General features: G+C 70.1%; 46 protein-coding genes (2 of these 46 running past the window's edge). 25 read left to right on the top strand and 21 right to left on the bottom strand.

Features of this window, described 5'->3' with window-relative positions; all coding sequences use genetic code 11:
- Together LBW94_RS40940 and fabG are read right to left on the bottom strand one after the other, a co-directional pair.
- A protein-coding gene (locus LBW94_RS40940) for an acyl-CoA dehydrogenase family protein (RefSeq protein WP_225059821.1) crosses the window boundary here: on the bottom strand, nt 1–34 show its 5' portion. 1,124 nt of this gene lie to the left of the window's left edge; the window shows 34 of its 1,158 coding nt (coding positions 1–34); its start codon is at nt 32–34; its stop codon lies off the left edge, out of view.
- 65 nt (nt 35–99) lie between these two features.
- Nucleotides 100–861, bottom strand: coding sequence for a 3-oxoacyl-ACP reductase FabG (fabG, locus tag LBW94_RS40935; RefSeq protein WP_225059822.1), 762 nt, complete (start codon nt 859–861; stop codon nt 100–102).
- 195 nt (nt 862–1,056) lie between these two features.
- On the opposite strand from fabG, the gene LBW94_RS40930 reads away from it, so the two are divergent.
- The gene (locus LBW94_RS40930) at nt 1,057–1,713 is read left to right on the top strand and encodes a TetR/AcrR family transcriptional regulator (RefSeq protein WP_225059823.1); all 657 of its coding nucleotides are present in this window, start codon (nt 1,057–1,059) and stop codon (nt 1,711–1,713) included.
- 98 nt (nt 1,714–1,811) lie between these two features.
- On the opposite strand, the gene LBW94_RS40925 is transcribed toward LBW94_RS40930, so the two are convergent.
- The 5 genes from LBW94_RS40925 to cysD form a co-directional block, all read right to left on the bottom strand.
- On the bottom strand, nt 1,812–2,948 hold the full coding sequence (locus LBW94_RS40925) for a sulfotransferase family protein (RefSeq protein WP_225059824.1): 1,137 nt from the start codon (nt 2,946–2,948) through the stop codon (nt 1,812–1,814).
- A 19-nt stretch (nt 2,949–2,967) separates the two neighbouring features.
- Nucleotides 2,968–3,735: an SDR family oxidoreductase gene (locus LBW94_RS40920; RefSeq protein WP_225059874.1), complete on the bottom strand. Its 768-nt coding sequence runs from the start codon at nt 3,733–3,735 to the stop codon at nt 2,968–2,970.
- A gap of 5 nt (nt 3,736–3,740) precedes the next feature.
- Entirely contained in the window at nt 3,741–4,907 is a 1,167-nt protein-coding gene (locus tag LBW94_RS40915; protein WP_255634683.1) for a hypothetical protein, read from the bottom strand.
- Between the two features lie 370 nt (nt 4,908–5,277).
- A complete protein-coding gene (cysC, locus tag LBW94_RS40910; RefSeq protein WP_225059825.1) occupies nt 5,278–7,209 on the bottom strand; it encodes an adenylyl-sulfate kinase in 1,932 nt (643 codons plus the stop codon).
- The gene (gene cysD / locus LBW94_RS40905; RefSeq protein ID WP_225059826.1) at nt 7,209–8,114 is read right to left on the bottom strand and encodes a sulfate adenylyltransferase subunit CysD; all 906 of its coding nucleotides are present in this window, start codon (nt 8,112–8,114) and stop codon (nt 7,209–7,211) included. The genes cysC and cysD overlap by 1 nt, the downstream gene beginning before the upstream one ends.
- A 98-nt stretch (nt 8,115–8,212) precedes the next feature.
- Here cysD and LBW94_RS40900 point away from each other — a divergent pair, with 98 nt between their 5' ends.
- The 4 genes from LBW94_RS40900 (at nt 8,213) to LBW94_RS40885 (ending at nt 10,755) form a co-directional block, all read left to right on the top strand.
- Entirely contained in the window at nt 8,213–9,130 is a 918-nt protein-coding gene (locus tag LBW94_RS40900) for an IclR family transcriptional regulator (RefSeq protein WP_225059827.1), read from the top strand.
- A 164-nt stretch (nt 9,131–9,294) separates the two neighbouring features.
- Nucleotides 9,295–9,840: a hypothetical protein gene (locus LBW94_RS40895; protein WP_225059828.1), complete on the top strand. Its 546-nt coding sequence runs from the start codon at nt 9,295–9,297 to the stop codon at nt 9,838–9,840.
- Entirely contained in the window at nt 9,827–10,324 is a 498-nt protein-coding gene (locus LBW94_RS40890; RefSeq protein WP_225059829.1) for a helix-turn-helix domain-containing protein, read from the top strand. The genes LBW94_RS40895 and LBW94_RS40890 overlap by 14 nt, the downstream gene beginning before the upstream one ends.
- Nucleotides 10,321–10,755: a DUF6941 family protein gene (locus LBW94_RS40885; RefSeq protein ID WP_225059830.1), complete on the top strand. Its 435-nt coding sequence runs from the start codon at nt 10,321–10,323 to the stop codon at nt 10,753–10,755. The genes LBW94_RS40890 and LBW94_RS40885 overlap by 4 nt, the downstream gene beginning before the upstream one ends.
- Before the next feature lie 114 nt (nt 10,756–10,869).
- Here the strand turns inward: LBW94_RS40885 and LBW94_RS40880 are convergent, their stop codons facing one another.
- The gene (locus LBW94_RS40880; RefSeq protein ID WP_225059831.1) at nt 10,870–11,634 is read right to left on the bottom strand and encodes an SDR family oxidoreductase; all 765 of its coding nucleotides are present in this window, start codon (nt 11,632–11,634) and stop codon (nt 10,870–10,872) included.
- 220 nt (nt 11,635–11,854) lie between these two features.
- Between LBW94_RS40880 and LBW94_RS40875 the strand changes: the two genes are divergently transcribed.
- Nucleotides 11,855–13,135, top strand: coding sequence for an FAD-binding oxidoreductase (locus LBW94_RS40875; protein ID WP_225059832.1), 1,281 nt, complete (start codon nt 11,855–11,857; stop codon nt 13,133–13,135).
- 2 nt (nt 13,136–13,137) lie between these two features.
- Here the strand turns inward: LBW94_RS40875 and LBW94_RS40870 are convergent, their stop codons facing one another.
- The 3 genes from LBW94_RS40870 to LBW94_RS40860 all read right to left on the bottom strand — a co-directional run bounded on the left by LBW94_RS40870 (nt 13,138) and on the right by LBW94_RS40860 (nt 15,120).
- Nucleotides 13,138–13,578, bottom strand: coding sequence for a PaaI family thioesterase (locus LBW94_RS40870; protein WP_225059833.1), 441 nt, complete (start codon nt 13,576–13,578; stop codon nt 13,138–13,140).
- A 99-nt stretch (nt 13,579–13,677) separates the two neighbouring features.
- A complete protein-coding gene (locus LBW94_RS40865; protein ID WP_225059834.1) occupies nt 13,678–14,094 on the bottom strand; it encodes a cytochrome c oxidase subunit 4 in 417 nt (138 codons plus the stop codon).
- 27 nt (nt 14,095–14,121) lie between these two features.
- The gene (locus LBW94_RS40860) at nt 14,122–15,120 is read right to left on the bottom strand and encodes a cytochrome c oxidase subunit II (RefSeq protein ID WP_225059876.1); all 999 of its coding nucleotides are present in this window, start codon (nt 15,118–15,120) and stop codon (nt 14,122–14,124) included.
- A gap of 435 nt (nt 15,121–15,555) precedes the next feature.
- Between LBW94_RS40860 and asnB the strand changes: the two genes are divergently transcribed.
- On the top strand, nt 15,556–17,481 hold the full coding sequence (gene asnB / locus LBW94_RS40855) for an asparagine synthase (glutamine-hydrolyzing) (protein WP_225059835.1): 1,926 nt from the start codon (nt 15,556–15,558) through the stop codon (nt 17,479–17,481).
- Between the two features lie 110 nt (nt 17,482–17,591).
- Nucleotides 17,592–19,415 (top strand): purple acid phosphatase family protein, encoded by a 1,824-nt coding sequence (locus LBW94_RS40850; protein ID WP_225059836.1) that lies wholly within the window; start codon nt 17,592–17,594, stop codon nt 19,413–19,415.
- Between the two features lie 115 nt (nt 19,416–19,530).
- On the opposite strand, the gene LBW94_RS40845 is transcribed toward LBW94_RS40850, so the two are convergent.
- The 3 genes from LBW94_RS40845 to LBW94_RS40835 all read right to left on the bottom strand — a co-directional run bounded on the left by LBW94_RS40845 (nt 19,531) and on the right by LBW94_RS40835 (nt 23,623).
- Nucleotides 19,531–20,280, bottom strand: coding sequence for an adenosylcobinamide-GDP ribazoletransferase (locus LBW94_RS40845; RefSeq protein WP_225059877.1), 750 nt, complete (start codon nt 20,278–20,280; stop codon nt 19,531–19,533).
- 246 nt (nt 20,281–20,526) lie between these two features.
- Nucleotides 20,527–22,440, bottom strand: a complete 1,914-nt coding sequence (gene cobT / locus LBW94_RS40840) for a nicotinate-nucleotide--dimethylbenzimidazole phosphoribosyltransferase (RefSeq protein WP_225059837.1) — start codon at nt 22,438–22,440, stop codon at nt 20,527–20,529.
- Nucleotides 22,441–22,633: 193 nt separating this feature from the next.
- Nucleotides 22,634–23,623, bottom strand: coding sequence for a helix-turn-helix domain-containing protein (locus tag LBW94_RS40835; RefSeq protein WP_225059838.1), 990 nt, complete (start codon nt 23,621–23,623; stop codon nt 22,634–22,636).
- A gap of 87 nt (nt 23,624–23,710) precedes the next feature.
- On the opposite strand from LBW94_RS40835, the gene LBW94_RS40830 reads away from it, so the two are divergent.
- On the top strand, nt 23,711–23,875 hold the full coding sequence (locus LBW94_RS40830; RefSeq protein ID WP_225059839.1) for a hypothetical protein: 165 nt from the start codon (nt 23,711–23,713) through the stop codon (nt 23,873–23,875).
- A gap of 77 nt (nt 23,876–23,952) precedes the next feature.
- On the opposite strand, the gene LBW94_RS40825 is transcribed toward LBW94_RS40830, so the two are convergent.
- Nucleotides 23,953–24,606, bottom strand: coding sequence for a DUF3043 domain-containing protein (locus tag LBW94_RS40825; protein WP_225059840.1), 654 nt, complete (start codon nt 24,604–24,606; stop codon nt 23,953–23,955).
- A 343-nt stretch (nt 24,607–24,949) separates the two neighbouring features.
- On the opposite strand from LBW94_RS40825, the gene erpA reads away from it, so the two are divergent.
- The 3 genes from erpA (at nt 24,950) to LBW94_RS40810 (ending at nt 27,270) form a co-directional block, all read left to right on the top strand.
- Complete coding sequence (gene erpA, locus LBW94_RS40820; protein WP_225059841.1) at nt 24,950–25,306, top strand: iron-sulfur cluster insertion protein ErpA; 357 nt, start codon at nt 24,950–24,952, stop codon at nt 25,304–25,306.
- Between the two features lie 146 nt (nt 25,307–25,452).
- Complete coding sequence (locus LBW94_RS40815) at nt 25,453–26,424, top strand: carbohydrate kinase family protein (protein ID WP_225059842.1); 972 nt, start codon at nt 25,453–25,455, stop codon at nt 26,422–26,424.
- A 132-nt stretch (nt 26,425–26,556) separates the two neighbouring features.
- Complete coding sequence (locus LBW94_RS40810; RefSeq protein ID WP_225059843.1) at nt 26,557–27,270, top strand: MBL fold metallo-hydrolase; 714 nt, start codon at nt 26,557–26,559, stop codon at nt 27,268–27,270.
- A 60-nt stretch (nt 27,271–27,330) separates the two neighbouring features.
- On the opposite strand, the gene LBW94_RS40805 is transcribed toward LBW94_RS40810, so the two are convergent.
- Both LBW94_RS40805 and gcvT read right to left on the bottom strand, forming a co-directional pair.
- Complete coding sequence (locus tag LBW94_RS40805; protein ID WP_225059844.1) at nt 27,331–28,431, bottom strand: branched-chain amino acid aminotransferase; 1,101 nt, start codon at nt 28,429–28,431, stop codon at nt 27,331–27,333.
- Nucleotides 28,432–28,502: 71 nt separating this feature from the next.
- The gene (gene gcvT, locus LBW94_RS40800) at nt 28,503–29,603 is read right to left on the bottom strand and encodes a glycine cleavage system aminomethyltransferase GcvT (protein WP_225059845.1); all 1,101 of its coding nucleotides are present in this window, start codon (nt 29,601–29,603) and stop codon (nt 28,503–28,505) included.
- 112 nt (nt 29,604–29,715) lie between these two features.
- On the opposite strand from gcvT, the gene LBW94_RS40795 reads away from it, so the two are divergent.
- Nucleotides 29,716–31,224, top strand: a complete 1,509-nt coding sequence (locus LBW94_RS40795; protein ID WP_225059846.1) for a leucyl aminopeptidase — start codon at nt 29,716–29,718, stop codon at nt 31,222–31,224.
- Between the two features lie 66 nt (nt 31,225–31,290).
- Here the strand turns inward: LBW94_RS40795 and LBW94_RS40790 are convergent, their stop codons facing one another.
- On the bottom strand, nt 31,291–31,638 hold the full coding sequence (locus LBW94_RS40790) for an oxidoreductase (RefSeq protein ID WP_225059847.1): 348 nt from the start codon (nt 31,636–31,638) through the stop codon (nt 31,291–31,293).
- Nucleotides 31,639–31,917: 279 nt separating this feature from the next.
- Here LBW94_RS40790 and sucB point away from each other — a divergent pair, with 279 nt between their 5' ends.
- The 6 genes from sucB to LBW94_RS40760 all read left to right on the top strand — a co-directional run bounded on the left by sucB (nt 31,918) and on the right by LBW94_RS40760 (nt 39,714).
- Nucleotides 31,918–33,717: a 2-oxoglutarate dehydrogenase, E2 component, dihydrolipoamide succinyltransferase gene (gene sucB / locus LBW94_RS40785; RefSeq protein WP_225059848.1), complete on the top strand. Its 1,800-nt coding sequence runs from the start codon at nt 31,918–31,920 to the stop codon at nt 33,715–33,717.
- A gap of 405 nt (nt 33,718–34,122) precedes the next feature.
- Nucleotides 34,123–34,644: a GNAT family N-acetyltransferase gene (locus LBW94_RS40780; protein WP_225059849.1), complete on the top strand. Its 522-nt coding sequence runs from the start codon at nt 34,123–34,125 to the stop codon at nt 34,642–34,644.
- Between the two features lie 96 nt (nt 34,645–34,740).
- On the top strand, nt 34,741–35,490 hold the full coding sequence (gene lipB / locus LBW94_RS40775; RefSeq protein ID WP_266273350.1) for a lipoyl(octanoyl) transferase LipB: 750 nt from the start codon (nt 34,741–34,743) through the stop codon (nt 35,488–35,490).
- Between the two features lie 21 nt (nt 35,491–35,511).
- Nucleotides 35,512–36,564, top strand: coding sequence for a lipoyl synthase (gene lipA / locus LBW94_RS40770; protein WP_225059851.1), 1,053 nt, complete (start codon nt 35,512–35,514; stop codon nt 36,562–36,564).
- Nucleotides 36,565–36,687: 123 nt separating this feature from the next.
- Nucleotides 36,688–38,901: an elongation factor G-like protein EF-G2 gene (locus LBW94_RS40765; protein WP_225059852.1), complete on the top strand. Its 2,214-nt coding sequence runs from the start codon at nt 36,688–36,690 to the stop codon at nt 38,899–38,901.
- Nucleotides 38,902–38,970: 69 nt separating this feature from the next.
- Nucleotides 38,971–39,714: a DUF4191 domain-containing protein gene (locus LBW94_RS40760; RefSeq protein WP_225059853.1), complete on the top strand. Its 744-nt coding sequence runs from the start codon at nt 38,971–38,973 to the stop codon at nt 39,712–39,714.
- 178 nt (nt 39,715–39,892) lie between these two features.
- On the opposite strand, the gene LBW94_RS40755 is transcribed toward LBW94_RS40760, so the two are convergent.
- Nucleotides 39,893–40,354 (bottom strand): RDD family protein, encoded by a 462-nt coding sequence (locus LBW94_RS40755; protein WP_225059854.1) that lies wholly within the window; start codon nt 40,352–40,354, stop codon nt 39,893–39,895.
- A gap of 426 nt (nt 40,355–40,780) precedes the next feature.
- Here LBW94_RS40755 and glnA point away from each other — a divergent pair, with 426 nt between their 5' ends.
- The 3 genes from glnA (at nt 40,781) to LBW94_RS40740 (ending at nt 46,515) form a co-directional block, all read left to right on the top strand.
- Nucleotides 40,781–42,217 carry a type I glutamate--ammonia ligase gene (glnA, locus tag LBW94_RS40750; protein WP_225059855.1) on the top strand — a complete coding sequence of 479 codons (1,437 nt, stop codon included), beginning with the start codon at nt 40,781–40,783 and terminating at the stop codon, nt 42,215–42,217.
- A gap of 2,546 nt (nt 42,218–44,763) precedes the next feature.
- Nucleotides 44,764–45,450, top strand: coding sequence for a hypothetical protein (locus tag LBW94_RS40745; RefSeq protein ID WP_225059856.1), 687 nt, complete (start codon nt 44,764–44,766; stop codon nt 45,448–45,450).
- 138 nt (nt 45,451–45,588) lie between these two features.
- The gene (locus LBW94_RS40740; RefSeq protein ID WP_225059857.1) at nt 45,589–46,515 is read left to right on the top strand and encodes an aldo/keto reductase; all 927 of its coding nucleotides are present in this window, start codon (nt 45,589–45,591) and stop codon (nt 46,513–46,515) included.
- A 162-nt stretch (nt 46,516–46,677) separates the two neighbouring features.
- Here LBW94_RS40740 and LBW94_RS40735 read toward each other — a convergent pair whose 3' ends face one another.
- Complete coding sequence (locus LBW94_RS40735) at nt 46,678–53,184, bottom strand: non-ribosomal peptide synthetase (protein ID WP_225059858.1); 6,507 nt, start codon at nt 53,182–53,184, stop codon at nt 46,678–46,680.
- A 245-nt stretch (nt 53,185–53,429) separates the two neighbouring features.
- Nucleotides 53,430–53,603, bottom strand: coding sequence for a hypothetical protein (locus LBW94_RS40730; RefSeq protein ID WP_225059859.1), 174 nt, complete (start codon nt 53,601–53,603; stop codon nt 53,430–53,432).
- A gap of 474 nt (nt 53,604–54,077) precedes the next feature.
- Between LBW94_RS40730 and LBW94_RS40725 the strand changes: the two genes are divergently transcribed.
- The 3 genes from LBW94_RS40725 to LBW94_RS40715 form a co-directional block, all read left to right on the top strand.
- Nucleotides 54,078–55,742, top strand: a complete 1,665-nt coding sequence (locus tag LBW94_RS40725; RefSeq protein ID WP_225059860.1) for a CocE/NonD family hydrolase — start codon at nt 54,078–54,080, stop codon at nt 55,740–55,742.
- Nucleotides 55,739–57,094 (top strand): M20/M25/M40 family metallo-hydrolase, encoded by a 1,356-nt coding sequence (locus LBW94_RS40720; protein WP_225059861.1) that lies wholly within the window; start codon nt 55,739–55,741, stop codon nt 57,092–57,094. Before LBW94_RS40725 ends, LBW94_RS40720 begins: the two co-directional genes overlap by 4 nt.
- A gap of 143 nt (nt 57,095–57,237) precedes the next feature.
- Nucleotides 57,238–57,671, top strand: partial view of an alpha/beta hydrolase gene (locus LBW94_RS40715; RefSeq protein ID WP_225059862.1) — the 5' portion only. Its footprint extends 427 nt past the window's final position; the window shows 434 of its 861 coding nt (coding positions 1–434); the start codon lies at nt 57,238–57,240; its stop codon lies beyond the right edge, outside the window.

Below are 57,671 nucleotides of genomic sequence, written 5' to 3'. Positions count from 1 at the left end.
CTTCGTGATCGTCGTTGTAGAGGGTGCGCTGCACGGGGTGACTCCTGGAGAGGGATACGGATCGGTACCGCATCGTCGCGGTGGGATTCGGGGCGGCGGTCAGCCGAGCGTGCTGCCGCCGTCGACGTAGAGGGTCTGGCCCGTCACGAACGACGCCTGGTCGGACACCAGGAAGGCGACCACGTTGGCGATGTCCTCCGGCTTGCCGACCCGGCGGACCGGCGTGGCGGCGGCGGCGTGCTCGGCCATCTGCTCGAGGGTGACGCCCACCCGGGCGGCGGTGGCGGCGGTCATCTCGGTGACGATGAAGCCGGGCGCGACGGCGTTGACATTGATGCCGTAGGGCCCCAGCTCGATCGCGAGTGTGCGGGTCAGACCCTGGACACCGGCCTTGGCGGCGGAATAGTTGGCCTGACCGCGGTTGCCGAGGGCGGACACGCTGGAGGTGTTGACGATCTTGCCGTACTTCCGCGGGACCATGTGCCGCTGCGCGGCCCTGCTGCACAGGAAGGCGCCGCGCAGGTGCACCGACATCACGGTGTCCCAGTCGTCGAGCGTCATCTTGTAGAGCATGTTGTCGCGGATGACGCCGGCGTTGTTGACCAGGATGTCCAGCGAACCCAGTTCGGCGGCGACATGATCGACCGCGTCGTTCACCTGGGCCTCGTCGGTCACGTTGCAGGCCACCGGGATCGCGATGCCACCGGCGGCGGCGATGCGGTCCGCGGTCTCCTTGCAGGCGCTCTCGTCGAGGTCGGCGATCGCGACGGCGATGCCGTCGGCGGCCAGCCGGGCGGCGGTGCCGGCGCCGATGCCGCGGGCGGCTCCGGTGACGAGGGCCACCCTGCGCATGTCACTCATGGATTCTCCTGACGCCGGGACGGGCCCCGGCGCAGGCGTCCACGCCGGTGCGCGCCGCCGAGCCCGAGGTCCGTCTTCTAACCAAACGTTGTTAGGTTACCTTCGAACGATATCCTAACAACGTTCGTTTATTCAAGGCATCGGGGTGGTCGGTGATAGGTTCGACACCCGTTCGACCTCTGGAGGAGGTGCACCATGGCCAGGCCCCGCGTGCCGTTGCTCAGTCGCGAGCGCATTCGCGACGCGGCGCTGGAGTTGATCGATCGCGACGGGCTCCCGGAGCTGTCCATGCGCAAGCTCGCCACCGAACTCGGCGTCTCCGCCGCCTCGCTGTACGGGCACTACCCCACCAAGGACGACCTGCTCGACGACATCGCCCGCGCGGTGATCGAGCGGGTGGACACCTCCGCCTTCGAGACCGCGCCCTGGCAGCAGGGGCTCACCGCCTGGGCCCGCTCGTACTGGTCGGCGCTGGTCGCGCACCCCAACTTCGTGCCCTATCTGGCCACCGGGCCGGGCCGCAGCGACGCCGGGCTGCGCATGGCCGATGCCGTGCACGGCGGCCTGGTCCGGGCCGGCTGGCCGCCGCGGGACGCCACCATGATCGGCGCCTCCACCCGCTACCTGGTGCTGGGTTCCACGATCGGCTCGTTCTCCCGCGGCTTCGTCGACGACGTGCAGGTGTACCGGGACCGCTACCCGCACCTCGAACAGGCCCACCTGCTGCGCGCCAAGGCCGACGAGATCGACACGCAGAGTTTCGAATTGGCCTTGCAGGCGTTCGTGGACGGGCTGGTGGTGCGGTACACCGCGATCCAGGGCCGCCGGGCCGCCCGGCGTCGCCGCCCCTGAGCCGCGCCTGCGGCAACCCGCCGCACGCAGCAGATCCGCGGCTCCACCGGAGCCGCGGATCATGTTGTACCGCATCAGATTCGGCCCACCGGCCGGGATCAGGCCGGGAAGCTCTCCCGCACCTGCGCCTCGGTGAGACCGTAATCCGCCAGGGTGTAGCGGTGATCCGGCTTGCGGTCGCCGATGCGGCTCTCCTCGTCCAGCGCGGACATCGCGGTCCGCGCGGCCTCGGTGAACGTCAGGCCGAAGGCATCGTAGATCCGCCCCACCGTGCCCAGCGGATCCGCCCGCAGTTCCGCGAAATCGATGTCCACGAACTGCGCCGGGTTGTAAAGGCTTCGCGCGGAGGTGAATTCGCGCAGCCCGCGCGACCACAACTCCAGCTGACTCGCGCCGATGCAGGCCCCGGTGAAGGTGTTCGACCAGCCACGGGTGGCGTGGTCGGACAGGCTGCACGACGAGGCCATCACGGTCACCGGATCCCGGTGCGTCTGCACGATCAGCGCGTCCGGGTAGGCGGCCATCAGGGCATCGAGGGCGAACAGGTGGCTGGGATTCTTCAGGATCCAGCGCCGGGAGTCGTGCAGTCCGATCAGTTGCAGGTTCTTCCGGTGCCGGACATAGGCATTCGTCCAATCCTGCCGTTGCAGCCACTGCGAATAGCCGGGCAGATAGGCCAGCGATTCGTAGGCCACGGATTTCACCGTCTGCCGCAGCAGCTGCCAGCACTCCTCGACATCGGCGGCGCTCATGTAGTGCACGCCCATGAATTCCGGATTCTCCACGTGATGCTGCGCGAATCCCGCCTCGAGCCGCCGGTAGACCGGGTTCTCCGGCCAGCTCTCCCGGGGCGGTCGCGGCTGCGGGAATTCCGCGAGCCACAGTTCCAGCGCCTGGTGGCCGGGATCGGCGGCCAGCAGCCGGTGCAGTGCCGTGGTGCCGGTGCGCGGCAGTCCGGTCACGAAGATCGGCCGCTGTACCAGGGTGTCGGCGTAGTCCGGATTCGCCCGCCAGGCCGCCTCGCTCAGCGCGCGGGCCACCAGCGCGCCGCGCAGGAAATAGCGATTCATCTTGCTGCCGAGTTCGGTGAGATCCGCGTCGCGGCGAAAGGACTCCAGCAGGACGCCGAGCGCCTCGGTGTAGTCGTCGATGCCGAAATCCTCGAGACCGCAGACCTTCGTCGCCGAGAAGTGCAGGTCCTCGACGGTGCCGACATCGGTACGGGGGGTCGTCATGTGTTCTCCTGGTGCCCGGTCAGACGTGGTACTCGCCGCAGTTGACATCGAGGGTCTGGCCGGTGATCGCGCTGGCCCAGTCGGAGGCGAGAAAGACCACGGCACGGGCGATCTCGTCCGGCTCGGGCAGCCGCTTCAGATCCGAGCGGCCGGCGGTCTGCTCGTACACCTGCTCGGCGGTGATGCCGTACTTCTTCGCCACCTCACCGAAGTACCACTTCAGCTGGTCGTCCCAGATGTAGCCGGGGGCCACGCTGTTGATGCGGATCCCCTTGCCGCCCAACTCCGTTGCCAGCGTCTGCGACATCGCCAGCAGCGCCGCCTTGGACAGTTTGTAACTGCCGTACCGCGGCTCGGAGTGCCGGATCACCATCGAATTGATCATCACCACCGACCCGCGGCTGTCCGCCAGCGCCGGGGTGAACGCCTTGGTCATCCGCAGCCCGCCCAGCACGGTCAGATCCAGGCTGTCGCGGATCTGCTGGAAGTCGGTGCGCTCCAGCGACTTCATCGACGGCACCGCGAAGGCGTTGTTCACCAGCGCGTCCACCCGGCCGAAGCTGTCGACGGTGCGATCCACCAGATTGGCCACCGCCGTGTCGTCGGTGATGTCGGTCGGCACCACCAGCGTCTCGGCGGGGGCGAGCGTGGCCGCCACCTCCCGCAACCGCGATTCGGTGCGGGCCGCCAGCACCACCTTCGCCCCGGCCTCCGCCGCCGCCCGGCACACCGAACGGCCGAGCCCCGGCCCGACCCCGCTGACGACGACCACCTTGTCGTCCAACATCGCTTTCAATGGAGCATCCTCTCCGCGAATCCGCGCTGCCGCTGCGCGATTCGCGCCCGCCAGCCGTCCTCGTCGATTCGATTGGTGTCGTGGAAGGGCAGTTGCGCCGCCACGTCCTCGATTCCGACCAGCGCGATCGTCGGGCCCTCGGCGGGCATGATCGGCCGGTGCGTGCGCTGCCAGCGGAACTGCATGATGCCGCGGCGGCGGCCGGTGGTCTCCACCCAGTTGGCGATGCCCGGATCGCGGGCCGAGATCACCAGCCGGATCATGCCGTCCGGATCCACCTGGGCCTGGGTGCTGTTCAGGCTGGTCTGATGGTTCACGTAGTCCAGCGAGATGTACCAGCGGCTGCCCAGCTGGAAACCCTGATAGGGCACATCGGATTTCGGTACGGTGACGACCAGCGCCTGATCCTCCTTCAGGTCGAAGTGACCGACCGAGGAGTACTGGGTGGACAGTCCGCCCGGGGTGAGCCGGGGCTCGGTGAGGGTGTTCACCGGCAGGTCCAGATAGAACCACTTCGGGAAGTTGAACCAGGTGTTGATGCGCTGCACCAGCATCCGTCCCGCCACCTGATACCGCCTGCGCAACACCGCGAGTCCCGGCTCGGCGGGCGCGGTGCCGGCGGTGTCCACCCGCTCGATCCGGATGGTGCCCTTGCGCTCGGTATTCCAGTCGCCGTATACCTCACGCACGGCCAGCATCGAGGCACCCTCGCCCAGCACGAAGTAGTTCGGCCCCGGATCGTCCTGCGGCGGCCCGAACCGCAGCTGATAGCTGCCGTCCGCGCCGATCTCCAGCCGCCGGTCATCGAAGGCGTCGTCACCGCCGGGCACATTGGTGGCGGTGTAATCCCCCTTGAGCACCTGGAAGCTGAGATCCACGGTGCTGCCCCGGGTCCCGGTCACCAGATACTCCGCCCCCGATTCGACGGCGGCGTGATAGTAGAGCGTATCCGGGTTGTCCAGGGCCATCTTGGTGGTCGGCCCGGTCGAGGACACGAACGACGGATGGCTGGTGCCGCGCACCCGGGCCAGTTGCAGACAGGCCGCGATGCTCCCGGCCAGATAGTCGTAACCCTCCGCCAGATCGTGCTCGTCGGTCACGAAATCGGCTGCGGCGATCAGCTTCTCGGCCGCGGCCACGGCCGCCAGGAACGGCTCGGTCAAGGGCGGCCCCGCCTCGATCGCAGTGCGAGGCCCCGCCTCGGCAGCACTGCGAGGCCCCGCCTCGGCAGCACTGCGAGGCCCCGCCTCGGCAGCACTGCGAGGCCCCGCCTCGGTGGTCACCGGTTGATCCATGAATTGTCCTCCTACGCTGGATGAACGATGGGGTGGAACACGGTCGTGGCACTACCTGCGGCGGCAACCGATCGGGGTACCGCCGCCGCATCCGGTCGTGCCGCAACCGGCGGGAGTACCGCCGCCGCGCCCGGTCGTGCCGCATGCGGCCGGAGTACCGCTGCGACAACCGGGTACAGCGCCGTGCGGCTGCCGGGCGGGCTGGTGTGGCGGGCAGTAGGCGGTGGTGCCATGGCGATCACAGGCGCAGCTCGGCGCGAATGTGCGCGGCGATCCGGGCCGGATCGCCGTCGTCGGGGGTGACGATCAGCTCCGGCTGTTCGGGCCGCTCGTAGGGCGAGTCGATGCCGGTGAAGTTCCGCACTTCCCCCGCGCGGGCACGGGCGTAGAGCCCCTTCGGATCCCGGCTCTCGCACACCCCCAGTGGGGTGTCGACGAACACCTCACCGAACGGTAGGCCCTTGTCCGCGTGTACCTGCCGCGCCTGCGCCCGTTGCGCCGCGAACGGACTGATCAGCGAGACGATCGCGATCACACCGGCATCGGCGAACAAGGCCGCCACCTCCGCCACCCGCCGGATGTTCTCGCGGCGGTCGTCGTCGCCGAAGCCGAGATCGGCGTTCAGCCCGTGCCGCAGATTGTCCCCGTCCAGCAGGTACGCCGGTCGGCCCGCTGCCACCAGTTGCCGTTCCAATTCCACGGCGATGGTGGACTTCCCGGAGGCCGACAGACCGGTCAGCCACACCGTGGCCCCGGCGTGCGGGCGCTCGTCCCGGCCGACCGCCGAACCGTGCCACACCACGTCCCCGGATCCGGGCCCGCGCAACCCGGTGTCGCGGGCGAGAATCATCCCCGCCGCCACCGTCTGATTCGTGGTCTCGTCGATCAGGATGAAACTGCCGGTGCGGCGATTGTCGCGGTAGGCGTCGAACATCAACGGCTGCCGCGCGTGCAGGCTCAACCGCGCGATGTCGTTGAGCGCCAAACTTTCCGCGCCCTCGATCCGGTGCAGGGTGTTCACGTCGAGCCGGTAGTCCAGCCCGGTGACCCGCACCCGCGTGCTCTGTCCTACGGTCCGCACGGCGTATTCACCACCGGGTCGCAGCACGGTGGAATCGGAGAACCAGCACACCATCGCGTCCAGATCCCGATCCAGATGCGGCCGGTTGCCCGGCCGGGCGATCATGTCCCCGCGCCCCACATCGATGTCGTCGGCCAGGGTCAGCGCGACCGCCATATCGGTGAACGCCTCCGTCACCGGCGCCCCACCGGGCCCCCAGATCCGCTCCACCCGGGTCGCCTTCCCGGACGGCAACAGCACCACCTCGTCACCGGGCTTGAAGATCCCGCCCGCCACCGTCCCCGCATAACTCCGTTGCGCCGCAGCGGTATCGACGGAAGTCGCGACGGCGTGAGCCGATGCCACCGCGCCGCCACCCACCCGCGCGGCCGTCGTGTGCGCCCCCAGATCCGGCGCGTGCCGGATCACGTACTGCACCGGCAGCCGCGCATCGATCAGGTTGCGGTCCGAGGCGATGTGCACATCCTCCAGATGCCGCAGCAACGGCGCCCCCGCGAACCACGGCATGTGCGCCGACGGCTCGACCACGTTGTCGCCGAGCAGCGCCGACACCGGGACGAAGCTCAGATCACCCACGGTCAGCTTCGCCGCGAAATCCGCGAACTCGGAACGGATCTCGGCGAAGCGCGCCTCCGACCAGCCCACCAGATCCATCTTGTTCACACACACCACCAGATGTGGCACCCCGAGCAGCGCCGCCAGGAAGGCGTGCCGCCGGGTCTGCTCCACCACACCCTTGCGGGCGTCGATCAGGATCAGCGCCAGATCGGCGGTGGACGCGCCGGTCACCATGTTCCGGGTGTACTGCACATGCCCCGGGGTGTCGGCGATGACGAATTTCCTTCGCGGCGTGACGAAGTAGCGGTGGGCCACGTCGATGGTGATGCCCTGCTCACGTTCCGCGCGCAGCCCGTCGGTGACCAGCGCCAGATCCGTGGCCGGATCCCCGCGTTGCGCGCTGGCCCGCTCGATGGCCTCCAGCTGATCGGTGAACAGATTCTTCGAGTCGTACAGCAGCCGGCCGATCAGTGTGGACTTGCCGTCGTCGACACTGCCGGCGGTGGCCAGCCGTAACAGATTGCGGCTCATCAGAAGTAGCCTTCCCGCTTGCGATCCTCCATGCCGGAGTCCGAGATCCGATCGTCGGCGCGGGTCGCCCCGCGCTCGGTCAGCCGGGTGACCGCGGTCTCGGCGATCACCTCGGCCGGGGTGGCGGCCCCGCTCTCCACACAGCCGGTGCAGGTGGCGTCGCCGACGGTGCGGAACCGGACCGTGGTCTCGCGCACCGTCTCGTCCGCCCGGGTGGCCAGGAATCGGTTGACCGCCAGCAACATTCCGTCCCGCTCGAACACCGGCCGCCGGTGCGCGTAGTACAGCGCGGGCAGTTCCACCCCCGCCCGGTCGATGTACTCCCAGATGTCGAGCTCGGTCCAGTTCGACAGCGGGAACACCCGGATGTGTTCGCCCGCACGGTGTCTGCCGTTGTAGAGATTCCAGATCTCCGGCCGCTGCGCGCGCGGCTCCCAGGCGCCGTACTCGTCGCGGAAGCTGAACACCCGCTCCTTGGCGCGCGCCTTCTCCTCGTCGCGGCGGGCGCCGCCGAACACCGCGTCGAACCGCCCCTCGCCGATGGCCCGCAGCAAGGTGGTGGTCTGCAACCGATTCCGAGTCTCCCCCGGCCGCTCCGTCGCCCGCCCGGCGTCGATGTCGTCCTGCACCCGGGCCACCAGCAACCGCGCCCCGAGTCGCGCGGCGGTCCGATCCCGGAACTCGATCACCTCGTCGAAGTTGTGCCCGGTGTCGACATGCAGCAGCGGAAACGGCAGCGGCGCGGGCCAGAACGCCCGGCACGCCAGTTCCAGCATCACCGCCGAATCCTTACCGCCGGAGAACAACAGCACCGGCCGCTCGAAGGTCGCCGCGACCTCCCGGAAGATGTGCACCGATTCGGCCTCCAGGGCCGCCAGATGCGACAGCTCGTATCCCGTCCGCATCACTGTCCCGCCCGCGTCCCCGATCGCCACCCCCGCACGCCGCCGCCCACAGGCCCCGCGGTTGAGGTGTCGGATATTCGACGCTATCGTTCGATATTGTGACACCGACGATAGGCCCGACCGGGCACGCCGGTCAAGAACCTGTTCTAGAAAACGAGCCGGAGACCGCCCCCTCCCCACCGACCCACCGCGTCGTACAGGTGGTCGAACTCCTGTCCCGGCATCCCGCCGAGCACCTGTCCCTGGCCCGGATCATCCGCGCCACCGGCCTGTCCCGCGGCACCGCGCACGCGATCCTCACCCAGCTCACCGCCGACGGCTGGACCCGCCGCGACACCGACGGCAACTACGGCCTCGGCCAGGGCCTGCTAGCGGTAGCCCGACGCACCGAGACCGCCTTCCCCCTGCGCCGCCTGGCCCGCCCCCCACTGCGAGACCTCGCCACCCACCACGACATCCCCGTCTTCCTCGCCGAACGCGACGACGACGCCATCGTCATCACCGAGGTCATCGGCACCCCCTCCCTCCCCTGGATCCGCCAGGGCCGCCGTCTCCCCTACGCCCCACCCGTCGCCCGCGAATTCGTCGCCTGGGCGCCGGATTCCGAGCGCCACGCCTGGCTGGCCCGCGCCGACCCCGCACAGACCACCCGCCTGGACGCGGTGCTCACCGCCGTCCGCACCCGCGGCTACTCCGTGGAACGCCTGGCCGACGAAGCCACCCCCCTGCTGGAAGCCCTTGCCGCCCTGCGCGACTCCCCCGTCACCGACCCCCTCCGCCGCCGCCTCGGCACCCTGATCGCCGACCTGATCACCGTCGACTACCTCCCCCACGAACTCGGCACGGAGAACGCCGTCGTCACCGTCGCCGCCCCGATCTTCCACGGCGACACCGTCACCGCCGCCGTCGTCGCCTGCCCCGACACCCGCCTCACCGCCGACGCCCTCGCCACCCTCGGCGCCGCCACGGTCGCGGCCGCACACACCGTCACCACGGCCCTGACGGCACCCCGCTGACCTTGTCACGCACACCCCGAGGCCCGCCCCGCCGCCGTACCCGGCGATGGCACTACACAGGCCGGGCCCGGAAACTCGGCCGGGACACGCCGAGCGACATTTCATACGCACTACCTGTGAGAGAAGGATTGCGCAGGCGGGGTCATGTTGGGCATACGTGTGCGATGATCGAGATGGGTTTAGCGTTGACTAAAGATCGGATCGAGCGAGAACTGGTGTGTGAGGGCACCTGGTACCGCATGTCCTATGCGGTGCGCAAGGACGGAACCCCGGCACCGGCCAGAGAGGTGATGACCTACCTCGAAGAGGGCACGTGGACGGAAGGGGAACTCACCAACATGCATGCCGACGAGCAGGTCGATGCCTACGCGCCACTCCTGCACACGATGCAGTACTTCGCGGACAACGGTGAAGGCCCCCGCTACGAGACGATGAACGGTCTCGGCGGCGGCATCTTCGAGTTCAAAGCACGCTCCGCACGACTTGCTTTCTACGACACTCCCGGAGACGGTACCCACGAGCCGAAGGAGAGGTACGTCGATCTCGAGAGCTCGACATGTCAAGCCAGTCCGACCTGGCATATTCCTGATCTGGACCGAGAGATCCGACTGTGCAACGGGTGGCCGAAGAAGAGCCGAACGGCCGTTCCCAGCGATATCGCCTTCGCCCGGAAGGTTCGTTCCGAGGATTTGAGTCATGACCGAGTCTGATACCGAATACAACCGGTTCGCGAATACACCACAGGGTGCCATACGGCTGGCCGCGGCAGACGCCACCTCGAAAGTGTGGCGAATTCTGCGCCGACTCGGCACCGTGACGGGACGTAAACAGAACCAGATCGCCGACATCCTCGACGTCACGGAAGGGCGTGTGTCACAAGTACTGAACGGCGACGGCAACCTGACCGTAGCCGCTCTCGCGAAATACGCTCGTGCGTACGGATATTCTGTCGACTTCGTCCTGACTCCCGTAGAGCCCGGAGTTCCGGAACTTCCGCGTGAACAGGTGCGTCGTCGCCGCTCCTCCGCATCGGTGCCCGGGCCCACACAGACCGTAACCGTTCACTACGCCGGGAACTGGGCGGCCCATGCGAACCAGTTCACGATCGTCGCGCTGAACTACGGGGACTTGACCGAACCCCGGCAATCCAAGAACACCAGTGCCGTTCCAGCGAAGATCCGGAGAACACGATGACCTTCAGTGTGCTGCTCCTGGCCGACCATGCAGCAGTCGCGGAGGGCGCCCTCTACGTCAACGGCGGTGGAATCAACCTGCTCGGAAAGGACTCGTTCCCGGCACCACTGAACGCCATGCTTGCCGCAGCCATCGACGTTCCGGTCGATCGGTTCGACACCCCGATCCAGTTCACGGTCACCGTCAGCGCCGGCGACGAGGACCCGGGCGAGATCGCACGCATCGATGGGGAGTTCGTCGCCGGCTTCACACCGGGAATCGATCTGCCACCCCATCCGGCCTCGAACCCTTTCGTGATAGACCTGCGGCCGTTGACAATTCCGAGGGCTGGGAACTACATCATCACGGCGCGGACGGGCGAGGTGGAGCAGAAACTGTACTTCAGCGTCATCAACGCATCCGCAGGCCCGATCGGTGACGAACTCGAATGAGAGACTTCCGTGTGCCGTAGAACAGCGCGGCTGCGCTCTGCTGCGTCGGGATTCCAGCGCCCGCACCATTTCCGCGCCGGATCGGTCCGCCCGGTACCGGGCGGAGACAACGCGTCAGCGCAAGTGGTACGCCACCGCCGGATCGCTGTCCACGTACTGCGCCCAGCTCTGCGTCCCCTCGGTGTGATCCGGACAGGTGTTGTACCCCGCGCGGAAGCTGCGGGCGACCGCGCCCGGCAGGCGTAGCGGCAGCACGCGGTGCGGGCCGCCGTGGCGGGCGCGCCACACCGCCGCCATCTCGGCCAGGGTCAGCACCTCCGGGCCGCCGAAGTCCTCGCGGCGCCACAGCGGCGGGCCGTCGATCACCTCGGCGACCCGGACCGCGACATCCTCCGCCGCCACCGTCTGGAAACGGAAGTCGGCCGGCAGCGGCGCTACCGGCAGTCGCTGCACGTTGTGCAGCACCGCGGCGATCAGATCGTGGAACTGGGTGGCGCGCAGGATCGTATGCGGCAGCAGGCTGCCCGCGACGATGTCCTCGCAGGCCAGTTTGCGCTGGTAGTACCGGAACGGGATCCGGTCGATGCCGACGATGGACACGTACAGCAGATGTGACACGTCGCCGATCTCGGCCAGCAGATTGCGGGTCTGCAACGGGTCCGGCTTCCCGAACTTCCGGAAATCCGAGGCGGCGTGCACGATCAGATCCGCCCCCGCGGCCGCGGCCCGCACCCCCGCGCCGGTCGTCAGGTCGCCGACATGGGTGCCCGCCCCCGCCCGCCGCGACAACACCCGGACGTCGTGCCCACGCACCCGCAACCGCGTCACGATGTGCTGCCCCAGCACGCCGGTACCGCCGGTAACCAGAACCGTTGCCATGCTGTATGCCTACCCGCGCAGCGGCCGCGGCCACAAGTGGATTCACGGTCACGATCGGGTCGCCGCGCGCACTCGCGGAAATCGGATTTCCCTCTGCCGGGAAGCCCTTTCGGGACAGCACGGCCGATGCCGCGGCGATCGCGCGACGCGCCAGGCGACAGTCGTCCGGCACGCCGACTCGGGCAGACGCCGCGCCCCTCATATGGTTAGCTGTGGGGTCATGAGCACGACGTTGGCCGCCATCCCTCCTGCGGAGTACGTACCTCGCGATACCGCGGATGTGGTTCGCACGGTGCGTGATTCACGCCCGCAACCGCTGACCATCCGCGGCGGCGAGCGCGAGCACGAGGACAGGCCCGTCGCGCCGGACCGCCGGGTGGTGCTGTCGCTGCGCCGGATGAACCGGGTGCAGGCGGTCGACGCCGACGCCCGGCTGGTCCGCGTACAGGCCGGCGCCCGGCTGTCCGATATCGACCGCACGCTGGGCGCGCACGGCCTCGGCCTGCCGGTCGTCGGCGACCACCGGGAGATCACCGCGGGTGGCTTCGCCGCGGTGGGCGGGCTCTCGGCGGCCTCGCACCGCTACGGCATGTTCAGCGACAATGTGATCTCCCTCGAATACGTCGATCCGGAGGGCCGGTTCGGCACCTGCGGGCGCACCCACCACAGCGACCGCTTCCGGCGCATCCTCGGCAGCGCCGGGCGGGCCGGCATCATCACCGCGCTCACCCTGGAGGCCGTCGAGGTCGACAAGGACCGCACCTGGCTCACCTCCGACGCGCACCGCTTCCTCGACTTCGACACCTTCGTCGAACATTCGCTGGCCGAGATCAACCGGCCCGGCGACGCCCTGCTCCAGGTCGGCCGCTGGGTCGACACCGCCCCGCTGCGGGTGGCGCGGCCGGTCGGCAGCGGCCAGTTGCAGCTGGGCACGGTCCGTTTCGGCCAGTGGTCGAGCCTGCACCCCGCCACCGCCACCCCGTCGCTGCGCGCTCGCCGCGAACTCGGCGCCCGCGCCCGCAAGGGCCTCGGCGCCATCGCCTCGCACGCCAGCGGCCGGGCCGCGATGCCGGTGCGGCACGCCGCCGCCGGCGCCCTCATGTTCGCCCCCAAGGTGCTGACGCTGCGCGACGCGGAATACCTGGCCGACACCGTGATCAGCTCGGCGGGTGAGCGCGGCCCGGCCTACCGGGTCGCGGTCTTCGCACCGCTGTCGAGCTACCACTCGGTGTTCCACCGGCTGCACGATCTGCTCACCGAGCGCCGCGAGCACGCCGACTGCTTCACCGTCATCTCCGCGCAGACCTACGGGGTGCGGTCGAGCTATCTGCACGAGCAGGTCGGCGAGGACCACGGCTACATCAGCTTCACCTGCCGGCTGCGGCCGCCGAGCATCTACCCGGGCACGCGCGGCACCGCCGAACTGCTGCGCGACATCGACGCCGCCGTCGACGACATCTGCGCCTCGGAACGCGGGCAGCGCTACCACATCCCCGACTAGATTCAGGACGACGGCAGGGCCATGAGGGTGGCCTGCATCAGCGCCACCGGGCGCGCGCCCGCGGCATCGGATACGACCTCGGCGGTGCAGACGGTGAGGGTGCGGCCGGATCGCACGACCGTCGCCGTCGCCAGAAACCGCTGTCCCACAGCCGGACTCATGAGATTGACCTTGAATTCGACGGTGAGGATGTCGCGGTCGAGCGGTTGCAGTGACATGGCCGCGTAGCCGCACGCCGAATCGGCCAGGGTGGTGATGGCGCCGGCGTGCACGAAACCGTTCTGCTGGCACAGATCCTCGCGGAACGGCAGCTCGAGCACGACGCGCCCGGGTGCCAGGCTGGAGATTCCGATCCCGAGCGTGGTGAGCAGGGTCTGGCGTCCGATACTGTCGCGCAGTCGTGCTTCCTGGGAAGAACTCAGCGCGTCTGCGATGTCCGGCATCGCCGGAGCTTAGCTCAGCACCGAACCGGCCCGTCACAAGCACGGAACCGCCCCCGGGAGATTTCCCGGGGGCGGTTCGGCTTCGCGACTACGTGGCGATCAGTGCTTCTCCGGTCCGATGTGGTACTCGAACACCAGTCCGGCCGCGGCGCTGAGGATGCAGACGACACCCAGCGCGATCAACCAGATCTGGAAGAACGCGAATCCCAGCGCGGTGATCGCGGCGGAACCGGCCAGCAGGATGGGCCAGAACGAACCCGGCGAGAAGAAGCCCAGGTCACCGGCGCCGTCGACGATCTCCGCATCCTCGAAGTCCTCCGGGCGCAGGTCGAGGCGCCGGGCGACGAAGCGGAAATAGGTGCCGACGATCAGGGTCAGGCCCGCGGTCAGCACGATCGCGGTGGTGCCGGCCCATTCCACGCCGGTCCGCGACTGGCCGGTGAAGAAGGCGTAGATGACCGCCACGATGATGAAGAACACCGTGAGCAGCTCGAAGATGCGTGCTTCGACCTTCATGTCAGATCACATTCCTCTTGCTCTCGGTTACTTGCTCTCGGCCTGGGTGGCTTCACGCGAGGTGCGCGAGGTGTCGAACGGGTGCGTGGACACCGCAGTCGGCGACTCGTGGATGTCGGCCAGCGCCTCGGCATTGGTCTTACCGGCCTGACGGTCGGCCAGATACTGCTGGAACTTCTCCGGCGACACGGCCCGGACCTCGAAGTTCATCATCGAGTGGAAAGTACCGCACATCTCCGCGCAGCGACCGACGAAAGCACCCTCCTTCTCGATCTTCGTGATCTGGAAGACGTTGTCGGAGTGGTTCTCCTTCGGGTTCGGCATCACGTCCCGTTTGAACAGGAACTCCGGCACCCAGAACGAGTGGATGACGTCCGCCGAGGCCAGCTGGAACTCGATGTTCTTACCGGTCGGCAGCACCAGCACCGGGATCTCCTGGCTGGAGCCGACGGTCTCGACCTTGTCGTAGTGCAGGTAGCTGATGTCCTGCGCGGGCAGACCGTGATCCGGGCCCGGCTGCGCGTGGCCGTTGGCGCGGCGCTCCTTGTACTCGTCGATGATCTCCTGGTTCAGGCCCTGCCGGGTGCTGTCCGCCCCGTCGTAGACCTGACCGTCGGGCCCGACGACCTTCTGGTAACCGAACTTCCAGTTCCACTGGAACGCCGTCACGTCGACGACCACGTCCGGATTGGAGACCTTCTCGTGCACGTAGTTCTGCACGACCACGGTGAAGTAGAACAGCACCGCGATGATCACGAACGGAATCGCGGTGTAGGTCAGCTCCAGCGGCACGTTGTAGCCGGTCTGCCGGGGGAACTCCGGGGAGGTCGCCTTCTTGCGGTGGAACGCGACGGTCCAGAAGGTCAGACCCCACACCAGCACACCCATCGCCAGCGCGGCGATGACCGACCACGTCCACAGCTCGCGCATCTTGGTCGCCTGCGGGGTGATACCCGACGGCCAGCCGAATCGCAGCACGGGATTGTCGATCGAGCAGCCGGAGACGAGCATCACGGTGATCCCCATGGCCACCGCCAGCCCGGCCCGCCGAAGGATGCGACCGCGCCCCGGTGCGGGGCGCGCTCCTGTCGCTTCGCTCGCCTTGTGCGTCACGCTCAACGCCTTCCTGGTCGTCCATCCGACTCATGAGCCCGTCCGGATGGCCGGACGGCACATATTCAGCACGTTCGGGCCGCTCCCGGGCTTTCCGCCCACATGCTGCCGGTCGTCCGCAACGCACGACCGGTCGCTCGAGTTCCCGAGTACTACGCAGCGTAGACCAAACGGGCTACAACGTTGTCCCCGGGTCGCATTCGACACGACCCTGACCGCCGCAGCGAAGCGGAGGCCATCGAACACCGCCGCAGATACTGCGTCGGCGGGGTGGGTACGGCATACTCGGAGACTGATTTGGCATGTCCCCGACAGGCCCCCCGATACCGGAACGAGGTTCTCGACGCAGTGTGTGGACTGCTCGGCTTTCTGACCGCTGATGTAGCGACCGATGCGGTCGTCCAGCAGGTGTACGACGCACTGCAATGCGGCCGCCACCGGGGGCCCGACGAGCGGGGCACCTGGCACGACGAGAACATCATCCTCGGGTTCAACCGGTTGTCGATCATCGATATCGACCACTCGCATCAGCCGTTGTTCTGGGGGCCCGCGGACGATCCGGAGCGTTATGCGCTCGCGTTCAACGGGGAGATCTACAACTATCTGGAGTTGCGGGCGCAACTGGCCGAGGAGTTCGGGGCGGAGTTCCGCACCGAGGGCGACGGTGAGGCCATCGTCGCGGGGTACCACTATTGGGGTACCGAGGTTTTCGGGCGGTTGCGCGGGATGTTCGCGTTCGCCGTCTGGGATACCCGGACCCGGCGATTGGTATTGGCCCGGGATCGGTTCGGGATCAAGCCGTTGTTCCTGGCCACCGGGCCCAACGGCACCGCCTACGCCAGTGAGAAGAAGAGCCTGCTGGAATTGCTGCCCGCGCTCGGCCTGTCCGACGAGCTGGATGTGCGGGCGCTCGAGCACTACACGGTGTTGCAGTACGTGCCGGAGCCGGAATCGCTGCATGCCGAGGTGCGGCGGCTCGAGTCCGGGTGTTACGCGACGCTCGCAATCGGGGAACAGCCGGAGATCACCCGCTATTTCGAGCCGACGTTCCGGGTACGTCCGTTCGCGCCGGGCGAGGATCTGAAGCGCTACCGGGAGATCGCCGAGGTGCTGTCGGACTCGGTGGCCAAGCACATGCGCGCGGATGTCACCGTCGGGGCCTTCCTGTCCGGGGGTATCGATTCCACCGCCACCGCCGCGCTGGCGATCCAGCACAACCCGAATCTGCTGACCTTCACTTCCGCCTTCGAGCGCGAGGGCTATTCGGAGGCCGATGTGGCCGCCGAGACCGCGGCCGCGATCGGGGCGAAGCACTACATCCGGACCGTGGGGCCGGAGGAGTACGCCGCGGCGATTCCCGAGATCGTCTGGTATCTCGACGATCCGGTGGCCGATCCGGCGCTGGTGCCGCTGTACTTCGTGGCGAAGGAGGCGCGCAAGCACGTCAAGGTGGTGCTCTCCGGGGAGGGCGCCGACGAGCTGTTCGGCGGATACACCATCTATCGGGAGCCGTTGTCGCTGAAGCCGTTCGAGTACCTGCCCGGTCCGGTGCGGGCGCTGGCGGGGCGGTTGTCGGAGCGGATTCCGGACGGCACCCGGGGCAAGAGTCTGCTGCATCGTGGTTCGCTGCCGCTGGAGCAGCGGTACTACGGCAATGCGCGCAGCTTCAGCGATGCGCAGTTGCGGGCGGTGTTGCGGGAGTTCCGGCCCGAATGGACCCATCAGGACGTCACCGCGCCGATCTACGCGCGCTCGCGGGGCTGGGATCCGGTGGCGCGGATGCAGCATCTCGACCTGTTCACCTGGTTGCGCGGCGACATCCTGGTCAAGGCCGACAAGATGACCATGGCCAACTCCCTGGAACTGCGGGTGCCGTTCCTGGACCCCGAGGTGTTCGCGGTCGCCGAACAACTGCCGTACGAGCAGAAGATCACCAAGGAGACCACCAAGTACGCGCTGCGCCGGGCGCTGGAGACCATCGTCCCGCCGCATGTGCTGCACCGGCCCAAGCTCGGTTTCCCGGTACCGCTGCGGCACTGGCTGCGCGGACCGGAGCTCTACGACTGGGCGGCGTTGCAGATCGCCGAATCGCAGACCGACCACCTGCTGGACAAGGCCGCGATCAAGGCGATGCTGGAGGCGCACCGCACCGGCGGCGTCGACCACAGCCGGCGGTTGTGGACGCTGCTGGTGTTCATGATCTGGCACGGCATCTTCGTGGAGGACCGGATCAAGCCCGACATCCAGGAACCCGCGTACCCGGTGCGGCTGTAGCCCGTTCGCTGTGCCGGGCGTGGACCCGGCACAGCGGTTTCTCATGCTGATTCATTCATCGTTCGCCGCGTTGTGGTCGGAGGAGCACCCGGCGGGTGTTGGGTGTTGGCATGAGCGAGGATCAGGTTCCCAGTTCCGCAGCCGACAACCCGTCCGAGTCCGATGCAGGCGCGGTGCCTGGACCTGCGTCCACCGGCACACCGGATTCGACACCCGCCGAAGCGAGTGCGGCCTCCGGCAGCGCGAGCACGGCACCCGCATCCGACAGCGGCGGATCCAGCGCGGCGGCGGGTGCCGTCCCGCAACCGGAGGCTGTCGGCGGCCCGCATCTGGTGAACCGCCGCTGGTTGTTCGGCGCCTCGGCGGGTGCGGCGGTGGCCGGTCTCGCCGTCGGCGGCGGCGCGGTCGCGCTGTCCACCGGCGACTCCGATTCCGGCACCGCGGCGTGGCCCCGCTCCGCGACCCTGGCCGTCGTGCCGGATCGCGCTGCCGCGCCGCGTGTTTCGGGTCTGCACCTGCAATTCGGCGCGGACGCGGCGCGGGAGGCGGTGGTCTCCTGGCACACCTACGGTTCGGTGAGCAAGCCGGTGGTGCGGTTCGGCACCGCCGCCGACACCTTCGGCGCCAGCATCGACGCCGAGACCAGGACCTACCGGGATGCCAAGTCCGGCACCGAGGTTCAGGTCCACCACGCGCGGCTGACCGGCCTGACCCCGGACACCGACTACGTCTACTCCGCGGGCCACGACGGCGCCCCGCCGGAACTGGGCACGCTGCGCACCGCCCCCGCGGGCCGGGCGGCGTTCCGGTTCACCAGCTTCGGCGACCAGGGCACCCCGACCCTCGGCCGGATGTCCGCCGCCCCCGTCATGAGCTCTCTGGGCGTCGCGGCCCCCACCTACGTCAACGACAACCTCGGCTCTCCGTTCGCGGGCGACGTCACCGCCGGAATCGAGCGCCTGGCACCGCTTTTCAACCTGGTCAACGGCGACCTCTGCTACGCCAACCTGGCCGACGACCGGGTCCGCACCTGGAACGACTGGTGGGCCAACAACTCCCGCTCCGCCCGCTACCGCCCGTGGATGCCCGCCCCCGGCAACCACGAGAACGAGGTGGGCAACGGCCCGATCGGCTACCAGGCGTTCCAGACCTATTTCTCGGTGCCCGACAACGGCGGCGAGGACCTCTCGAAGGGCCTCTGGTACGCCTTCACCGTCGGCGGCGTGCGGATCATCGCCCTCGCCAACGACGACATCTGCTACCAGGACGCCGGCAACACCTACGTCCGCGGCTACTCCGGCGGCGCCCAGAAGCGCTGGCTGGAAACCGAATTGGCGAAGGCCCGCGGCGACAAGAACATCGACTGGCTCGTGGTCTTCATGCACCAGACGGCGATCTCCTCCGCCGACAAGTTCAACGGCGGCGACCGCGCCATCCGCGAGGAATGGCTCCCCCTGTTCGACAAGTACCAGGTCGACCTCGTCCTGGCCGGCCACGAACACCACTACGAGCGCACCCACCCGGTCCGCGGCGTCCTCGGCACCGACACCCTCACCCCGAAACCGGCGGACACGACAACCGACGTCGTGGACACCACCAAGGGCACCGTCCATCTCGTCATCGGCGGCGGCGGCACCTCGGCCCCCTCCAACACCCTGTTCTTCCCCGGCCGGCAGTGCCGCGTCATCACCTCGGTAGGCCCCGTCGCCGCCGCCACCGGCAAGAAGACCCCCGTCTACGTCATGGAACAGGCCCCCTGGTCCGCCGTCAAGGACGCCGAAAACCCCTACGGCTTCTGCGCTTTCGACGTGGACCCCGGCAAACCCGGCGGTAACACCACCATCACCGGCACCTACTACGCCCTCACCGGCCCGACCAGCGAACTGAAGGTCGTCGACAAGTTCACCCTCACCCGCCCCCGCTCCGACCACTGAGCCCGCCGCACCCCGGTACTTCCGCGGCCGGCCACCGGCCGCGCCGGCTTCCCGCCTGAATACGGATGCGCACGCGCGCCGGCGGCCGCACGCCGAGGAGATCTGGGACTTCGCGCTACGGCCGCAGCGAAAGCAGTGCGGCAGCGGCGGTGACGGTCAGTTCCAGTGCCGCACCGAGCACATCACCGTTGAGGCCGTCGAAGCGGCGGGTGCAGTGCCGTACCAGGACAGCGGCCAGGTTGAGCGACGCCACCACCGCGACCGGACCCAGCCACCAGGTGCCGGGGACCGCGAACACCGAGGCGGCCAGCGCGCCGACGACCCACACCGCGGTGGTGGTCATCGACTGGGTCCCGGCGACCAGCGCGCCGAACCCCGCACCCGGTGCCGCCTCCGCGGCCATCCGGCAGGCCAGCACCACCGCGATCCGCCCCAGCGCGAGCGCCAGCACGATCGCGAACCACCGCCGCGATCCGGCCAGGGAGCCCAGCGCGAGCGCCTGGATGCCGATCGCGAAGATCAGCGCGGCCACCCCGAACGGCCCGGCCCCACCGCTTTTCATGATCTCGCGGGCCCGCTCCGGCGGGCCGTAACTTCCGAGTCCGTCGAAGGTGTCGGCGAGCCCGTCCAGATGCATCCCCCGCGTCGCCAGCGCCAGCCCCGCCACCGCCAGCAGCCCGCCGAGCAGATCCGTGCCACCCGCCGCACCGACCGTCCACAGCACCGCACTCGCCGCCGCCCCCAGCAGCACCCCGACCACCGGAGCGCACGCGATCGCCCGCTTCGCCGCCGACCGATCCACCGTCTCGGGCCCCCGCACCGGCAACACCGTCAGCCAGGACACCGCCAGCCGCAACCCGGTCAGCACCGCCCGACCCTCCCGGACGTCCGCGATGCTCCGACACCCGTCCCGAATCTCACGACATCCTCGGGAGGGCAGCCCGTCGCGCATCGGCCGATCCCGCAATATCCGCGACCACCACCTGGCAGTAGCTGTCGCCGACTCCCCGACCGGCACGCGACCGCGGTGTCCGGCAAGGATCCGGACGGCCGGGCCGGTGCGGGCCGGTGCCGGCTACCTCGTAGTCGGTGCGGCGCACCGGGTTGCCGGTCAGGAGACCGCGTCGGCCGGGGCGTCGGCGGTGCTGACGCCGGCCTCGCCGAAGGTCGCCATCTCGGACAGGGCCGCGATCGCGGCGCGGACCAGGGGGAGGGCGGTGACCGCTCCGGAGCCCTCGCCCAGCCGCATATCCATCTCCACCAGGGGCTTCAGGTCGAGTTTGGTCAGGGCCAGGGTGTGGGACGGCTCGGCGGAACGGTGACCGGCGACCCACCAGGCCTTCGCGCCGGGGGCCAGCAACTCCGCCACCAGTGCGGCCGCGGTGACCACCACGCCGTCCAGGATCACCGGGGTGCGGCGGGCGGCCGCCTGGGCGAGATAGCCTGCCATCGCGGCGAAGTCGGCGCCGCCGGCCACTCGCAGCAGGGCCACCGGGTCGGTGAGGTGGGGGCGCGAGCGCCACATCGCGTCGCGGACGGCGGCGGCCTTGCGCATCCAGCCCGCGTCGTCGATCCCGGTGCCGCGGCCGACCGCCACCACCGGCTCGGTACCGGTCAGTCCGGCGATGAGAACCGTTGCGGGCGTGGTGTTCCCGATGCCCATATCGCCGGCGATGAGCAGGTCCGCGCCGCCGTCGATCTCCTCGTCGGCGATCGCGCGGCCCGCGGCCAGCGCGGCGAACGTCTCGGCCTCGGTGAGTGCGTCCTCGCGGTCGATGGCGCCGCTGGAGCGCCGTACCTTGTGGGCCGACACGCTGGGATCGGTATCGGATTCCACCGCGATGTCGACCACCCGCACGGTGGCATCGGCCAACCGGGACAGCGCGTTCACTGCGGCACCGCCGCCGAGGAAGTTCGCCACCATCTGCGCGGTCACCTCGCTCGGGAACGCCGACACGCCGTGCCGGGCGATCCCGTGGTCACCGGCGAACACCACCACCCGGGCCCGCTCGAACTGCCGTGGCGGGCAGGCACCTTGGCAGGCGGACACCCAGTTGCCCAGCGCCTCCAGCCGTCCCAGCGCCCCCGGCGGCTTGGTGAGCATCAGCTGCCGGGCCTCGGCCTGCGCGCGCACTCCCGCGTCCGGCGGCGTGACCGGGCCGAAAACCGGTGCGGCGCTTTCGCTGTAGATCGGATCGGTGGCCCCGGGAATGGCGGGTGCGACAACCGTTGCGGCCGTGGCAGTTTCGGCCGGTGACGCGGATGCCGCCGGTGCGGAACCGTTTTCGGTGGCGGCACCGGCCGCGGATGCGGCGCTGGACGAGGAAGCGGAGGTCGCAGAACCGGAACCGGCGACGGCGGATGTCACCACCGTGCCGGGTGCGGCGGCCCCGTGCGCGGCAGCGGTCATGGCCGCCGTCACCGCCTCGGGCGACAACGGCGCCCCGGCCGTCACCACCCCGGCGCCCCCGAGACCCCCGACCGGATCCAGCCGCAGCGCCCGCCCCGCCACCACGAGGTACACCTCGTCGCACACCGCGGCCACTCGCTGATTCAGCGTTCCGAGCTCGTCCTGGAACAGCCGCCCCGACGCCGTGGCGGGCACCACTCCCAGCCCGACCTCGGGGCTGACGACGACCAGCCGCTGCCGATACCCCGCGATCGCGGCCACCAGCGCGTCGACATCGGGCGTGACCACGCCCGGCGACGAATCCCAGGCGGCTCGCGCGTCGATACGACCGGTCAGCCAGGTGCCCAGATCGTCGATCAGGGTCACCGGGGCCGGATCGGCGAGGGCGTCGACCGGATCCCCTTCGACGAGTGTCCACCCGGCGGGGCGCCGATCACGATGCGCCGCAATACGTTCGGTGAACTCGAGGTCCGCCGGATCGGCCTGCGCGGTCGCGATGTACCGGACCGCGTCGGCCCGTCCGGCCAGCTCCTCGGCGAAGGTCGATTTTCCGGACCGCGCCCCGCCGAGAATCAGCGTCCGCAGCGGCCGCCCGCTGGCAGCATCGTTCAACACGCCAGCACGGTACCAATCGCCCGCCATGCGACACCGCACACCCGCCCCGGCGCGGCCGACCAACACTCACCCCGCCCCGACCCGATATATACGGTCGCCGCCTTCACGAAGCCCTGACCACCCGCCGACCCGCTGCCCTGCCTCCGTAGCGACCGATGACGAAACGCCGGGAACGCGGACCGGCCTCGCACACTCAGTGCGGCGACCGCCCGCGGGCGACGGCGGGACTCCCCCCGAAACGGCGGCGGTATTCGGTGGGTGCGATGCCGACGTGCTGCTGGAAGTGGTGGCGCAGGAGTGCGGCGGAGCCGAAACCACTTCGGGCGGCGATGGTTTCGAGGTCCAGGGTGGTGTCCTCGAGCAGGTGCTGCGCTTGCAGGATGCGCTGGTTGGTCAGCCATTTGACCGGGGTGGTGCCGGTTTCGGCGACGAAACGGCGGGCGAAGGTGCGGGTGGACATCGCCGCGCGGCCGGCCAGTTCCTCCACGGTGTGCTGCCGTTCGAGATGTTCGGTCATCCATTGCAGGATGCCAGCCAGGCTGTCGGCGCCGTTGTCGACGACCGGACGTTCGATGAACTGCCGCTGGCCGCCGTCGCGTTGCGGTGACACCACCATCCGCCGGGCGATCTTGTTGGCGGCGTTGCTGCCCAGTTCGCGGCGGACCAGATGCAGGCAGGCGTCGATCCCGGCGGCCGTACCCGCACTGGTGATCAGCGAGCCCTCGTCGACGAACAGCACGTCGGGGTCGACCGTCGCGGCGGGGTAGCGCCGGGCCAGCTCCGCCACGTAGCGCCAGTGCGTGGTGCACTTGCGGCCGTCGAGCAGCCCCGCCGCACCGGCCAGGAAGGCGCCCGAGCAGACGGTGAGCACGGTCGCCCCGGCCGCGGCGGCCTCGCGCACCGCATCCACGACCCGGGTGTCGAATTCCTGGTCCGCGGCGACCGGGAAGGCCGGCACCGCTACCAGATCGGCGTCGCGCAACTCCGCCAGCCCGTAGCCGGGGGTGACGGTGACGCCGGGGGAACCACTGGTCAGCGGCCGTCCGGGTTCCGCACCGCAGACCCGGAAGTCGAACAACGGCAGACCGTCCTCCCGGCGGTCCAGCCCGAAAACCTCACAGACCACCCCGAATTCGAACATGGCGAGGTTCTCGTTCAACACCACCGCGACCTTCGACAGCATGCGGCCGAGTCTACGTGGCTGCATCTTGACGAACAATGTCGTTACTGCCACTAGTGGCGGGAAGTGGATGAGCGAAAAATTACTGCCATGCTCACCATCATGATCCTGTTGTTCGCCCTGGCGGCCACCACCGCCCTCGTCCACCGCGGGGGCGCCGACCTCGGCGCCTCCCCCGACCTCGGCCGCGACCGCGACTCGGCCCGGATCGCCGCCGAACTGCGTGCCATCACCGGCATGCGCGAACACGGGTGAACCGCCCGCGAATTCGACCCGAGAGCCGGAAAGAGGCACTCCCGAGCGGGGGTGCCTCTGTCGGTGCGGAGCCTGCGCTACACGCTCTCGCCGGGGCTCACCCGCGGCTTCGGGGCGCGCATACGGCGGATCTGGGAGGCGCGCACGAAGGCGTACCAGCCCAGCGACAGCGTCGATTCGGTGGCGTCGGGGAACCGCTCCCGCACCCGCTTGTTGATGGTGCGGCCGATCAGGACACCCTCGATCGCCATGAACAGCATCATGACCAGCATGGCGATCGTCACATATCCCTGCACCAGCGGCGTCAGGAACATCGTGAGGATCAGCACCAGCGCCAGCGGCATGAACAGGCCCACCAGATTGCGGCGGGCGTCGACCAGATCGCGGACGTAGGCACGGACCGGCCCGCGATCGCGCGGTAAGAGGTATTTGTCCTCACCGGCGAGCATGCGGGCGCGGCGATCGGCCGCGGCGGCGCGGCGATCGGCGGAGGCGGCCTTGCGGTCGGCCCGATTGCCGCGGCCGACCTTGCGGCGGGCCCGAGCCTCCTTGGAGTTCATCGGAGCAGGCGCGATCGGGCCGCGGCGGCGGCCCTCGACCTCTCGGCGCTTCGGGGTGGGCCGGCCCTTGCCGGCGGTGGTGGCCGCTCCGCCGGAACCCGCCGGAACGGCCGAGGGCTCTTCGGCGAGGGTGTCGGTGGTGCTGGCATCGCCGCGGCGGAGGAACTTCACGCGACCAGGCTATTCGATATCCGCCCTGTCCGGAAATGCGGTCCGGCCTGGGCTTGCGCTTGCCACCGTGTACCTGCTGTTCTACCGCCGGTCACCCGGGGTTCTCCGGCATGGAACCGCTCCGGGCGACAATTCCCCTGGACACGGGGTACGGTCATCCCGAAATTTCGCACGCCCTGCTGTGGGGAATCTCCGGGGAGTTTTCGGGGTGCGCGAACACGCGGCGGCCCTCAGAGTGGCAAGATTGGAATAGCCGACCGCGAACCTGCGTTGACGGCAGGCGAGCGCGGAGCTTGTCGCCGAGCGCTGTTCACGGGTTGAACACAGGTCCTTAGGAGAGTTCATGACTGTGCAGAACGAGACCGCGACCGCCACCCACGGTGTCACTCTGACCGAGGCCGCCGCCGGTAAGGCGAAAGCGCTGCTGGATCAGGAAGGTCGCGACGATCTGTCGCTGCGGATCGCCGTGCAGCCGGGTGGTTGCGCGGGCCTGCGTTACCAGCTCTTCTTCGACGATCGCATCCTCGACGGCGACCTGGTCGTCGAGTTCGCCGGCGTCAGCCTCGTCGTCGACCGGATGAGCTCCCCCTACGTGCAGGGCGCCTCCATCGACTTCGTCGACACCATCGAGAAGCAGGGTTTCACCATCGACAACCCGAACGCCACCGGCTCCTGCGCCTGCGGCGACAGCTTCAACTGAGATTTTTCCCACAGCGCGGGTCCCGAGCACGGACCCGCGCTGTTCGTGTGCGCGTGCCCCTTACTTCGATCGATGCGTACACGGTACGCTAAGGGCGACAAGGGCTCCGGCTGATTCCCGCCTCGACACACAAAGGACCGAACTCCGTGACCATCGCTGTGTCCGCATCCATTGCCACCGACAATCTGATGCGCTTCCCCGGAAAGTTCTCCGACGTGCTGCTGGCCGACCAGCTGGAACATGTCTCACTCAGCTTCCTGGTCGACGACCTGGTGATCCGGCGCGGCGGCGTGGCCGGCAACATCGCGTACGCCATGGGCCTGCTCGGCCGCAGCCCGCTGCTGGTCGGTTCGGTCGGCCCGGATTTCGGTGAGTACCGCGACTGGCTGGAGCGCCACGGTGTCGACTGCTCCGCCGTGCGGGTGTCGACCACCGCGCAGACCGCTCGCTTCGTGTGCACCACCGACGAGTCGATGGCCCAGATCGCGTCGTTCTACCCGGGCGCCATGAGCGAGGCCCGGGAGATCTCCCTCACCGAGCTCACCGAGAGCCGCCCGCTGGAACTGGTACTGATCGGCGCCAACGATCCGGAGGCGATGACCCGGCACACCGACGAGTGCCGGAAGCTCGGCATCCCGTTCGCCGCCGATCCCTCGCAGCAGCTGGCCCTGATCGACGGCGAGCAGGCGCTGCGGCTGATCGACGGCGCCGCCTACCTGTTCACCAACGAGTACGAGTGGGGCCTGCTGCTCCAGAAGACCGGCCTCGGCCCGGAGGAGATCGGCCGCCAGGTCGGCATCCGGGTCACCACGCTGGGCGCCAAGGGTGTACAGATCATCGGCCCGGACGGCGTCGAGGTGTACGTCGAGGTGGTTCCCGAGCTGGGCAAGGTCGATCCGACCGGCGTCGGCGACGGTTTCCGGGCGGGCTTCCTCACCGGCCACACCGCGGGCCTGAGCCTGGAGCGTTCCGCGCAGCTGGGTTCGCTGGTCGCCGTGCTGGTGCTGGAGACCACCGGCACCCAGGAGTGGCAGCTGGAACGGCAGACCGCGCTGGACCGCATCGCCGCCGCGTACGGTCCGGAGGCCGCCGCGGACATCGCCACAGTCCTGGGCTGATCGCCGAACCTGGGAGAATGCGGAGAACAATTCCTGTAACTCCGATTCTCCCTATCAACGGGTATGGACGCGGTGAAAATTCACATGACCGCGGGTGAAGTCTGTTGGCACACAGACAATAGGGTTAGGTGCATGGGATCCGACCGCTTGTACTTCCGTCAGCTGCTCGCCGGCCGCGACTGGGCCGTGGGCGATCCGATCGCCACCCAGATGCGCAATTTCGCGTATCTGGTCGGTGACCGGGAAACCGGCGAATGCGTCGTGGTGGATCCCGCGTACGCCGCCGGCGACCTGCTCGACCTCGCCGAAGCGGACGGGATGCGGCTGACCGGCGTGCTGGCCACCCACCACCATCCCGACCACGTCGGCGGTACCATGCTCGGCTTCACCCTGGGTGGGGTGCGCGAGCTGCTGGAGCGGGTGCAGGTGCCGGTCCACGTGCAGCAGGAGGAACTCGCCTGGGTGGCCAACGTCACCGGCATCGCCCCGGGCGAACTGACCGGGCACGCCCACGGTGACATCGTCACCGTGGGCGCTCTCGACATCGAACTGCTGCACACCCCCGGGCACACGCCGGGCAGCCAGTGTTTCCTGGTCGACGGGCGGCTGGTGGCCGGTGACACGCTGTTCGTCGACGGCTGCGGCCGCACCGACTTCCCCGGCGGCGACTCCGACGCCATGTTCCGCAGCCTGCGGTATCTGTCCGAATTGCCGGGTGATCCGGTGGTGTATCCCGGGCACTGGTACTCGCAGGAACCCAGCGCGGCGCTGTCCCGGGTCCGCGACAACAACTATGTGATGCGGCCGCAGACCCTGGACCAGTGGCACATGCTGATGCCCGGCTGATCTCCGCATACACCACGAGCCCCGGTCGGCGGCCGAGGCTCGTGCGCTGTCCGGGATGATTCAGGCGAGGGTGCGCAACCAGCCGTGGTTGTCGGCGAAGGTGCCGCGCTGGATACCGGTGAGGGTGTCGCGCAGTGCCATGGTCACCTCACCCGGCTCGCCGGTGCCGATCGCGAATTCACCCTCGGCCGAGCGCACCGAGGCGACCGGGATGACGACCGCGGCCGTGCCGCAGCCGAAGACCTCGGTGATCTCGCCGGATTCGGCGCCCTTGCGCAGCTCCTCCACCGAGATCTTGCGCTCCTCCACCTGATAGCCGGAGTCGGCGGCGAGGGTGATCAGGGAATCGCGGGTGATGCCCGGCAGCAGCGCCCCGGACAACTCGGGGGTCACCAGCCGCGCCTCGGAACCGGAGCCGAACACGAAGAACAGGTTGTTGGTACCCATCTCCTCGATGTACCGATGCTCACACGCGTCCAGCCAGACGACCTGATCACAACCCTGCTCGGCAGCCTGCTTCTGGGCCAGCAGCGAGGCGGCGTAGTTGCCCGCGGCCTTCGCCTCGCCGGTGCCGCCCGGCGCGGCCCGCACGAATTCGGTGGACAGCCACACCCGCACCGGCTTCAGTCCACGCGGGAAGTACGCGCCGGCCGGGGAGGCCAGCAGCATGTACTTGTAGCCCTCGGCCGGCTTCACCCCGAGCCCGACCTCGGTGGAGAACTCGAACGGGCGAAGGTACAGCGACTCCTCGCCACCGGCCGCGGGCACCCAGTCGGCGTCGGCCTCCAGCAACTGCCGCACCGACTCGACGAACAGCTCCTCCGGCAGTTCCGCCATCGCCATCCGCCGGGCCGAGCGACGCAGCCGCGCGGCGTTGGCGTCGACGCGGAAGGTGGCGATGCTGCCGTCCGCCTGCCGGTACGCCTTGAGACCCTCGAAAATCGCCTGACCGTAGTGGAAGACCATGGTCGCCGGGTCCATCGAGATCGGCGCGTAGGGCTGCACCCGGGCGTTGGTCCACTGCCCGTCTGCGTAGTCGATCGTCACCATGTGATCGGTGAAGAATCGGCCGAATCCGGGCTCCGCGAGTATCTCCTGTCGCCGCTGCGCCGGGACGGGCGCGGGATGCGGAACACGGACGAACTGCGCGGCAACTGTCATGCCTGGAATCCTAGAACGCCCCGCTCACGAACCGACAGCGTGGTACGAGCAAATCCGTACCCACGCCCCCGTCAGGAGGTGTGCGCGGTCACGAACGGCGGCCGGACCACCTCGGCGCGCAACCGGCGGCCGCGGACGTCGACCTCGACCTCGGCGCCGGGCTCCAGCCCCGCGGCGGTGTCGAGCAGCGCGAGCGCGATGCCGATCTCCAGGCTGGGTGAGAAGGTGCCGGAGGTGGTCGCGCCGACGGCGTCGTCACCACGCAGCACCGTCTGCCCGGCGCGCAGCACACCGCGATCGATCGCCTTCAGCCCCATCAGGATTCGGCGCGGACCGGCCGACTTCTCCTGTTCCAGTGCGGCCTTGCCCCAGAACCGCGGCTTCTTCCAGCCGACGGCCCACCCGGCCCGCGCCTGCACCGGCGAGATGTCCGGGGACAGTTCGTGCCCGTGGAGCGGATAGCCCATCTCGGTGCGCAGGGTGTCGCGGGCGCCCAGCCCGGCGGGCAGGCCACCGGCGGCGATGACCTCCGCCAGCAGCGCGCGGAACAGCGACTCGGCGTCGGCCCAGCGCGGCAGCAGTTCGTACCCGTGCTCACCGGTGTATCCGGTGCGGCACACCCGGACCGGCACGCTGTTCCACTCCGCGTCGGCGTAGGCCATGTACTCCATGTCGGCGGGCAGGCCCAGCGCCGCCAGCACCTCCGCCGACTTCGGGCCCTGCACCGCGAACACCGCGTACTCGCGATGCAGATCGGTCACCGTGACGCCCTCGGGCGCCCCCGCCCGCAGCGCGGCGACCACCGCGGGGGTGTTGGCCGCGTTGGGTACCAGGAAGATCTCGTCGTCGCCGACGTAGTAGGCGATGAGATCGTCGATCACCCCACCGGTCTCGGTGCAGCACAGCGTGTACTGCGCCTTGCCCGGCCGGATCCGGTTCAGATCGTTGGTCAGCGCCGAGTTCACGAACGCCGCCGCCCCCGGGCCGCGCACCACCGCCTTGCCGAGATGGCTGACGTCGAACAGCCCAGCCGCGTTCCGCACCGCCGTGTGCTCGCGCACGGTCCCGCCGTACTGGACCGGCATCTCCCATCCGCCGAACGGCGCGAACTTGGCGCCGAGTTCGGTGTGGACGGCGTGGATGGGACCTCGCAGCAGCTGGGAGTCGCTCACCCGCCGGAGCTTACTGGGCCGGATGCCGGTCCGGGCGGCGGCGCTGCCGACACGTGATCCACCACGACCGCCGGAAGGACGGGACGGGATGGGCGACAGTAGCCTTGGGCCCATGACAGCTGTTGCAGATCGTTCGCTCGGACCGGAACTCGCGCGTATCACCGACATCGGGGCGGACACCGATGTCCTCGTGGTCGGACTCGTCGTCACCGAGGACGGGCCCGCGCTCGCGCCGTCGGACGCCTTCGACGACGTGCTCGGCGCGGAGGTCCGCGACACCCTGCTGCAACAGCTGCGCGCGGTCGGCGCCAAGGGCAAGCCCGAGGAGCTGACCCGGGTTCCGGCGCCGGCCGGGCTGCCGGTCACCAGCGTGCTGGCGGTGGGCCTGGGCGCCGCCGACAAGGTCGACGCCGAACAGGTCCGCAAGTCCGCCGGTGCGGCCGGGCGGGCGCTGACCGGGACCGGCACCGCGGCCACCACGCTGTCCGGCCTGGATCTGGGCGCGGCGGCGGAGGGCTTCTATCTCGGCGCCTACACCTTCACCCCGTTCAAGTCCGACAAGTCCGCGCCGAAGCCCGACGAGCAACGGGTGCGACGGGTCGAATTGCTCGTTCCCGCACCGGATTCCGGTGAGCAGGAACTGTTCCGGGCGCAGGCGGTCGCGGAGGCCGTGGCCACCGCCCGCGATTTCGTGAACACCCCGCCGAACCGGCTGTTCCCGGCCGAATTCGCCTCGCGCGCAGCCGAACTGGCCGCCGCCGCGGGACTCGAGGTCGAGGTGCTGGACGAGAAGGCTTTGGCGGAGCGGGGTTTCGGCGGCATCGTCGGTGTCGGCCAGGGTTCCTCCCGGCCGCCGCGGCTGCTGCGCATCACCTACGCGGGCGGACCGAAGAAGGTGGCGCTGATCGGTAAGGGCATCACCTTCGACACCGGCGGCATCTCGATCAAACCGGCCGCCAACATGGAGAACATGACCTCCGACATGGCCGGTGCGGCGGCGGTCATCGCGACCACGCTGCTGGCCGCCCGGCTGAGCCTGCCGGTCACCGTCACCGCCACCGTGCCGATGGCCGAGAACATGCCCTCGGACACCGCGCAGCGGCCGGGCGACGTCATCACCCAGTACGGCGGCATCACCGTGGAGGTGATCAACACCGACGCCGAGGGCCGGCTGATCCTGGCCGACGCCATCGTGCGGGCCGGTGAGGACTCCCCGGACTATCTGATCGACGTGGCCACCCTGACCGGCGCGCAACTGGTGGCGCTCGGCGCCCGCACCCCGGGCGTGATGGGCACCGAGGAGTTCCGCGACCGGGTCGCGCGGTTGTCGCAGGCGGCCGGGGAGAACGGCTGGGCGATGCCGCTGCCCGCCGAACTGCGGCCCGACCTCAACTCGAAGGTCGCCGATCTGATGAACGTCTCGCCGCATCGCAACGGCGGCATGCTGGTGGCCGGGCTGTTCCTGAAGGAGTTCGTGCCCGACGGGGTGCAGTGGGCCCATCTGGACGTGGCCGGGCCCGCCTACAACACCGGCGGTCCGTACGGCTACGTCGGCAAGGGTGGCACGGGCGTACCGGTCCGCACCCTGATCGCGGTGCTGGACGACATTGCCGCGGAATAGGTCCCGCGCCTCGGTGCATCGACCAGCGCGGCCCACCGATGACCGCCGGCTGTCGATGACCGCGGCCTAGCGATGATCGCGCAGATCGTTCTCGACGGCCCGCCGGCGTTCGATGCGCCGGCGGGCATCGAAATCCCGCATCCGTTGCGGATATCCGGTGCGCCGCACGTCGTAGACGGGGATCCGCAGGCGCCCGGCCAGTTGCCGCGCACCCCGCTCCCCCACCACCCGGCGGGTCCATTCGCCGTCGGCGGCCACCAGCACCACGGTGACATCGGTCACCGTGGTCTTGGGCTCGACGTACGCCTCCACACCGGTATGCGTACGCACCCAGTCGGCCAGATACCGCGCATCGGACGCCTCCGGACCACGGCCGCCCGGCGCCGATCGGCGGAAACGATCGAGCAGGCCCATCTCCGCCCCACCTCCTTCTCGGGACACCGGAACACTCACACCCGGTTCTTCGATACTGCCAGCGGCAGTGTTTCGGTGCCGCCGTCGAAACACAGCCGCCCTGTGGTAGGCCGCCTGCGAGCGAGTGCAAGGATGGAACACCGGAAACAACGAACCCACACGGATCTCCGGTGCCACGCAGAACGTTCGGTGGCGTGGGACATTCGCCGCGACCCGCGGTGGGCGCCCGCCAGAGACAACTGTTGTAGACCCGTCGAGCAGTTATAGGAGTCAACGGACATGGCCTTCTCCGTCCAGATGCCGGCCCTCGGTGAGAGCGTCACCGAGGGCACTGTGACCAGGTGGCTGAAGCAGGAAGGAGACACGGTCGAGGTCGACGAGCCCCTGCTCGAGGTGTCGACCGACAAGGTCGACACCGAGATCCCGTCCCCCGCCGCCGGTGTGCTGTCCCGCATCGTGGCGAAGGAGGACGACATCGTCGAGGTCGGCGGTGAGCTGGGCGTGATCAGTGGCGCCGACGAGGCCCCTGCGGCCGCTCCGGCCCCGGCCCCGGCCCCCGCGGCCGCGCCTGCCCCGGCCCCCGCACCGCAGGCCCCCGCACCGCAGGCCCCCGCGCCGCAGGCCCCCGCTCCGGCCCCCGCGCCCGCCGCCCCTGCCGCCGCGGCCTCCTCCGGCTCCGGCACCCCGGTGAAGATGCCGGAACTCGGCGAGTCCGTCACGGAGGGCACCGTCACCCGCTGGCTCAAGCAGGTCGGCGATCAGGTCGCCGTCGACGAGCCGCTGCTCGAGGTCTCCACCGACAAGGTCGACACCGAGATCCCGTCGCCGGTCGCCGGCACGCTGCTCGAGATCACCGCCGCCGAGGACGATGTCGTGGCCGTCGGCGGTCAGCTCGGCGTGATCGGCAGCGGTTCCCCTGCCGCCGCTCCGGCTCCGGCCCCCGCGTCCGCCCCCGCTCCCCAGGCCGCCGCCCCGGCTCCTGCGCCCGCCCCGGCCCCCGCACCTGCGCCTGCCCCGGCCCCCGCGCCCGCTCCGGCCCCCGCTGCCGCTCCTGCTCCGGCCCCCGTCGCTACCGCTCCCAAGCCCGCCCCGGCCGCTACCAACGGCGAATCCCCCTACGTCACCCCGCTGGTCCGGAAGCTGGCCGCGGAGAACAACGTGGACCTCTCCTCGCTGAAGGGTTCCGGCGTCGGCGGCCGGATCCGCAAGCAGGACGTGCTGGCCGCCGCCGAGGCGGCCAAGCCCTCCGCGCCCGCCCCGACTCCGGCCCCGGCTGCCGCACCCGCCACCGCCCCGGCGGCCAAGGCCCCGGCCGTCGCATCGGCCGCGCCCGCCGGTGTCCGCCCCGAGTTGCAGCACCTGCGCGGCACGGTCCAGAAGGCCACTCGGATCCGACAGATCACCGCCGTGAAGACCCGCGAGTCGTTGCAGACCACCGCACAGCTGACCCAGACCCACGAGGTCGACGTCACCACGATCGCGGCGCTGCGCACCCGGGCCAAGGACGCCTTCAAGGATCGCGAGGGCGTCAACCTCACCTTCCTGCCGTTCTTCGCCAAGGCCGCGGTCGAGGCGCTGGGTGTGCACCCGAACGTGAACGCCTCGTACAACGAGGACACCAAGGAGATCACCTACCACTCGGCGGTCCACCTCGGCATCGCGGTCGACACCGAGCAGGGCCTGCTGTCCCCGATCATCCACAACGCCAGCGACCTGTCGCTGGCCGGACTGGCCCGCGCGATCGCCGATATCGCCAACCGCGCCCGCAACGGCGGCCTGAAGCCGGACGAGCTGGCCGGCGGCACCTTCACCATCACCAACATCGGCAGCCAGGGCGCGCTGTTCGACACCCCGATCCTGGTGCCGCCGCAGTCGGCGATGCTGGGCACCGGCGCGATCGTGCGCCGCCCGATGGTGGTGGCGGACAACGGCAACGAGTTCATCGGCATCCGCTCGATGTGCTACCTGCCGCTGACCTACGATCACCGCCTCATCGACGGCGCCGACGCCGGTCGCTTCCTCACCACCATCCGGCACCGGCTGGAAGAGGCGGCGTTCGAGGCGGATCTCGGCCTGTAGCAGGCAGATCCGGCCGCGCGGCAAGCGCGGCCGGATCGATCGGCACGTCGCCGGTGGCGACCGGGCGGCACGACAGGCACCGGGTGACCACTCGGTGTGCCGTGGAGCCACCACCAGCGACGGCCTGATCGGCGATCCGGCGCATGACGGCTCCGGCACCTCACCGCCGACACGGGCCTTCGGTATCCAGATTGCCGCGACCCGCGAAATATGCTGGTATCACGGATTTTCCGCAGCAGTCGCGCTCATCCGGCCAGATCGGCACAGCCCGGATACCCGCCGATGCGACTCTTGTCGGCCGTCACCCGGGGCCCAGGAGCGCCCGGCCGAGATCCGGACCACCCGTGGCGGATTCGGGCGCACCGGGCCGCCGGAGGGCCGGGCGCGAAAGTTACGCTGCTGTCGATGAGCAGCACCGAACGCACCGCGCCGACGATCCGGGACGCCCGCGAGGACGATCTCCCGGCGATCCTCGCGATCCACAACGACAACATCGCCGTCTCGACGGCCATCTGGGACGACCAACAGGTCGGGCTGGACGAGCGGCTGGCCTGGTGGAAGTCGCGGACCGCGGCCGGCCATCCGGTCCTGGTCGCCGAGGTCGACGGGCGGGTCGCGGGCTATGCCAGTTACGGGCAGTTCCGGCCGAAGATCGGCTATCGGCACAGCGTCGAGAACTCGGTGTACGTCGCCGACGCCTTCCACCGCCGCGGCATCGCGACCGCGTTGCTGGCCGAACTGGTGGAGCGGGCCCGGCTGTCCGGGACCGCGCACGCGGTGATCGCGGCCATCGAGTCCACCAACACCGTCTCCATCGCCCTGCACGAGAAGTTCGGCTTCCGGACCGTCGGCGTCATGCCGGAGGTGGGCCGCAAATTCGATCGCTGGCTGGATCTCACCCTGATGCAGTTGACGCTGCCGCTGTGACATTGGCGTAACGTCTGGTTCGTGAGCGAGCTGACCGCCCTCGGCGAACCCGCAGAGTTATCCCTGTCGCGGCCCGGCATCTCACCGCCGCCGGTGATCCCGGCCGGTCGGCCCGCGACCGCGTCCGCCCGCTTCGACGACACCCCGCTGATGGTGACGGACCTCGGCCTCCTCGACTACCACCGGGCCTGGGACCTGCAACGCGGCATCGCCGACGAGCGCGCCGAGGGCCACGGCCGGGACCGGCTGCTGTTGCTCGAACACCCCTCGGTGTTCACCGCCGGAAAACGCACCGAACCGGACGACATGCCCGTCGACGGCAGCCCGGTGGTACCGGTGGACCGGGGCGGGAAGATCACCTGGCACGGCCCCGGGCAACTGGTCGGCTATCCGATCGTGCGGCTGGCCGAACCGGTCGACGTCGTCGATTACGTGCGGCGGCTGGAAGAGGCGTTGATCACGGTGTGCACCGGCCTGGGCGTGCGGTGCGGGCGGGTCGAGGGCCGGTCCGGAGTGTGGCTGCCCGCCACCGCGACCCAGCCGCAGCGCAAGGTCGCCGCCATCGGGGTGCGGGTGCAGCGCGGAGTCGCGCTGCACGGCCTGTCGCTGAACGGCAATTCGACGATGGACGGTTTCCGCGCGATCGTGCCCTGCGGTATCCGCGACGCCGGTGTCACCACCCTGACCCGGGAGCTGGGCCGCGACGTCACCGTCGCCGAGCTGAAACCGTTGGTGGCCACCGCTGTCCGGCGCGCCCTCGACGGCGGGCTACCGGTCGCCGACCATCCTGTCGCGCCGGTCACAGCAGGTCCGGGCGGACCGGACGCCGCCACCGGCGGCGAATGATCACGGCGTAGCATCGGTCCGGTGACCTCCGTCGACACCCCGGCACCGCACGGCGCCGCACACAATGCGGCCGCACCCAACGGACGCAAGCTGCTCCGCATCGAGGCTCGCAACGCGGAAACCCCGATCGAGCGCAAACCGTTCTGGATCCGCACCCGCGCGACCATGGGCCCCGAGTACACCGAACTGAAGGGCCTGGTCAAACGCGAAGGGCTGCACACGGTCTGCGAGGAGGCCGGCTGCCCGAACATCTTCGAATGCTGGGAGGACCGCGAGGCCACCTTCCTCATCGGCGGTGAACAGTGCACCCGCCGCTGCGATTTCTGCCAGATCGACACCGGCAAGCCCGCCGCGCTCGATCGCGACGAGCCGCGCCGGGTCGCCGAGAGCGTGCAGGCGATGGGCCTGCGCTACTCGACCGTCACCGGTGTCGCCCGCGACGACCTGCCCGACGGCGGCGCGTGGCTGTACGCGGAGACAGTGCACGCCATCAAGCGACTCAACCCGAACACCGGCGTCGAGTTGCTGATCCCCGACTTCAACGCCGACCCGGCGCAGCTGGCCGAGGTGTTCGCCGCCCGCCCGGAGGTGCTCGCGCACAATCTGGAGACGGTGCCGCGCATCTTCAAGCGCATCCGCCCGGCCTTCCGCTACGAGCGGTCGCTGGCGGTGCTGACCGCCGCCCGCGCGGCGGGCCTGGTCACCAAGTCCAATCTGATCCTCGGCATGGGCGAGACCCCCGACGAGGTCACCCAGGCCATGCGCGACCTGCACGAGGCCGGTTGCGACATCCTGACCATCACGCAGTACCTGCGCCCGTCGCCACGGCACCACCCGGTCGACCGCTGGGTCAAGCCGGAGGAGTTCGTCGAGCACTCCCGCGTCGCCACCGAACTGGGCTTCGCCGGGGTGATGGCCGGGCCGCTGGTCCGCTCCTCCTACCGCGCGGGCCGGCTGTACGCCCAGGCGATGGCCCACCACGGCCGCCCGATCGCCCCCGAGATGGCTCATCTGGCCGCGGCGGGTTCCGCCGCCCAGGAGGCCACCTCGGTCCTCGCCCGCTTCGGTTCCTGACGCGGCTCGACCGGTACCCGCACTCCCCCAGCTCACCGGCGGTGATCTCCGGAAACGGTGACAGCCGGTGGTCCGTGGTGGGAAGCTCGGGTGAACCACTCGTGTCGACTTCGGAGGCGAGTCATGGTCGAGAAGGCGAGCAACGGGGCCGCCGACAGCAGAGCGGCGGCCAACGGCAAGGTGGTGACCGCACAGCGTCCGGCCGACATCCGGAACGTGGCGCTGGTCGGTCACAGCGGCTCCGGTAAGACCACGCTGGTGGAGGCGCTGGCCGTCGCCGCCGGCGCGGTCATCCGGGCCGGTCGGGTCGAGGACGGCACCTCGGTCTCCGACTACGACGACATCGAACAGCGACAACATCGGTCCGTCCAGCTGTCGGTGGTGCCGATCGGCTGGGACGGAATCAAGATAAATCTGCTGGACACTCCCGGATACGCCGATTTCGTCGGGGAGCTGAGGGCCGGTCTGCGCGCCGCGGACGCGGCCCTTTTCGTCGTCTCGGCCGCGGCGGGCGCGACGGGAGTGAGTGGTCAGACCACGGCGCTGTGGGCGGAGTGCGCGGCTGTCGGCATGCCGCGGGCGCTGGTCGTCACCCATCTCGACGCCACCCGCGCCGACTTCGACGAGATGGTCGAGACCTGCCGCGCGATCCTCGGCAGCGGCGCGGCCGAGAGCATGCTGCCGGTGCACCTGCCCGTGTACGGGCCGCCGGGCGCCGACGGACACCGCCCGGTCACCGGCCTGATCGATCTGCTGACCCAGCAGGTGTTCGACTACTCCGCCGGCGCCCACACCCGCACCGAACCGACCGCGGATCAGCTCGCGCAGATCGAATCGGCCCGCGGCCCGCTGATCGAGGGGATCATCGCCGAGAGCGAGGACGAGACCCTGATGGACCGGTATCTCGCGGGCGCGGAGATCGACCCGGCGACGCTGCTCGGCGATCTGGAACGCGCGGTGGCCCGCGGCAGCTTCCACCCGATCCTGATCGCGGCGCCACCGCCGGGCGACGGCCGCGAGGGCCTCGGCACCGTCGAGGTGCTGGACCTCATCACCCGCGGATTCCCCACGCCCGCAGAACATTCCGTCTCGGCGGCGGCACCCGGCGGGACGGCCGCCCCGCTGGCCTGCGATCCGGCCGCGCCGCTGGCCGCGGAGGTGATCCGTACCGCGTCCGATCCCTATGTGGGCCGGGTGTCGCTGGTGCGGGTGTTCTCCGGCACCGTGCATCCGGACGAGACCGTGCACGTCTGCGGCCATCACGCGGCGGACCACGACCGCGATCACGATCTCGACGAACGGATCGGCGCGGTCTCGGCCCCGTTCGGGAAGCAGCAACGGCCGCTCGGCGAGGCCGTCGCGGGCGATATCGCGTATCTCACCAAACTCGGCCACGCCGAGACCGGCGACACCCTCTCGGCCCGGGACACCCCGCTGCTGATCGAGCCGTGGCCGGTGCCGCAGCCGCTGCTCCCGGTGGCGATCCAGGCACACGGCAAGGCCGACGAGGACAAGTTGTCGCAGAGTCTGGCCCGCCTGATCGCCGAGGATCCGACGATCCGGCTGGAACAGAACAGCCACACCCGGCAACTGGTGCTGTGGTGTCTGGGTGAAGCGCATCGCGACGTGGCGCTGGAACGACTGCGGTCCCGGTTCGGGGTGGCCGTCGACGTGATCGAGTATCGGGTGGCGCTGCGGGAGACCTTCGCCGCGGCGGCGTCCGGGCGCGGCCGGCATGTCAAACAGTCCGGCGGGCACGGTCAGTACGCCATCTGCGAGATCGAGGTGCAACCGCTGCCGGAGGGTTCCGGGATCGAATTCGTCGACAAGGTGGTAGGCGGGGTGGTGCCGCGGCAGTTCATCCCGTCGGTGGAGAAGGGTGTGCGAGCCCAGGCCGCGCGCGGCGTGACGGCGGGATATCCGCTGGTGGACGTGCGGGTGACGCTGTCCGACGGCAAGGCGCACTCGGTCGACTCCTCCGACGCCGCCTTCCAGACCGCGGGGGCGCTGGCGCTGCGGGAGGCCGCCGCGGCCGCGCGGATCAGCCTGCTGGAACCGATCGCCGAGGTGCGGGTGACCGTGGCCGACGAGCATGTCGGCACCGTGCTCGGCGATCTGTCCGGCCGTCGGGGCCGGGTGCTCGGCACCGAGCCGATCGGGGCGGGGCACACGGTGATCCGCGCGGAGGTGCCGGAGCTGGAGTTGTCGCGCTACGCCATCGACCTGCGTTCGCTGGCACACGGCGGCGCCGGGTTCACCCGCGCCTACGTACGGCACGAGCCGATGCCCGCCCAGGTGGCCGGCGGGCTGCGCGCGACGTCCGCCGCCGCGACCTGATCCGGGTCGTGCGGGGCCGGATTGATCCGGTTGCGTCCCCGCCGGTGACTGCGCACTATCCTGGGGGCCATGGCAGCAGGTAAGGGCGGTAAGCCGTCGAAGGAAGCGAAGGCCGCGGCGAAAGCGGCGCGCAAGCAGGCGTCGAAGGAGCGTCGCCGCCAGCTGTGGCAGGCGTTCCAGATGCAACGCAAAGAGGACAAGCTGCTGCTGCCGCTGATGATCGGCGCGCTGGTCGGCATCACCGTCGTCGCCTTCGTCATCGGCCTGCTGATCCACCAGCAGTGGGTGCTGCTGCCGCTGGGCCTGGTCGCGGGCGGTCTGGTCGCGTTCGTCATCTTCGGCCGCCGGGTACAGAAGAGCGTCTACGCGAAGGCCGACGGGCAGGCCGGCGCGGCCGCATGGGTGCTGGACAACCTGCAAGGCAAGTGGCGGGTCACCCAGGGTGTGGCCGCGACGACGCAGCTGGACGCGGTACACCGGGTGATCGGGCTGCCGGGCATCGTCCTGGTCGCCGAGGGCTCCCCGACGCGGCTCAAGTCGCTGCTGGCGCAGGAGAAGAAGAAGACCTCCCGGTTGGTCGGCGACACCCCGATCTACGACGTCATCATCGGCAACGGCGACGGCGAGGTGCAGCTGAAGAACCTCCAGCGCTACCTGACCAAGCTGCCGCGCAACATCGACGTCAAGCGCATGGATCAGATCGAGAGCCGGCTGTCGGCCCTGGCCACCCGCGGTGGTCCGGCGATGCCCAAGGGCCCGCTGCCGGCCGGCGCGAAGATGCGGTCCGTGCAGCGCACCATCCGCCGCCGCTGAGCTGTATTGCCGGCCTCCGCTTCGCTTCGGCTGTCGAGGCCCTCGTGACGCCGGGGCTGCCCTCCTCCGGCTCCTCCGCTTCACTCCCCCGCCTCCGTCAGTCCGGGCCCGCCCCGACTGCACCGACGCGCGAAAGGGGCCTGACGAATGCGTTCGACTCCTTTCGCGTCGGGTCAACTCAGCGGGAGCGGACCAAGGCGGTGCCGGTGGCTCGGTCGTGCATGCCGCGGCCGTCGGAGTCGGTGAACAGCGCGGGGATCACGAAGACCAGCAGCGCCTGCCGGGCCAGCGCCCGGACGATGCCGACGCCGCCGGCGGAGTCGATCCGGATGGTGCGCATGCGCAGGAAGTACTGCCCCGGGGTGAAGCCGAACAGGGTGACGGTGGCGACCCCGATGACGAACCAGACCACCAGCGTGAGGGTGTTCAGCGAACCGTTGTGACCGTGCAGGATCAGCGCCGCGATGCCGAGCGAGATGAACCAGTCCACGAACAGCCCGACGATCCGGCGCAGCATCGACACCAGCGAGCCCGCGCCCGTCTTCGGCAGCCCCAGCAGCTCGCCGGGATACTCCGCCCGCGCGTCGTCCGGATCGGCCGCGTTCGGCCCGGACAGCCAGGAACCGGTATTTCGTGCCATACACCCAGCCTAGCCACGCCCGCCCCGGCGACGAGCGGCCGGGACGCGCGGGTGCGCGCGGCACCCGGCACGCACCCAGGTCGAGCATCCGCCGTTACCCGCCCGCGACCCCCGATCCGAAAGGGTTGCGGGCGAAATACTCTCGCGCCGGACGACGGTCACCGCAGGGCCCGCCACCGGGGTTTTCGGGACCTTCACAACCGCTCGGGAGGCGGTAATGGCAGGATAAGCGTGCTGGTCGGGCAACGATCCGCGCTGTGCCCGATTCCGTGCGGAATCGGTGTGCGCCGTGGCTTGCCGACAGCGGCACGTGTAACACTGGCGAAACACGGGCTTGATTGCCGGGAAACACCGCATCCCTAGCGTTCAGCGGCGAAACCCAGCAATCGGCACCTGGCTGGGAACCAATCCGTAAGGAGTACTTAAGTGGCGTTCAGCACGGCCGACGAGGTCATCAAGTACATCAAGGAAGAGGAGGTCGAGTACGTCGACGTTCGGTTCACCGACCTCCCCGGACAGGCGCAGCACTTCTCGATCCCGGCGAAGTCGTTCACGACCGACCTGGCCGAGGAGGGCCTGGCCTTCGACGGTTCCTCGGTACGCGGCTTCCAGTCCATCGACGAGTCGGACATGCTGCTGCTGCCCGACTACACGACCGCCCGGCTGGACCCCTTCCGTGCCGCCAAGACGCTGAACCTGAACTTCTTCGTGCACGACCCGTTCACCCGCGAGTCCTACAGCCGCGACCCGCGTAACGTCGCGCGCAAGGCCGAGGAGTACCTGAAGAGCACCGGCGTCGCCGACACCGCGTACTTCGGCGCCGAGGCGGAGTTCTACATCTTCGACTCGATCCGCTACGACTCGCAGATCAACGGTGCCTTCTACGAGATCGAGTCGGTCTCCGGTTCCTGGAACACCGGTGCCGAGTTCAACCCGGACGGCACCCCGAACCGTGGTTACAAGGTGCGTCCGAAGGGCGGCTACTTCCCGGTCGCGCCGTACGACCACTACGTCGACCTGCGCGACAAGATCGCCACCAACCTGCAGAACGCGGGCTTCGTGCTGGAGCGCGGTCACCACGAGGTGGGCACCGCCGGCCAGGCCGAGATCAACTACAAGTTCAACACCCTGCTGTCGGCTGCCGACGACCTGCAGCTGTTCAAGTACATCGTGAAGAACACCGCGTGGGCCGAGGGCAAGACCGTCACCTTCATGCCGAAGCCGCTGTTCGGTGACAACGGCTCGGGCATGCACGTGCACCAGTCGCTGTGGAAGGACGGCAAGCCGCTGTTCCACGACGAGGCCGGCTACGGCGGCCTGTCGGACCTGGCCCGCTGGTACATCGGTGGCATCCTGCACCACGCGCCGTCGCTGCTGGCGTTCACCAACCCGACCGTGAACTCGTACCACCGCCTGGTGCCGGGCTTCGAGGCCCCCATCAACCTGGTGTACTCGCAGCGCAACCGCTCCGCCGCGGTCCGCATCCCGGTCACCGGCAACAACCCGAAGGCCAAGCGCCTCGAGTTCCGCGCCCCCGACTCCTCGGGCAACCCGTACCTGGCCTTCGCCGCCATGATGATGGCCGGCCTGGACGGCATCAAGAAGAAGATCGAGCCGGCCGCCCCCGTCGACAAGGACCTCTACGAGCTCCCGCCGGAGGAGGCCAAGAACATCCCGCAGGCCCCCACCAGCCTGTCGTCGGTGATCGACCGCCTCGAGGCCGACCACGACTACCTCACCGAGGGCGGCGTGTTCACCGAGGACCTGGTCGAGACCTGGATCCAGCTCAAGCGCGACAACGAGATCGCCCCGGTCAACCTGCGTCCGCACCCCTACGAGTTCGCGCTGTACTACGACGTGTAAATCGTTACGGCGCAACCGCACTCCGGAGCCCCGGCCGAAAACGGCTGGGGCTTCGCCCTTTTCCACCTACCCCGACCCCCCGCCCTCGGAAAGTCCGGTCGCGGGACCGCCCCCGGATCACTACGGTCATACAGGTGAGTTCGCCGTCGGAACCCCCGAATCCGCCACCCGCCGGACCCCCGGCCTCCCCACCGGTCGGATCCGGCCTACCACCCCGCGAACCCACCCTCGGCGAGCACCCCTCGGCGACAACCGGACCCGACCCCACTTCGGCCGACCGCACCGAACGCCTCTCACCCCCGTTCGGCCCGGTACCCCCGTGGAGCACACCCCGCCCCGCTGAGCCCGCCGCGGACTCGTCCACCGAGCGATACGTACCACCCGCAGTCGAACCACCGCCGTGGGAGGGACACCCGTCACCGGCAGGCAAGTCGACCTCGCCGACCGCGACCCCGGCACCCGCCACCGAACCCCCGCCATCGAGCGACCTCACGGCCCAGCCGACCGAACGCCTCCTCCCACCACCGGCACACCCGGCATCGACGGGTCGAAGCCCCTCGGCAACAACCGAATTCATCCCCACCGCAGGCAGGGAACCGGTCTCATCGGCCGAGGCGATCTCGGACACCGAGAAGATCCCGGTACCCGACCACCGATCCACCCCACCTGCCGGTGAACCTCCACTGTCCGCCGCCGGATTCGGACCGCTGAGCGCAGGGACGCCGTCGTCGGACGAGGCGGAAAATACGCCGGCACCGGCGGGCGAGTCCACACCGCCGCCCGGTGAGTACACACCACCTCCCCGTGAATTGCCCGACCCAGCAGCGGGATTCGCGCCGCGGCCGGGCGAGGATTACGCAGCGGCCGGATTGGAACCGCCGCGCGGGGAGAATCCGCCACCGGCAGGAGAATTCGCGCCTACCCCGAGCGGATACCCACCGCCAGGGGGCGGCTCAGCGCCGTCTGGGACGTTCGCCGCCCCGGCAGGCAACCTCACACCGGCACCGGACCAATATCCTTCCTCGCCAAGTGGATTCACACCACCACCGACGGGAAACCCAGCAGCGGGGTTCGTGCCGCCCCCTGGCGGCTATCCACCGGCAGCGGGAGGATATCCCGCACCGCCGAGCGGCTATCCCATGCAGACCGGTGGGTTCATGCCGCCGACGGGCGAATATGCACCCCCAGCAGGCGGATACGCACCGCCCGCAGGCGGATATCCAGAGTCAGCGCCTGGATTCCCACCTCCGGCCGGCGGATACGTGCCGCCGCCGAGTGGCTATCCGCCGCCAGGCACCGCCGGAACACCGGCTGCCGGATATCCCTCGGGCGGGTATCCACCACAGGGCGGGTTCATGCCACCGACGGGTGAGTATCCGGCACCTGCGCCCGGGTTCCCACCTCCGTCGGGTGGATACCAGACGGCGGCAGGCGGATTCACGCCACCGGCCGGCGGGACGACACCCCCGCCGGGTGCACCTGGTGCCCCTGGCTGGCCCACGCCAGGTGGGTATCCGGCACCACACGGGGGATTCGTGCCACCGGCCCCTACGGGCGGACATATCCCGCCTCCGGGCGGATACGCGCCGCCCACCGGCCAATATCCCGCACCCACGACCGGATTTCCACCACCGTCTGGCGGATATCCCGCCACACCAGGCGGATTCACACCGCCGTCGGGTGCGCCTGGAGCACCGGCCGCTGGACCTACGCCGAGTGGGTACCCGGCGCAACCCGGCGGATTCATGCCACGGACGGGCGCGTATCCACCGGTTGCGGGCGGATATGCGCCTTCACCGGGCGGATACTCACCGCCCACCGGCGAAAATCCCGCACCCGCAACCGGATTCCCACTACCGTCCGGCGGATATCCCGCCGCAGCAGGCGGACTCACACCGCCCTCAGACGCACCCGCAACACCGACCGCCGAAGCTCCAGCGGGCGGGTATTCGCCGCCGGTAGGTGGATCTACGCCGCCTGGGGGCGAAATCGCGGTGACGACCGCGTTCACACCACCGGCGAGTGAATACCCCGCACCGGCAGGCGGTCATATATCCACGGGCGAGAACGCAGCCACCGTCGCGTTCACACCACCGGCGAGCACACATCCCGCACCAGAAGGTGGTCTCATACCACCCACGGGAAAGGTGGCATCGACGGTCGCGTTCACACCGCCCGCGAGTGAGCACCCCTCACCGGCAGGCGGTCACACACCACCCACGGGCGAGAACGCAGCGACCCTCGCGTTCACACCGCCCGCGGGCGGATATCCGTCATCGGCAGGTGGTTTCACGCCATCCCCGGGCGAACCCGCGGCGCCGGCAGGTGGGGCCGAGTCCGCCCCGGGTGGGTACGGGCCGGTGGGCGGGTATGCGGCACAGGGAGGTGGAACTGCGCCGCTTCCAGGCGGATACGGCGTGGTGGGCGGGTATCCGGGAGCACCCGGTGGGTATCCCGGGGCGCCGCAGGGCGGGTATCCGGGGCAGCCGTACGGAAGCTTTGTTCCACAGGCTCCGGGCGGGTACGTGGCGCCGACGGGTGCGGGGATGCAGGCTCCGGGTGGGTATCTGCCGCCCGGGACTGGGCAGGCACCGGGGGTCGGGTATGCGCGGCAGGGTGGATATCCGGGGCAGGGGTTCGGCGGGTTCGGCGGGCAGCCGCCGGGTGGGTATCCGCCGCACTTCGGTGGGGCCGGGTACGGGTGGGGTGGGCAGGTGCGGCCGGGGCGGCCCGCGCGGCGGGCGGTGGTGCCCTGGCCGGTGTGGGTGGTCGTCGTGGCGCTCGCCGCGGTGGCGGCGATATCGGTGTTCCTGCGCTGGGTCCAACCGGGTAGCTCACCGAGGATTCCAGCGGCGCTCAGGAATCGGCTGCGGGGCAACGCTTTCAAAATCCACTCACTGCTGGATCTGTCGCAGGCGTGGTCGGTGGCGGTCCTCGTCGCGGCGGGGGTGACCGTGGTGGCCGCGGTGGCGGCCGTGCTGGTCAAGGGTCGCTGGGCGGCCGCGATCGGCGGGCTGGCGGGCCTCGTGACCGGAGTTCTCGCCACGGTCCTGGCGATTCGGGTGCTGCAACGGATCTCGGAGGCGAACGACAGGGTGCATCGGGTGACGCATCTCTCGATGCACGCGGCGGATCCCGCGGTCGGGACGTGGGTCGCGATGGTGGTCGGGGTGCTGGGTGCGGTCGTGGGGCTCGGGGTGTCGATCCGCGCACTCACCGCGCGGCGGAGGTGAGGGCCGCGGTGGGGCTCACCTGGCCGGACGTCGTGCAATCAATGCAAGCCGGACGGCTATAACGCATGGTGGAGGCTGCGGCGGGGTGGGGATCGGCCTAGGGTCGAGGGACAGGTGTTGTCCGTCTCGGAAGGAACCATGGCTACTCCCACCGACTCTCGTCCCGCAGCTGCCTCCGGCCTCTTCGCGCTCGGCGGCGACCGGCCCGTCCATCGGCTGGGGTACGGCTCGATGCAGCTCACCGGGCCCGGGGTGTGGGGGGATCCGAAGGATCCGGACGAGGCCGTGCGGGTGCTGCGGCGGGCGGTCGAGCTCGGTGTCACGCTCATCGACACCGCCGATTCGTACGGGCCGTTCGTCAGCGAGCAGCTGATCAAGCGGGCGTTGCATCCTTATGCCGACGATCTGGTCATCGCGACCAAGGCGGGGCTGAGCCGGCCCGGGCCCGGGGTGTGGCGGCCGCTGGGGCGGCCGGAGTACCTGCGGCAGCAGTTGGAGCTGAGCCTGCGGAATCTGGGGCTGGAGAGCATCGATCTGTACCAGCTGCACCGCATCGATCCTCAGGTGCCGCTGGCCGATCAGGTCGGGGAGCTGACCCTGTTGCAGCAGGAAGGCAAGATCCGGCACATCGGATTGTCGCAGGTGACCGTCGATCAGCTGGCCGCGGCCCGGAAGCTGGCCACCATCGTGTCGGTGCAGAACCTGTACAACCTGACCACCCGCGACGCGGAGAGCGTGCTCGACTACGCCGAGGCCAACGACATCGCGTTCATCCCGTGGTTCCCGATCGCGACCGGCGAGTTGGCCAAGCGCGGCGGGCCGGTGGACACCATCGCCGACGCCCACGACGCCACACCTGCCCAGGTCGCACTGGCCTGGCTGCTGCGGCGGTCCCCCGTGATCCTGCCGATTCCGGGGACCTCGAGCGTGGCGCATCTGGAGGAGAACGTGGCCGCCGCCGGCATCACGCTCGGCGACGACGAGTTCGCGACGCTGTCCGGGGCCACCGCCCCGGCCGGGGAGACCACCGGCCGGCGCTTCCGGTTGCCCAAGCTCGGACACTGAAAGTCACCGGCGCCCGGCAGCATTCGCTGCCGGGCGGGCGGAACCCGCGGTCGGGCCCCCGAACGCATCGGACCTCGGGCGTGCCGCGGCCTCGGAACTCAGGACCGCCGGCGTGCCGGGGTCTCGGAACTCAGGACCGCCGGCGTGCCGGGGTCTCGGAACTCAGGCCCGTTCCGGGGCCGGGAAGAAGCCCGAGGCGATGAACGTGTCGACGTAGCGGTCCAGCACCGTCTCGTCGACCGCCGGTCGGTGGATGCCGCGGTCGGCGAGGGCGGCGCTGGTGGCGGTGTCGTCGATCGCCACGGTCGTGGTGCCGTAGCTGCCGCCGAGCAGCGCCGCGCGGACCAGTGAATCGTCGCCGCCGGCCTCGCGGGCGGCGGCCTCGGCGGCGAGCCGGGTGGCGATCTCCTCGAATTCCGCCGTGTCGACGCGTAATCCGTTGCGACGCAGGCTCTCGCACACCGCCGCGATCGGGACGGGCTCCGTGTTGACCAGGTGGTGCACGCCGACCGCCGGATGCAGCGCCAGTGTCACCACCGCGGCGGCCACATAGTTCACCGGCACCAGCGCGATCGCGGCCGTCCCGACCTCGGGGGCCAGGCCCAGCACCGCGACCGCGCGGATCATGTTCCAGAACGAGTCGTCCGGGCTGTTCACCCCGATGTGCGAATCACCGGACACGGTGCCGGGACGATAGATCCCGATCGGCAGACCGCGCGCACCGGCCGCCCGGACCAGTTGCTCGGCCACCCATTTGCTCGCGACGTAGCCGTTGCCGGACACCGCCGACACCGGCAGCTCCAGATCCTCCCAGGCCACGAAATCGACTGCGGGAGTGGCAGGAACGACAGCGTTGACGGTGGAGACGAAGTGGAACGGTTTGACCCGCCCGGTGGTGGCCAGCCGCAGCAGTTCCCGGGTGCCCGAGACGTTCGCCGCACGCAACCGCTGGTAGGGCTCCAAGTGGTTGACCCGAGCGCCGTTGTGCACGATCAGGTCGATGCGCTCGGTGAGCCGGGCGTAGTCGGTGTCGGACAGACCCAGTCGCGGCGCCGCCAGATCCGCGGGCAGCGCGACGATCCGCCCCTCACCGCTGTCGTCCCAGATTCGGTAGTGCGACAACGTATCCCGAATCCGGGCTCGGGCCTGCTGCGGGGAATCGGCCCGCACCGGGCACCACACCCGGGCCTCGGTGCGGGTCAGCAGTTCCCGCAGCAGATGCGCGCCGACGAATCCCGTTGCGCCGGTGAGCAGAACGTCCAGCGGAGCGCCGGGCAGCGCCGGAGCCGCTGCGGCCGGATCGATATCGCCGTCGAGCACGGCATCGGCGGCGAGAATCGCGGCCGGGCTGCGGGGTTCGGCCGGACGGTCGCCACGGTCCAGGCGTGCCGCGAGATCACGCACGACCGGGTCGGTGAACAGGGTCGCCATCGGCAGATCGATGTGCAACCGCTCCGACAGCGCTCGTTGCACGGTGAACACCGACAGCGAGGTACCGCCGAGATCGAAGAAGTTGTCCTCGGACCCGACCCGGTCCAGGCCGAGCACCTCGGCATAGGCGGCCGCGACGGCCGCTTCGGTAGGTGTCGCCGGAGCGACGAAATCGCGCTGCTCGAACACCGGCTGCGGCAACGCGGCCCGGTTCAGCTTCCCACTGTCGTTGGTGGGGAACGCATCCAGCACCACGACTGCCGACGGCACCAGGTACGACGGCAGCAGTTGCGCCAGCCGGCGGCGCAATTCGGCGGTGTCGAGGTCACCGGCAGGATCGGAATGCTCCACGACGGCGGGATCGGGGCGACCGGGGTCGGTGACCACCGGGACCACGTACGCGACCAACTGATCGCCGGTCGGTGTGGCGGCGACCACGGCCACCGCCTGCGCGATCGACCGCTGCGCCAGCAATGCCGCCTCGACCTCGCCGAGTTCGATGCGGTGGCCGCGGATCTTCGCCTGGAAGTCGGTGCGGCCCAGGTATTCCAGTACGCCGTCGGCGCGGCGGCGGACCAGGTCGCCGGTGCGGTACATGCGGGTGCCCGGCGGGCCGTACGGGTCGGCGACGAAACGGTCGGCGGTGAGGTCGGGGCGGCGGACGTAGCCGCGGGCCAGTTGGTCGCCGGCCAGGTACAGTTCGCCGACCGCACCGGCGGGGCTCGGGTGCAGCCGGTCGTCCAGCACCTGGGTGCGGGAATTCCATTGCGGCACACCGATCGGCACGGTGAGGGTGTCGGTGTCCGAGGCGCGGTGGTGGGTGATCGAGACCGCCGCCTCGGTGGGGCCGTACAGGTTGTGCAGGCGCGCCGCGGCGGCCTGCGCGAACTTCGCGACGGCGGCGGGGGGCAGTGCCTCGCCGATGACGAAAACGTCACGCAGCGTGGTCAATTGCCGCGGCTGCGCCGAGGCCAGGAACACCTGCAACACCGAGGGCACGAAGTCGGTGACCGTCACCGCGTGTGCCGCGACGAGTTCGGCGATGTACCCGGGATCGCGCTGGCCGCCGGCCGCGGCCAGCACCAGCCGGGCGCCCGCGCGCAACGGCAGGAACCAGCCCCACAGCGAGACGTCGAAGGTGGTCGCGGTCTTCTGCAAATAGACGTCGGCGGGACCGAATTCGTACTGCGCGGCCATCCATGCCATCTGGTTGGCGATGGCGCGATGGGAGACGGCCACCCCCTTGGGGCGACCGGTGGAGCCGGAGGTGAACAGCACGTACGCCGGATGCTGCGGCCGCAGCGGGGACACGAGTTCGTCCGCGGTGACCGGGGAATCGGACAGCGCCGACAGGTCCAGCATGTCGACGGTGTGTACCGGCGGCCCCGGTACCGGGAAGGGGCTGTCGGCGGTGGTCAGCACACACGCGGGCGCGGCCGTCGCCAGGACGTGACCGATGCGCCCGGCCGGATGCTCCGGATCCACCGGCAGATACGCGCCACCCGCGGTGAGCACCGCGTAGATCGCCACCACCAGGTCGATCGACCGCGGCATGCCCAGCACCACCACGGATTCCGGGCCGACGCCCAGCCCGATCAGATAGCGGGCCAGCCGGTTCACCCGGGCGTCGAACGCCCGGTAGGTCAGCGTCGCCGTCCCGTCCACCAGCGCGACGGCCTCCGGGTGCGCGGCCACGGCACGGCGGTACCCGTCGAGCAGCAACCCGTCCGGCAGCGGATGGTCGCCGCCGCCGGCCGCGGCCCGCAGCGCCGCGTGCTCGGCGGCGGTCAGCAGGTCGATATCGCCGATCGGCCGGTCCGGCGCGGCGGTGACGGCGGTGAGCAGCCGCACGAAACGGTCGGCGAGCCCGGCGACGGTGGCCTCGTCGAACAGGTCGGTGGCGTAGGTGAACCGCAGCGGCCACGGCCGGTCGGCCGGTCCCGGCAGGACGGTCAGTTGCAGATCGAATTTCGCGACGGGACTGTCGAATTCGACCTGCGCCACACTCAGATCCCCGAGTTCCAGCGCCGCCCCCGCGAGATTCTGGAAGAACAGCGCCACCTGGAACAACGGATGATGCGCCGGCGACCGATCCGGCGCCAGCACCTCCACCAGTTGCTCGAACGGCAGGTCGGCGTGCCCGAAGGCGGCCAGATCCCGATCACGGGTGGTGGCGATCGACGCGGTGAACGACATCGCGGTGTCGATCCGCGTCCGCAGCGCGACCGTGTTCACGAACATGCCGATCAGATCGGCTGTTTCGGGTTCGTCGCGCCCCGCCACCGGAGTGCCGATCACGACGTCACCGCTGCCGGTGACCCGGGCCAGCAGCGCTGCCAGCGCCGCGTGCACCACCATGAACTCGGTGGCATTACCCGCCGCCGCCAACTCCCCCACCCGGGCGGCCACCGCCGCGGGCAGGTCGAACGAATACGTCTGTCCCGCACCGGAAGCCACCGGCGGCCGCGGCCGATCGGCGGGCAGCTCCACCCGCTGCGGCGCCCCGGCCAGCTCCTCGGTCCAGAAGCCGATCTGCCGCGCCGCCCACGACTGCGGATCCGCCGCCGCGCCGAGCAACTCACGTTGCCACACACTGTAATCCGCGTACTGCACCGGCAGCGGCGTCCACTGCGGCGCCACTCCCGCACTGCGCGCGGCATACGCCGTCATCAGATCCCGGGTCAGCGGCGCCAGGGACCACCCGTCCACCGCGATGTGATGCGCGACCAGCGACAACACATGTTCCGCGGCAACGGCACCGCCGGTGGAGCGCGGCACGGCAGCGGAACCACTGCCTGGTGCCGACGCGTCGCCACCACGACCACCGGCCCGGTTCGCGCTGCTCTCATCGACTTGCGCCGCGGCGGATCCGGTCGCCGAAACACCGGCCCGCACGACACCACTGTCCTCGACCCGGGCAGTCTCAGCAGCATCGGCCCGCATCGCGGCACTGCCGACCGCCGCCGACGCATGTGCCCCGGCCTCCCGGCCCCCCTGCCCGGTATCGACATCCGTGCGCGGCAACGCGTACAGGTTGATGCGCAGCGGAACGTCCACGGTCACATCGAATCCCGTGGTGGCGTCGGTGGCGATGCGGGCGAGCAGGTCGTGCTCGTCCCGGACCGGCACCGGGGTCAGGCCGGGGTCGGCCGGGTCCAGAATCCGTTGCACCGCATCGTGTCCGTCGCGCGGGTAGATCGTGCGCAGCACCTCGTGGCGGACGATCAGGTCGGCGACGGCCGCGTTCAGGGCGGATATGTCGAGCGGGCCGGTGAGGCGGATCGCTACCGGCACGTTGTTCAGCGCCGACGCGGTGTCGAACTGGTTCAGCAGCCACATCCGGTACTGCGGTGGCGACAGCGGGATCGTCTCCCCCGCACCCCGGTCACGGGCGACCAGCCGCGGGCGCACCGAGCCCACGGGCCCCAGCGCCGTGACCGCCGTCGCGAGCGCCTCGACCGTCGGCGCCTCGAACAGCACGCGGGCCGGGAAGTCCGTGCCGGTCGCGGCCCGGATGCGGGCGGCCGCCTGGGTGGCCGCGAGCGAATTGCCGCCGAGGGTGAAGAAGTCGTCGTCCAGGCCGACGCGGGTGACCTGGAGCAGATCGGCGAACACCTCGGCGACGAGGCGCTGCACCGGGTCGGCGGGCGCGCGATAGGCGGCCATCGCGAGGTCCGGGGCGGGGAGGGCAGCGCGGTCGAGTTTGCCGACGGGGGTGAGCGGGATGTGGTCCAGCACCGTGATCGAGGCGGGCACCATGTAGGCGGGCAGCGCCCGCGCGGCGGCGGTCAGCAGGGCCGCGGTGTCGACGGTCGCGCCGGGCGCGGGCAGCACGTGCGCCACCAGCACGGTCGCGCCGGTGGGCCCGGTATGCGCCACGGTGGCGGCGAAATCGACGCCCGGATGCGCGGCGAGCACCGCATCGATCTCACCGAGTTCGATGCGGAAACCGCGCAACTTCACCTGGAAGTCGTTGCGGCCCGCGTACTGCACGCCCGCCGGCGTCTCCCGGCCCAGATCGCCGGTGCGATAGGCGCGGCTGCCGGGCGGGCCGAACGGATCGGCGACGAAGCGGGTGGCGGTGAGTCCGGGCCGGCGATGGTAGCCGCGGGCCACCCCCGCCCCCGCCAGATACAACTCGCCGACGTCACCCGGGACGGACCGGTGCAGCCGGGTGTCCAGGATCCGGGTGGCCATGCCGCGGAGGGCGGCGCCGAGGGTGATCGGATCACCGGGCGCCAGCGGCTCGCCCACCGACATGATGATGGTGGCCTCGGTGGGCCCGTACACGTTGCGGAACCGGCGTCCGCCGGTCGCCCAGCGGTTGACCAGGTCCGGCGCCCACGCCTCGCCGCCGATCGCGAGACTCTCCAGATCGTCGAGCCCGGCCGGATCCATCGAGGCGACCGCCGCCGGAGTGAGGAACGCGTGGGTGATCCGCCGGGTGCGGAGCAGTCCGGCCAGTTCGGCGCCGCCGTACACCTCGGTCGGCGCGATCACCATCGTCGCGCCCGCGCCGCAGGCCAGCAGCAGTTCCAGCATCGAGGCGTCGAAGCTGGGCGAGGCGAAGTGCAGGGTGCGCGAACTCTCGGACACCCCGTAGCGCTCACGTTGTTCGATACACACGCCCCGGAGGCCGGTGTGGCTCACCACGACGCCCTTGGGCAGACCGGTCGAACCCGACGTGTAGATCAGATAGGCCGCGTCGTCACCGCGCAGCGGCCGCACCCGATCGGCGTTGACGACCAGATCGTCGGGAAAGCGGCGGCGGGCCTCCTCGAAATCCGGATCGTCGAGCACCAGCCAGTCCGGGGCGCCGGGCAGCGCCGGACGCGCGGCCGCGACGGTGAGACCGAGCACCGCCCCGGAATCCTCGGCCATCCGCGCCACCCGGGCGGGCGGATAGTTCGGGTCGATCGGCACGAATGCCGCGCCGGACTTGGCCACGGCCCACACCGCGGCCACCGACCACACCGAGCGCGGGATGCCGAGGGCGACCACATCCTCCGGTCCGATCCCGCGGGCGATCAGCAGCCGCGCCAGCCGGGTCGACCAGCTGTCCAGTTCGGCGTAGGTCATCGACCGTTCGGCGTCGGTGACGGCGAGGCCGTCCGGATTGCGCTCGACGGCGGCGGCGAGCAGGTGCGGGAGCGTGGTGACGGCGGGGGTGCGGCGGCGTACCGGGCGGGTCCTGACCGCCGCCGCGCGCCGATCCTGCCCGTAACCCACGTCCGCCATGCATCGACCTCCACGCTCACTACCACGACCTCGCCCGAATCGACCCCGCCGGGCGATACACCGACATGCAAACATCCACTGCGAATCAAACAGCTCGAACGCAGTCAACGCCAGTCGGCGTGGGCCGGGTACCCCCCTTTTCCATCAAGAGAAACCGATCGGGGTGGATTCACAGCTGTCTCACACCTGACGGTGATGTGAAAACGACTGCGGTACAACGGGAGCGGGGCGGCGGCGCAAGTGCGTCAGAGATACGGGTGGTGGCCCATCGAGGCACTGAACACGGAGGCGGGGCGGCGGCCGGCCGCCAGATTGACCCGCTCCTGCGGGGTGAGCACGTGCCGGGAGTACATCCGGCGAGCGCGATCGCGCAGCGCGGCCAGCAGTTGGGCACGGGACGGGGCATGGACGGCGAACATGGCAGGGACTCCTCGCGAGGACGGTGACCGCGCCGGCACGAGCCGGCGCGGGCGGATGACAAACAGGTCGGCCGGCAGGCCGACCGCGCAACACGTCACGGAAACGAGGACAGCGTCCCGATCCGGGTGTGACGACGAGTCCGGCCGACCGGCAACGGTCTTCGGGCACCCATCGCGACTCCTTCTCGGCCTCTTCCCTGGTGGGGCGGAATGTCCATTCTTGCATTGAATTACCCGCAGCGTCGCCCAGAGTTCATGAAAAGTTCACCAATATTTGCCTCCTGATCGGGGCAGAAACGTAAACGACCAGGTCACGGCCGTTGTCGAGGCTCGCGTGCGGCGGACGAAAAATGCTGTGACACCGGCGATATCGGCCCCACCACGGCGGTATCGACTGCGGCACGGGCGATCCCCGGCCCGTCCCCCGAGTTCCCGGGGCTGGACCGGTCCGGCGCCACCACCGACCATACGAGGGTGGCTCGTCCCCTCCTGTCGCGAGCGCTGTGCCTGTGGCTGCTCGGCCTGCTCCTGCCGGTACTGCCGACTCCCCTTCCGGCCCTCGCCGATCCGCCGGTCGCCTATCGGTGGCACGAGGAATTCCTCACCACCCCGGACGGGATCAGCCTGCACGCGGACGTGCTGCGCCCGCCCGGACTCCCCGACACCGCCCGCACCCCGGTGGTGATGACGGTCAGCCCGTACCGCGCCCACCTCGCCTATCTCACCGAACCCCGGCCCGGCGGCGGCCCGTCCACCACCGATCTGCCGGTGGACCTGTTCCTGCCCGCCGGATACACCTACGTGATCGTGGATCTGCGCGGCTTCGGCGGCTCCTCCGGCTGCCCGGACTTCGGCGGGCCCGGCGAACGCTCCGATGTGCGCACCGCGGTGGAATGGGCTGCGGCACAGCCGTGGTCGACCGGTCGCGTCGGCCTGATCGGCACCTCGTACGAGGGCTGGACCGGACTGATGGGCCTGGCGGAACAGCCGCGCGGGCTGGCCGCGGTGGCGGCGTTCGAGCCGGTCGCCGACCCCTGGTCGTATCTGTACATGCAGGGCATCGCCTGGAAGTTCTCCGGGAAACCGGTGACCGAGAACGGTATCCGGCCCGCCGATCTGGCCGGGCTGGAACATCTGCTGATCTCGGCGACCCCGGCGCATCCCGGTGATTCCCCCGAATACCGGGCGAATGCGGCTCGGGCACCGCTGAACTGCGCCCCGCCCTATCTGGCGGGCATCATGGACCACGACGGCGGCACCGCCTTCTGGCGGGACCGCGATCTGGTGGACCGAGTGCGCGGCAACACGATTCCGCTGTTCCTCGGCCAGGGCTTCGTCGACTACAACACCCGTGCGGACCGGATCTTCGAGCTCTGGAACGGACTCGGACCCGGCGAGCACCGGGCCTGGTTCGGCCAGTGGGGTCACCGCACCTGCCGCGTCGATTGCGGCACACCGCAATTCGACACCGAACTGCTGGCCTTCTTCGATCGGGAGGTGGCCGGACGGGATGTCGGGGTGCCCGGCCCGCGGATCACCGTCGGCCAGTTCGACGGCCTATGGCGCTCGGAAGACGCCTGGCCCCCGGCGGATTCGCGACCCGTCCCGATGCCCCTGCGCACCGGGGACTACACCGACCGCGGCTTCCCGCCCGGCCCGGACCGCGAGATCTGGTCGGTGTCCCAGCCCACGACGCAGGACCAGCACCTGTCCGGCGCCCCGATCGCCACCGTGACCGCGGCGGGCCCGCTCGGCGCCACCGTCGCGGTCGAACTGTACGACGTGGGCCCCGACGGCATCGGCACCGTGATCACCCGCGGCATCGCACCGGTCGGCGCGGGTACGGTCCGGCTGCTGGCCCAGGACTGGCCGATCCCGGCCGGGCACCGGATCGCGGCCCGGATCACCGATGTCGTCGACGACGTGTGGTCGCACGCGCCCGCCTTCGCGCGGGTGTCGGTCACCGCCGCTTCCGTCGAACTGCCGCTGCTGACCGAGGCCCGCCATCCCGACCTCACCGGCGCCGTCACCGACAGCATCGAGAAGTGGCGCACGGAGAAGATCACGCCGATCGGCCCCGACGTGCTGAACAATGACACGGTGACCGTATCGTTCCCCGATCGCGGCGGTGACCGATGACCAGCAGCACCGCCCCCACCACCGGCGTCGACGACCGCACCGCCGAGCGGCTCGCCACGGCGCTGCGGTGCGTCACCGTCTCCCGCGACACCGAGGAGCGCGACGACGCGGAATTCCACCGCCTGTCCGATCATCTCGAGCACAGCTATCCGCTGGTGCACGCGGAACTCGAGCTGGAACGCTTCGGCCACAGCCGGCTGTACCGCTGGGCGGGCACCGAATCCGGCCCGGCCGCCGCGATTCTGCTGGCCCATCTGGACGTGGTGCCCGCGGACGACGACCGGCTGTGGACCCAGCCGCCGTTCGCCGGGATCGTCGACGACGAATTCGTCTGGGGCCGTGGCGCCATCGACGACAAGAGCCGGGTGCTGGCGATCCTGGAGGCCGTCGAGAGCCTGCTCGCGGCCGGTCGGCGCCCGCGCCGCACCATCCACCTGGCCTTCGGTCACGACGAGGAGCTCAGCGGCGCCACCGGCGCGGTCCGGATGGCGGCCCGGCTGCGCGAGCAGGGCGTCCGCGCGGATCTGCTGCTGGACGAGGGCGGCGTGATCGCCACCGGCCTCGCCGACGGCGTCGACCGCCCGGTCGGCACCATCATGCTCGGCGAGAAGGGCTGGGCCACCGTGAAATTGACGGTCACCGACCCGGGTGGGCACTCCTCGATGCCGGGCCGGGACACCGCGGTGAGCCGGATCGCCCGCGCGGTGGCCCGCATCCAGGACCATCCGATGCCGCTGCGGATGACGCCGGTGATCGCCGAGATGCTGACCCGGCTGCGCCCGGCGATGGCCGAACCGCGCCGCACCGCCCTGGGCCTACTGCCGCTGGTCACCCCCGTGGTGACCCGGCTGCTGGCGGCCCGCCCGCACACCGAGGCCATGGTCCGCACCACCACCGCGGCCACGATGATCCACGGCGGGGTGAAGGCCAACGTGCTGCCGCAGCACGCCGAGGCCCTGGTGAATTTCCGTATCCTGCCCGGTGATTCGGTGGCGGCGGTGCTGGAGCACTGCCGCCGGGTGATCCGCGATCCCGGGGTGTCGGTGGAACTCGACGGCCCGGTGGCCGAGCCGTCCCGGATCGGCCCGCCGGGCCCGGCCTTCGACCTGGTCGCCGACCTGGCCCGCGCGGTGGTCCCCGGCATGGTCGCGACCACCGGAATCGTGCCCGGCGCCACCGACTCCCGGCACTACGACGGCCTGGCGGTCACCCGGTGCAATTTCGCCCCCATCGTGCTCGACGAGCGCGACCTCGGCCGCATCCACGGCACCGACGAGCGGCTGTCGCGCGCCAACTACGCCCGGCTCATCGACTTCGACCACCGCCTGCTCGGCCACTTCTGCGTGCCCTGACCCGAACTCCGCGCGCCTCGTCTCCGGCGCGGCGAAACACGGACCGGAGTACGGCTCCCGTGCGACCATGACTCCCACCCGAGCAGCGCCGAGGTGGCCGCCGCCGGGCCCTACACCGGGACGACGCGGAGAGGCGGGCGGCCATGCCACGCAGCGAGACCAGCAGGTTCGAAGGGAAGGGCGGGCGGATCTTCTGGCGCGCCTGGCTGCCCGACGGCGAGGTCCGCGCGGTGGCGACGATCGTGCACGGGGTCGGCGAACATTCCGGGCGTTACGAGCACGTCGGGCAATTGCTGGCCGAGCACGGTGTCGCGACCTACGCCGACGATCACATCGGGCACGGGCAGTCCGCGGGCGGCAACGCGAACATCGGATCGCTGGACGAGGCGGCCGACAACGAGGCCACCCTGCTCGATCTCGCCGCGCAGCGGCATCCGGGGCTGCCGCGCTTCCTGATCGGGCACAGTATGGGCAGCCTGATCGCGCTCTACCTGGTCACCCGGGCCCCACTGGAGCTCACCGGCCTGGTGGTGTCCGCGCCGCCGCTGATCCAGCAGCCCGGCAACGCGGTGGAGCG

The sequence above is a fragment of the Nocardia sp. alder85J genome, assembly GCF_020176955.2.
GTDB lineage: Bacteria > Actinomycetota > Actinomycetes > Mycobacteriales > Mycobacteriaceae > Nocardia.
Note: the sequence above shows the minus strand (reverse complement) of the source record. Positions and strands in the feature narration are given on the sequence as shown.

Coding starts and splice junctions, on each gene's coding strand:
- LBW94_RS40735 (WP_225059858.1), bottom strand. CDS start 53,184: ATGGCGGACGTGGGTTACGGGCAGGATCGGCGCGCGGCGGCGGTCAGG.
- LBW94_RS40925 (WP_225059824.1), bottom strand. CDS start 2,948: ATGACGACCCCCCGTACCGATGTCGGCACCGTCGAGGACCTGCACTTC.
- cysD (WP_225059826.1), bottom strand. CDS start 8,114: ATGCGGACGGGATACGAGCTGTCGCATCTGGCGGCCCTGGAGGCCGAA.
- LBW94_RS40745 (WP_225059856.1), top strand. CDS start 44,764: ATGCAGGCTCCGGGTGGGTATCTGCCGCCCGGGACTGGGCAGGCACCG.
- LBW94_RS40860 (WP_225059876.1), bottom strand. CDS start 15,120: ATGGGGATCACCGTGATGCTCGTCTCCGGCTGCTCGATCGACAATCCC.
- erpA (WP_225059841.1), top strand. CDS start 24,950: ATGACTGTGCAGAACGAGACCGCGACCGCCACCCACGGTGTCACTCTG.
- LBW94_RS40760 (WP_225059853.1), top strand. CDS start 38,971: ATGGCAGCAGGTAAGGGCGGTAAGCCGTCGAAGGAAGCGAAGGCCGCG.
- LBW94_RS40865 (WP_225059834.1), bottom strand. CDS start 14,094: ATGAAGGTCGAAGCACGCATCTTCGAGCTGCTCACGGTGTTCTTCATC.
- LBW94_RS40765 (WP_225059852.1), top strand. CDS start 36,688: ATGGTCGAGAAGGCGAGCAACGGGGCCGCCGACAGCAGAGCGGCGGCC.
- LBW94_RS40930 (WP_225059823.1), top strand. CDS start 1,057: ATGGCCAGGCCCCGCGTGCCGTTGCTCAGTCGCGAGCGCATTCGCGAC.
- LBW94_RS40730 (WP_225059859.1), bottom strand. CDS start 53,603: ATGTTCGCCGTCCATGCCCCGTCCCGTGCCCAACTGCTGGCCGCGCTG.
- LBW94_RS40890 (WP_225059829.1), top strand. CDS start 9,827: ATGACCGAGTCTGATACCGAATACAACCGGTTCGCGAATACACCACAG.
- LBW94_RS40835 (WP_225059838.1), bottom strand. CDS start 23,623: ATGCTGTCGAAGGTCGCGGTGGTGTTGAACGAGAACCTCGCCATGTTC.
- LBW94_RS40780 (WP_225059849.1), top strand. CDS start 34,123: ATGAGCAGCACCGAACGCACCGCGCCGACGATCCGGGACGCCCGCGAG.
- LBW94_RS40740 (WP_225059857.1), top strand. CDS start 45,589: ATGGCTACTCCCACCGACTCTCGTCCCGCAGCTGCCTCCGGCCTCTTC.
- LBW94_RS40920 (WP_225059874.1), bottom strand. CDS start 3,735: ATGTTGGACGACAAGGTGGTCGTCGTCAGCGGGGTCGGGCCGGGGCTC.
- LBW94_RS40795 (WP_225059846.1), top strand. CDS start 29,716: ATGACAGCTGTTGCAGATCGTTCGCTCGGACCGGAACTCGCGCGTATC.
- LBW94_RS40895 (WP_225059828.1), top strand. CDS start 9,295: ATGATCGAGATGGGTTTAGCGTTGACTAAAGATCGGATCGAGCGAGAA.
- LBW94_RS40875 (WP_225059832.1), top strand. CDS start 11,855: ATGAGCACGACGTTGGCCGCCATCCCTCCTGCGGAGTACGTACCTCGC.
- LBW94_RS40885 (WP_225059830.1), top strand. CDS start 10,321: ATGACCTTCAGTGTGCTGCTCCTGGCCGACCATGCAGCAGTCGCGGAG.
- cysC (WP_225059825.1), bottom strand. CDS start 7,209: ATGAGCCGCAATCTGTTACGGCTGGCCACCGCCGGCAGTGTCGACGAC.
- LBW94_RS40720 (WP_225059861.1), top strand. CDS start 55,739: ATGACCAGCAGCACCGCCCCCACCACCGGCGTCGACGACCGCACCGCC.
- LBW94_RS40810 (WP_225059843.1), top strand. CDS start 26,557: ATGGGATCCGACCGCTTGTACTTCCGTCAGCTGCTCGCCGGCCGCGAC.
- LBW94_RS40790 (WP_225059847.1), bottom strand. CDS start 31,638: ATGGGCCTGCTCGATCGTTTCCGCCGATCGGCGCCGGGCGGCCGTGGT.
- LBW94_RS40755 (WP_225059854.1), bottom strand. CDS start 40,354: ATGGCACGAAATACCGGTTCCTGGCTGTCCGGGCCGAACGCGGCCGAT.
- sucB (WP_225059848.1), top strand. CDS start 31,918: ATGGCCTTCTCCGTCCAGATGCCGGCCCTCGGTGAGAGCGTCACCGAG.
- LBW94_RS40880 (WP_225059831.1), bottom strand. CDS start 11,634: ATGGCAACGGTTCTGGTTACCGGCGGTACCGGCGTGCTGGGGCAGCAC.
- LBW94_RS40870 (WP_225059833.1), bottom strand. CDS start 13,578: ATGCCGGACATCGCAGACGCGCTGAGTTCTTCCCAGGAAGCACGACTG.
- LBW94_RS40805 (WP_225059844.1), bottom strand. CDS start 28,431: ATGACAGTTGCCGCGCAGTTCGTCCGTGTTCCGCATCCCGCGCCCGTC.
- LBW94_RS40830 (WP_225059839.1), top strand. CDS start 23,711: ATGCTCACCATCATGATCCTGTTGTTCGCCCTGGCGGCCACCACCGCC.
- LBW94_RS40850 (WP_225059836.1), top strand. CDS start 17,592: ATGAGCGAGGATCAGGTTCCCAGTTCCGCAGCCGACAACCCGTCCGAG.
- fabG (WP_225059822.1), bottom strand. CDS start 861: ATGAGTGACATGCGCAGGGTGGCCCTCGTCACCGGAGCCGCCCGCGGC.